Source organism: Prochlorococcus sp. G4PB17 (genome assembly GCF_059772445.1).
On the sequence record NZ_CM186288.1, the window covers coordinates 284,389 to 342,059 of the forward strand.

The 57,671-nt window shown below is 32.7% G+C and carries 54 protein-coding genes and 1 tRNA gene (1 of these 55 running past the window's edge); 29 read left to right on the forward strand and 26 right to left on the reverse strand.

Annotated elements, in window-relative coordinates:
* On the reverse strand, nucleotides 1-1,299 hold the 5' portion of the coding sequence (pyk, locus tag AC6EJB_RS01545) for a pyruvate kinase (RefSeq protein ID WP_498491975.1). The gene continues 159 nt to the left of window position 1, outside the view; only the first 1,299 of its 1,458 coding nucleotides appear in the window; the start codon lies at nucleotides 1,297-1,299; its stop codon lies beyond the left edge, outside the window.
* A 78-nt stretch (nucleotides 1,300-1,377) separates the two neighbouring features.
* Between pyk and AC6EJB_RS01550 the strand changes: the two genes are divergently transcribed.
* A complete protein-coding gene (locus tag AC6EJB_RS01550; protein WP_498491976.1) occupies nucleotides 1,378-1,707 on the forward strand; it encodes a nucleoside triphosphate pyrophosphohydrolase family protein in 330 nt (109 codons plus the stop codon).
* Between the two features lie 11 nt (nucleotides 1,708-1,718).
* Here AC6EJB_RS01550 and AC6EJB_RS01555 read toward each other — a convergent pair whose 3' ends face one another.
* From AC6EJB_RS01555 to ilvA, 3 genes are read right to left on the reverse strand one after another with little or no spacing between them, the layout of a single operon-like run.
* A complete protein-coding gene (locus AC6EJB_RS01555; protein WP_498491977.1) occupies nucleotides 1,719-2,018 on the reverse strand; it encodes a YggT family protein in 300 nt (99 codons plus the stop codon).
* Nucleotides 2,019-2,042: 24 nt separating this feature from the next.
* Entirely contained in the window at nucleotides 2,043-2,549 is a 507-nt protein-coding gene (scpB, locus tag AC6EJB_RS01560) for an SMC-Scp complex subunit ScpB (RefSeq protein ID WP_498491978.1), read from the reverse strand.
* A gap of 46 nt (nucleotides 2,550-2,595) precedes the next feature.
* Nucleotides 2,596-4,140, reverse strand: coding sequence for a threonine ammonia-lyase, biosynthetic (gene ilvA / locus AC6EJB_RS01565; protein ID WP_498491979.1), 1,545 nt, complete (start codon nucleotides 4,138-4,140; stop codon nucleotides 2,596-2,598).
* Nucleotides 4,141-4,259: 119 nt separating this feature from the next.
* Between ilvA and dxs the strand changes: the two genes are divergently transcribed.
* A complete protein-coding gene (dxs, locus tag AC6EJB_RS01570; RefSeq protein ID WP_498491980.1) occupies nucleotides 4,260-6,146 on the forward strand; it encodes a 1-deoxy-D-xylulose-5-phosphate synthase in 1,887 nt (628 codons plus the stop codon).
* Between the two features lie 76 nt (nucleotides 6,147-6,222).
* On the opposite strand, the gene psaK is transcribed toward dxs, so the two are convergent.
* The 8 genes from psaK to AC6EJB_RS01610 all read right to left on the reverse strand — a co-directional run bounded on the left by psaK (nucleotide 6,223) and on the right by AC6EJB_RS01610 (nucleotide 12,170).
* Complete coding sequence (gene psaK, locus AC6EJB_RS01575) at nucleotides 6,223-6,483, reverse strand: photosystem I reaction center subunit PsaK (protein ID WP_498491981.1); 261 nt, start codon at nucleotides 6,481-6,483, stop codon at nucleotides 6,223-6,225.
* Between the two features lie 70 nt (nucleotides 6,484-6,553).
* Nucleotides 6,554-6,898, reverse strand: a complete 345-nt coding sequence (locus AC6EJB_RS01580) for a DUF3593 domain-containing protein (RefSeq protein WP_498491982.1) — start codon at nucleotides 6,896-6,898, stop codon at nucleotides 6,554-6,556.
* On the reverse strand, nucleotides 6,895-7,203 hold the full coding sequence (locus AC6EJB_RS01585) for a DUF2499 domain-containing protein (RefSeq protein ID WP_498491983.1): 309 nt from the start codon (nucleotides 7,201-7,203) through the stop codon (nucleotides 6,895-6,897). Before AC6EJB_RS01585 ends, AC6EJB_RS01580 begins: the two co-directional genes overlap by 4 nt.
* Entirely contained in the window at nucleotides 7,196-7,750 is a 555-nt protein-coding gene (locus AC6EJB_RS01590; RefSeq protein WP_498491984.1) for a peroxiredoxin, read from the reverse strand. Before AC6EJB_RS01590 ends, AC6EJB_RS01585 begins: the two co-directional genes overlap by 8 nt.
* Before the next feature lie 18 nt (nucleotides 7,751-7,768).
* On the reverse strand, nucleotides 7,769-8,005 hold the full coding sequence (rpmB, locus tag AC6EJB_RS01595) for a 50S ribosomal protein L28 (RefSeq protein ID WP_498491985.1): 237 nt from the start codon (nucleotides 8,003-8,005) through the stop codon (nucleotides 7,769-7,771).
* Between the two features lie 45 nt (nucleotides 8,006-8,050).
* Nucleotides 8,051-9,955 (reverse strand): molecular chaperone HtpG, encoded by a 1,905-nt coding sequence (gene htpG / locus AC6EJB_RS01600; RefSeq protein ID WP_498491986.1) that lies wholly within the window; start codon nucleotides 9,953-9,955, stop codon nucleotides 8,051-8,053.
* A gap of 130 nt (nucleotides 9,956-10,085) precedes the next feature.
* Nucleotides 10,086-11,261: an ATP phosphoribosyltransferase regulatory subunit gene (locus AC6EJB_RS01605; RefSeq protein WP_498491987.1), complete on the reverse strand. Its 1,176-nt coding sequence runs from the start codon at nucleotides 11,259-11,261 to the stop codon at nucleotides 10,086-10,088.
* Between the two features lie 42 nt (nucleotides 11,262-11,303).
* Nucleotides 11,304-12,170: an inositol monophosphatase family protein gene (locus tag AC6EJB_RS01610; protein WP_498491988.1), complete on the reverse strand. Its 867-nt coding sequence runs from the start codon at nucleotides 12,168-12,170 to the stop codon at nucleotides 11,304-11,306.
* 216 nt (nucleotides 12,171-12,386) lie between these two features.
* Here AC6EJB_RS01610 and AC6EJB_RS01615 point away from each other — a divergent pair.
* Nucleotides 12,387-12,473: transfer RNA gene (locus AC6EJB_RS01615), tRNA-Ser, on the forward strand.
* Between the two features lie 38 nt (nucleotides 12,474-12,511).
* Here the strand turns inward: AC6EJB_RS01615 and pstB are convergent.
* From pstB to pstC, 3 genes are read right to left on the reverse strand one after another with little or no spacing between them, the layout of a single operon-like run.
* Nucleotides 12,512-13,315: a phosphate ABC transporter ATP-binding protein PstB gene (pstB, locus tag AC6EJB_RS01620; RefSeq protein ID WP_498491989.1), complete on the reverse strand. Its 804-nt coding sequence runs from the start codon at nucleotides 13,313-13,315 to the stop codon at nucleotides 12,512-12,514.
* Nucleotides 13,316-13,346: 31 nt separating this feature from the next.
* Nucleotides 13,347-14,261: a phosphate ABC transporter permease PstA gene (gene pstA, locus AC6EJB_RS01625; RefSeq protein WP_498491990.1), complete on the reverse strand. Its 915-nt coding sequence runs from the start codon at nucleotides 14,259-14,261 to the stop codon at nucleotides 13,347-13,349.
* Nucleotides 14,262-15,215, reverse strand: coding sequence for a phosphate ABC transporter permease subunit PstC (gene pstC, locus AC6EJB_RS01630; RefSeq protein ID WP_498491991.1), 954 nt, complete (start codon nucleotides 15,213-15,215; stop codon nucleotides 14,262-14,264).
* Nucleotides 15,216-15,365: 150 nt separating this feature from the next.
* Between pstC and dnaK the strand changes: the two genes are divergently transcribed.
* The 5 genes from dnaK (at nucleotide 15,366) to AC6EJB_RS01655 (ending at nucleotide 20,173) form a co-directional block, all read left to right on the forward strand.
* A complete protein-coding gene (gene dnaK / locus AC6EJB_RS01635; protein ID WP_498491992.1) occupies nucleotides 15,366-17,366 on the forward strand; it encodes a molecular chaperone DnaK in 2,001 nt (666 codons plus the stop codon).
* Nucleotides 17,350-18,276 (forward strand): DnaJ domain-containing protein, encoded by a 927-nt coding sequence (locus AC6EJB_RS01640; protein ID WP_498491993.1) that lies wholly within the window; start codon nucleotides 17,350-17,352, stop codon nucleotides 18,274-18,276. Before dnaK ends, AC6EJB_RS01640 begins: the two co-directional genes overlap by 17 nt.
* 56 nt (nucleotides 18,277-18,332) lie before the next feature.
* A complete protein-coding gene (locus tag AC6EJB_RS01645) occupies nucleotides 18,333-18,716 on the forward strand; it encodes a DUF3110 domain-containing protein (RefSeq protein WP_498491994.1) in 384 nt (127 codons plus the stop codon).
* Nucleotides 18,713-19,645 carry an N-acetylmuramic acid 6-phosphate etherase gene (murQ, locus tag AC6EJB_RS01650; RefSeq protein WP_498491995.1) on the forward strand — a complete coding sequence of 311 codons (933 nt, stop codon included), beginning with the start codon at nucleotides 18,713-18,715 and terminating at the stop codon, nucleotides 19,643-19,645. The genes AC6EJB_RS01645 and murQ overlap by 4 nt, the downstream gene beginning before the upstream one ends.
* Before the next feature lie 87 nt (nucleotides 19,646-19,732).
* Nucleotides 19,733-20,173 (forward strand): peptidylprolyl isomerase, encoded by a 441-nt coding sequence (locus tag AC6EJB_RS01655; RefSeq protein WP_498491996.1) that lies wholly within the window; start codon nucleotides 19,733-19,735, stop codon nucleotides 20,171-20,173.
* A 2-nt stretch (nucleotides 20,174-20,175) separates the two neighbouring features.
* Here the strand turns inward: AC6EJB_RS01655 and ribBA are convergent, their stop codons facing one another.
* Nucleotides 20,176-21,861, reverse strand: a complete 1,686-nt coding sequence (gene ribBA / locus AC6EJB_RS01660; RefSeq protein WP_498491997.1) for a bifunctional 3,4-dihydroxy-2-butanone-4-phosphate synthase/GTP cyclohydrolase II — start codon at nucleotides 21,859-21,861, stop codon at nucleotides 20,176-20,178.
* 86 nt (nucleotides 21,862-21,947) lie between these two features.
* Between ribBA and argC the strand changes: the two genes are divergently transcribed.
* The gene (gene argC, locus AC6EJB_RS01665) at nucleotides 21,948-23,027 is read left to right on the forward strand and encodes an N-acetyl-gamma-glutamyl-phosphate reductase (RefSeq protein WP_498491998.1); all 1,080 of its coding nucleotides are present in this window, start codon (nucleotides 21,948-21,950) and stop codon (nucleotides 23,025-23,027) included.
* A gap of 1 nt (nucleotide 23,028) precedes the next feature.
* Here the strand turns inward: argC and purN are convergent, their stop codons facing one another.
* Nucleotides 23,029-23,709 carry a phosphoribosylglycinamide formyltransferase gene (gene purN / locus AC6EJB_RS01670; RefSeq protein ID WP_498491999.1) on the reverse strand — a complete coding sequence of 227 codons (681 nt, stop codon included), beginning with the start codon at nucleotides 23,707-23,709 and terminating at the stop codon, nucleotides 23,029-23,031.
* Between the two features lie 82 nt (nucleotides 23,710-23,791).
* The gene (locus tag AC6EJB_RS01675; RefSeq protein WP_498492000.1) at nucleotides 23,792-24,010 is read right to left on the reverse strand and encodes a hypothetical protein; all 219 of its coding nucleotides are present in this window, start codon (nucleotides 24,008-24,010) and stop codon (nucleotides 23,792-23,794) included.
* Here AC6EJB_RS01675 and AC6EJB_RS01680 point away from each other — a divergent pair.
* Nucleotides 23,994-25,592 carry a glucose-6-phosphate isomerase gene (locus AC6EJB_RS01680; protein WP_498492001.1) on the forward strand — a complete coding sequence of 533 codons (1,599 nt, stop codon included), beginning with the start codon at nucleotides 23,994-23,996 and terminating at the stop codon, nucleotides 25,590-25,592. The two genes, AC6EJB_RS01675 and AC6EJB_RS01680, sit on opposite strands and share 17 nt — an antisense overlap.
* Before the next feature lie 3 nt (nucleotides 25,593-25,595).
* On the opposite strand, the gene leuS is transcribed toward AC6EJB_RS01680, so the two are convergent.
* Nucleotides 25,596-28,184 (reverse strand): leucine--tRNA ligase, encoded by a 2,589-nt coding sequence (gene leuS / locus AC6EJB_RS01685; protein ID WP_498492002.1) that lies wholly within the window; start codon nucleotides 28,182-28,184, stop codon nucleotides 25,596-25,598.
* Nucleotides 28,185-28,328: 144 nt separating this feature from the next.
* Here leuS and dapF point away from each other — a divergent pair, with 144 nt between their 5' ends.
* From dapF to AC6EJB_RS01705, 4 genes are read left to right on the forward strand one after another with little or no spacing between them, the layout of a single operon-like run.
* On the forward strand, nucleotides 28,329-29,183 hold the full coding sequence (dapF, locus tag AC6EJB_RS01690) for a diaminopimelate epimerase (protein WP_498492003.1): 855 nt from the start codon (nucleotides 28,329-28,331) through the stop codon (nucleotides 29,181-29,183).
* Nucleotides 29,184-29,195: 12 nt separating this feature from the next.
* Nucleotides 29,196-30,377: a cysteine desulfurase family protein gene (locus tag AC6EJB_RS01695; RefSeq protein WP_498492004.1), complete on the forward strand. Its 1,182-nt coding sequence runs from the start codon at nucleotides 29,196-29,198 to the stop codon at nucleotides 30,375-30,377.
* A 10-nt stretch (nucleotides 30,378-30,387) separates the two neighbouring features.
* Entirely contained in the window at nucleotides 30,388-31,008 is a 621-nt protein-coding gene (locus AC6EJB_RS01700) for a DUF1995 family protein (RefSeq protein ID WP_498492005.1), read from the forward strand.
* 4 nt (nucleotides 31,009-31,012) lie between these two features.
* Nucleotides 31,013-32,248 carry a D-alanyl-D-alanine carboxypeptidase gene (locus tag AC6EJB_RS01705; protein ID WP_498492006.1) on the forward strand — a complete coding sequence of 412 codons (1,236 nt, stop codon included), beginning with the start codon at nucleotides 31,013-31,015 and terminating at the stop codon, nucleotides 32,246-32,248.
* On the opposite strand, the gene coaD is transcribed toward AC6EJB_RS01705, so the two are convergent.
* Nucleotides 32,245-32,721: a pantetheine-phosphate adenylyltransferase gene (gene coaD / locus AC6EJB_RS01710; RefSeq protein ID WP_498492007.1), complete on the reverse strand. Its 477-nt coding sequence runs from the start codon at nucleotides 32,719-32,721 to the stop codon at nucleotides 32,245-32,247. The two genes, AC6EJB_RS01705 and coaD, sit on opposite strands and share 4 nt — an antisense overlap.
* 67 nt (nucleotides 32,722-32,788) lie before the next feature.
* On the opposite strand from coaD, the gene AC6EJB_RS01715 reads away from it, so the two are divergent.
* The 4 genes from AC6EJB_RS01715 to AC6EJB_RS01730 all read left to right on the forward strand — a co-directional run bounded on the left by AC6EJB_RS01715 (nucleotide 32,789) and on the right by AC6EJB_RS01730 (nucleotide 36,552).
* Nucleotides 32,789-33,271 (forward strand): flavin reductase family protein, encoded by a 483-nt coding sequence (locus AC6EJB_RS01715; protein WP_498492008.1) that lies wholly within the window; start codon nucleotides 32,789-32,791, stop codon nucleotides 33,269-33,271.
* Nucleotides 33,272-33,289: 18 nt separating this feature from the next.
* Nucleotides 33,290-35,212 (forward strand): excinuclease ABC subunit UvrC, encoded by a 1,923-nt coding sequence (gene uvrC / locus AC6EJB_RS01720; RefSeq protein ID WP_498492009.1) that lies wholly within the window; start codon nucleotides 33,290-33,292, stop codon nucleotides 35,210-35,212.
* Nucleotides 35,213-35,345: 133 nt separating this feature from the next.
* Complete coding sequence (gene hemG / locus AC6EJB_RS01725) at nucleotides 35,346-35,882, forward strand: menaquinone-dependent protoporphyrinogen IX dehydrogenase (protein ID WP_498492010.1); 537 nt, start codon at nucleotides 35,346-35,348, stop codon at nucleotides 35,880-35,882.
* 94 nt (nucleotides 35,883-35,976) lie between these two features.
* The gene (locus AC6EJB_RS01730) at nucleotides 35,977-36,552 is read left to right on the forward strand and encodes a PHP domain-containing protein (protein ID WP_498492011.1); all 576 of its coding nucleotides are present in this window, start codon (nucleotides 35,977-35,979) and stop codon (nucleotides 36,550-36,552) included.
* A 5-nt stretch (nucleotides 36,553-36,557) separates the two neighbouring features.
* Here AC6EJB_RS01730 and cobN read toward each other — a convergent pair whose 3' ends face one another.
* Entirely contained in the window at nucleotides 36,558-40,331 is a 3,774-nt protein-coding gene (gene cobN, locus AC6EJB_RS01735; RefSeq protein ID WP_498492012.1) for a cobaltochelatase subunit CobN, read from the reverse strand.
* A 71-nt stretch (nucleotides 40,332-40,402) separates the two neighbouring features.
* Here cobN and AC6EJB_RS01740 point away from each other — a divergent pair, with 71 nt between their 5' ends.
* Together AC6EJB_RS01740 and metH are read left to right on the forward strand one after the other, a co-directional pair.
* Nucleotides 40,403-41,317 carry a branched-chain amino acid transaminase gene (locus AC6EJB_RS01740; protein ID WP_498492013.1) on the forward strand — a complete coding sequence of 305 codons (915 nt, stop codon included), beginning with the start codon at nucleotides 40,403-40,405 and terminating at the stop codon, nucleotides 41,315-41,317.
* A gap of 63 nt (nucleotides 41,318-41,380) precedes the next feature.
* Nucleotides 41,381-44,929: a methionine synthase gene (gene metH, locus AC6EJB_RS01745; RefSeq protein ID WP_498492014.1), complete on the forward strand. Its 3,549-nt coding sequence runs from the start codon at nucleotides 41,381-41,383 to the stop codon at nucleotides 44,927-44,929.
* Nucleotides 44,930-44,964: 35 nt separating this feature from the next.
* Here metH and AC6EJB_RS01750 read toward each other — a convergent pair whose 3' ends face one another.
* A complete protein-coding gene (locus AC6EJB_RS01750) occupies nucleotides 44,965-45,192 on the reverse strand; it encodes a DUF8667 family protein (RefSeq protein WP_498492947.1) in 228 nt (75 codons plus the stop codon).
* Nucleotides 45,193-45,701: 509 nt separating this feature from the next.
* On the opposite strand from AC6EJB_RS01750, the gene AC6EJB_RS01755 reads away from it, so the two are divergent.
* Nucleotides 45,702-46,538 (forward strand): ATP adenylyltransferase family protein, encoded by an 837-nt coding sequence (locus AC6EJB_RS01755; RefSeq protein WP_498492015.1) that lies wholly within the window; start codon nucleotides 45,702-45,704, stop codon nucleotides 46,536-46,538.
* A 14-nt stretch (nucleotides 46,539-46,552) separates the two neighbouring features.
* Here the strand turns inward: AC6EJB_RS01755 and AC6EJB_RS01760 are convergent, their stop codons facing one another.
* A complete protein-coding gene (locus AC6EJB_RS01760) occupies nucleotides 46,553-46,732 on the reverse strand; it encodes a hypothetical protein (protein WP_498492016.1) in 180 nt (59 codons plus the stop codon).
* Nucleotides 46,733-46,902: 170 nt separating this feature from the next.
* On the opposite strand from AC6EJB_RS01760, the gene AC6EJB_RS01765 reads away from it, so the two are divergent.
* Nucleotides 46,903-47,961: a molecular chaperone DnaJ gene (locus AC6EJB_RS01765; RefSeq protein ID WP_498492017.1), complete on the forward strand. Its 1,059-nt coding sequence runs from the start codon at nucleotides 46,903-46,905 to the stop codon at nucleotides 47,959-47,961.
* Nucleotides 47,962-48,677: 716 nt separating this feature from the next.
* On the opposite strand, the gene pheT is transcribed toward AC6EJB_RS01765, so the two are convergent.
* On the reverse strand, nucleotides 48,678-51,152 hold the full coding sequence (gene pheT, locus AC6EJB_RS01770; RefSeq protein ID WP_498492018.1) for a phenylalanine--tRNA ligase subunit beta: 2,475 nt from the start codon (nucleotides 51,150-51,152) through the stop codon (nucleotides 48,678-48,680).
* A gap of 116 nt (nucleotides 51,153-51,268) precedes the next feature.
* Between pheT and rpmG the strand changes: the two genes are divergently transcribed.
* The 5 genes from rpmG to lptC all read left to right on the forward strand — a co-directional run bounded on the left by rpmG (nucleotide 51,269) and on the right by lptC (nucleotide 55,290).
* Nucleotides 51,269-51,466: a 50S ribosomal protein L33 gene (gene rpmG / locus AC6EJB_RS01775; protein ID WP_011823694.1), complete on the forward strand. Its 198-nt coding sequence runs from the start codon at nucleotides 51,269-51,271 to the stop codon at nucleotides 51,464-51,466.
* 27 nt (nucleotides 51,467-51,493) lie between these two features.
* Nucleotides 51,494-51,715, forward strand: coding sequence for a 30S ribosomal protein S18 (gene rpsR, locus AC6EJB_RS01780; RefSeq protein ID WP_011293874.1), 222 nt, complete (start codon nucleotides 51,494-51,496; stop codon nucleotides 51,713-51,715).
* Between the two features lie 23 nt (nucleotides 51,716-51,738).
* Nucleotides 51,739-53,022 (forward strand): ribonuclease catalytic domain-containing protein, encoded by a 1,284-nt coding sequence (locus AC6EJB_RS01785; RefSeq protein WP_498492019.1) that lies wholly within the window; start codon nucleotides 51,739-51,741, stop codon nucleotides 53,020-53,022.
* Nucleotides 53,023-53,086: 64 nt separating this feature from the next.
* A complete protein-coding gene (metG, locus tag AC6EJB_RS01790; protein ID WP_498492020.1) occupies nucleotides 53,087-54,631 on the forward strand; it encodes a methionine--tRNA ligase in 1,545 nt (514 codons plus the stop codon).
* The gene (gene lptC / locus AC6EJB_RS01795; RefSeq protein ID WP_498492021.1) at nucleotides 54,631-55,290 is read left to right on the forward strand and encodes an LPS export ABC transporter periplasmic protein LptC; all 660 of its coding nucleotides are present in this window, start codon (nucleotides 54,631-54,633) and stop codon (nucleotides 55,288-55,290) included. The genes metG and lptC overlap by 1 nt, the downstream gene beginning before the upstream one ends.
* On the opposite strand, the gene AC6EJB_RS01800 is transcribed toward lptC, so the two are convergent.
* Nucleotides 55,276-55,893 (reverse strand): cofactor assembly of complex C subunit B, encoded by a 618-nt coding sequence (locus tag AC6EJB_RS01800; protein ID WP_498492022.1) that lies wholly within the window; start codon nucleotides 55,891-55,893, stop codon nucleotides 55,276-55,278. The genes lptC and AC6EJB_RS01800 overlap by 15 nt on opposite strands.
* Nucleotides 55,894-56,027: 134 nt before the next feature.
* Between AC6EJB_RS01800 and AC6EJB_RS01805 the strand changes: the two genes are divergently transcribed.
* Entirely contained in the window at nucleotides 56,028-56,585 is a 558-nt protein-coding gene (locus tag AC6EJB_RS01805) for a bifunctional adenosylcobinamide kinase/adenosylcobinamide-phosphate guanylyltransferase (protein ID WP_498492023.1), read from the forward strand.
* Complete coding sequence (locus AC6EJB_RS01810; RefSeq protein WP_498492024.1) at nucleotides 56,582-57,082, forward strand: tRNA (cytidine(34)-2'-O)-methyltransferase; 501 nt, start codon at nucleotides 56,582-56,584, stop codon at nucleotides 57,080-57,082. Before AC6EJB_RS01805 ends, AC6EJB_RS01810 begins: the two co-directional genes overlap by 4 nt.
* Before the next feature lie 9 nt (nucleotides 57,083-57,091).
* Here AC6EJB_RS01810 and AC6EJB_RS01815 read toward each other — a convergent pair whose 3' ends face one another.
* On the reverse strand, nucleotides 57,092-57,277 hold the full coding sequence (locus AC6EJB_RS01815; protein ID WP_498492025.1) for a hypothetical protein: 186 nt from the start codon (nucleotides 57,275-57,277) through the stop codon (nucleotides 57,092-57,094).
* Between the last annotated feature and the right edge of the window lie 394 nt (nucleotides 57,278-57,671).

Below are 57,671 nucleotides of genomic sequence, written 5' to 3' on the forward strand. Positions count from 1 at the left end.
AAATGTTTTTGAAGTGCTTGTTTGGTTTTCTATAAGAAGAGGAGTCACACCCCAAACAAGTTGAAGTGTGCTTGCAACACTCTTTTCATTAGTTACCGCCAAAACAGGGGTGGCTGGCCTAAATTTGCTTACGTTTTTGGCTGTAGCGCCGCTTTTAGTTAAGGGTATTATTGCCGCTGCGTTTATTTGTCTAGCAATACTACTTACGGCTGCGCTTATTGCATTTGGGATTGTGCTTGGGAGGTGACTTTCTAATGCTCTTTGTGGATAATCTCTTTCTATTCTTTTAGCTATTGTGGCCATTGTTGCAACTGCCTCAATTGGAAAATCACCCACTGCAGTTTCATTTGAAAGCATTACTGCATCTGTTCCATCAAGGATTGCATTCGCTACATCACTTACCTCAGCTCTTGTAGGCCTTGGACTTGAAGCCATAGAATCTAGCATTTGTGTAGCTGTAATAATGGGTATTCCAAGGCTGTTGGCTTTTTTTATAAGTTGTTTTTGCAATAATGGAACTTCCTCTGCAGGCATCTCTACTCCAAGATCTCCTCTTGCCACCATGACCCCATCACAAAGTTTTAATACAGCGTCAATTTGATCAATTGCTTCGAATTTTTCAATTTTTGCTACTACCGGAGTATCAAATCCATGATTTCTAATTAAATCTTTTATTTCTATTAAATCAGATGGATTTCTTACAAAACTAAGCGCAATCCAATCTACACCTTGTTTTAAACCAAAAGCAAGATCTTCTTTGTCTTTATCTGTTAGTGCTCTAATTGATAACTGAACGTCAGGAAAATTAACTCCTTTATTATTTGATAAAACTCCACCTACTGTTACCGAGCAAATTAATCTTTGTTCTTTTAGATCTACTTCTTCAACCTTCATTTCGACCCTTCCGTCGTCCAATAAAATTCTATTTCCAACTGTTACCTCCTCAGCCAGTTTGTCATAAGTGACATTTGCTTGGTCTTTATTACAGTCAATATTTCTTGATGTAAGAATAAATTTATTTCCATTTTTTACATTAACAGGGCCATTTTTAAATCTACCAAGTCTAATTTTAGGCCCTTGAAGATCTTGAAGTATTCCAATATGGATTCCTAAGTCATTTGAGACTTTTCTAATAGTTTTAATTCTTTCAGCATGCTCATGATGATCACCATGACTGAAGTTTAGGCGAAAAGTAGTGGCACCAGCTTCTATTAACCTTGCTATCTGGCTCGCACTCTCAGTTGCGGGGCCTATTGTGGCAACAATTTTGGTCCTTCTAGTGAGATCGAGTATTGTCATTTAGATGACTTGTGATTAGAAAAAACTAACATCTGATTGTGGTTGAATCGTCAACTTTGTTTTTTCAAGAAAATAAACATGGAACTGAATCATTATCAAAGAGAATCTCGTAAGACAGCTCTTTATCCTGATGTCGGTAGTAATGCTGTTTACCCAACATTAGGTCTTGTTGGAGAAGCAGGTGAGGTTGCTGATAAAGTCAAAAAAATTCTAAGAGATAAGAAGGGCGTATTTGATAAAGATAGTAAGGATGCAATTAAATTTGAATTAGGTGATGTCCTTTGGTACATCTCACAACTTTCCAGCGAATTGGGTTATGAACTAGAGGACGTTGCTAATGCAAACTTGAAAAAACTTAATAGCCGTAAAATTAGAGGAAAAATTCAAGGCAGTGGCGATGACCGTTAATGTAGTGATTATCAATACATTTGAAATCCTCCAATAGCCAATGAAGCGGCGTTACCAAGTATTCCTTGAACAACTCTAATAACTATAAAAGCTAAAATAGGTGAAAGATCTAAGCCTGCAATTGGAGGGATTATTCCTCTGAAAAAATTTAAGTAGGGATCAGTAATTGCACATAGATTTAAAAGTATTGGATTACTCATATCAAGATTTGGGAACCATGTAAGTAAAACCCTAATGATCAGTATTGTTGAATAAATTCCAAGTGTTTTTAGAAGTACAAGAAGAATTGTTGGAATGATTTCGTAACCCATTAGCTATAAAATTCTCAACCTATATTATGCCGCATTTTTATCTTCTGCTTGATCTGGTTCGGGTAATACAGAAAATGTTTGATGAAATTTTTCCGAGAGAGTTAACCAAAATGAACGTCCATCCTTTTGCCGTCTTCTCTCTACAAAATTTTTATCTACAAGTTCTTTGATGTGATCGTATGCTCCAGATCCTCTTAAATCAACTAATTCAGATTGAAGTATTTTCTTTTTCAAGGCAACTGTGGCAAGAGTTCTTAGAGTGGCAATTGATAAATCCGCTGGGAGTAGATCCTGGACTAACTCACCAAGCCCTTGCCTTAGTTCTAGGCTGTAAAAATTCTTACTTTCGTTAATTTCTAAAGCAGTATCTCGTTGAGCATATCCAGCCTTAAGTTCCCAAAGTGCTTTTTCTACTTCACTAATATCTTTTTCAAGAAGATCTGCCATTTCTTTTGATGATGTTGGCCTTCCCTTGAGATAAAGAATGGCTTCAATTCTTGCTGGCAATGATATTTGTCTGCTCTCATCCATGAGTTTCTTTTAAAGTTATTTTATTTGATATCCAAAATTACCTCGTCTACTTCAACTCTGCACCTAAAAATAATTTATAAGCAAGATTATTTGTTTCTTTCCAATTTTTATAGCCTACTTTTTCAAGAAAATTATTCCACGATGGAATATCAGAATCTTTCACAAGTAAACCTATTACTATTCTCCCAGTGTCTGCCCCGTGATTTCTGTAATGGAAAATACTTATTGTCCATTCTGGTCTCATAGAGTTTACAAATCTCATTAACGCGCCAGGCCTCTCTGGAAACTCAAATCTGTAAAGCAATTCTTTATATTCTCCTTGAGATGATTCTTTGATCGATCTTGGGAGTCTGCCTCCAACCATATGCCTGAGATGTACCTTAGAAAGCTCATCATCACTTAAGTCATGACAGTCAAAACCATTTTTCTTTATTTCTTTAATTAATAATTTTCTATCAACAGTATCTGAAACTTCAACACCCATAAATATTTGTGCGGTAGAACCTTCTGACATTCTGTAACTAAATTCAGTTAAACTTCTTGCTCCAAGCGTTTCACATAAAAGCTTTAAACTACCAGCTTTTTCGGGTATTCCTACAGCTAGCATTGCTTCTTTTTCTTCTCCTAATTCGGCTCTTTCTGCTACAAATCTTAGTCTTTCAAAATTCATATTTGCTCCGCAAGCTATAGCCACTAAGTTGTTATTTTTTAAATTGTTCTTAATAACGTGTTTTTTTAAACCAGCTATTGCTAATGCACCTGCGGGCTCAAGAATTGAACGAGTATCTTCGAAAACATCTTTTATTGCTGCACATATTTCGTCGGTATTTACAGTGATCATTTCATCAACATTGTTTTTGCAAATTGCGAATGTCTTTTTTCCGACTTTCCTAACGGCAACGCCGTCTGCAAATAGACCAACACTGTCAAGCTCAACTGGCTTGTTGGCTTTTATTGAAAGTGTCATTGCGCAAGCATCTTCAGGTTCAACACCAATAATCTTTGTATCTGGCCATATTGCTTTTACATATGCACTTACTCCAGCAATAAGTCCACCTCCTCCTACGGCGATGTAAATGGCGTCAGGTGGTTTATGGCTCTGCCGAAGTATCTCTAGACCTATTGTTCCTTGTCCCGCTATAACTTCAGGATCATCAAATGGATGGATGAAGGTTAGATTTTCTTTTTTAGATATTTCTAGTGATTTTTCGTAGCATTCATCATATGTTTCACCGAAAAGAATAACTTCTGCCTTATGTGATTCAACTGCCCTTACTTTCATTATGGGAGTTGTCAGAGGCATCACAATCACGGCTCTGCATTTAAGAAATGATGCACTTAAAGCAACTCCCTGCGCATGATTCCCAGCGCTTGAAGCAATAACTCCTTTATTTAGCTCTTCCTTGGTTAGCTGAGACATGCGGTTAAATGCACCTCTTAACTTAAATGAAAAAACTGGTTGAAGGTCTTCTCTCTTAAACCAGATATCATTTTTGAATTTTTTACTTAAGTTTTTTGCCCTTTCTAGTGGGGTTTCTTCAGCAACGTCATAAACGCGAGCTCTTAGTATTTTCTGTAGATAGTCCTCCATATCTAGCTTTTCACCGATTTTTGGTTTGTGTATTTTCTACATTCCATTTGTTCTTGTGCAAGTTTTATCAAAATGTAGGGTAGACCTCGTAGATTGGAGGGATTCAATCTCAGAGTTATATGCGTCTGAGCCAGTTAAGTCATCCGAATGAGCTTCATGGCTTACCCATTAGTGAATTGGAAGATGTCGCTTGCCAAATAAGAGAAAGGCATCTCCAAGTAGTTTCTACTAGTGGTGGGCACTTAGGTCCAGGTCTTGGTGTTGTTGAGTTAACAATTGCTCTCTATCAGACTTTAGATTTAGATGTCGATAAAGTTATTTGGGATGTTGGACATCAGGCATATCCACACAAGTTGTTGACTGGAAGATATGAGAGATTTGATTCACTTAGGCAACAAAAAGGAGTAGCAGGTTACCTAAAAAGATCAGAAAGTAAATTTGATCATTTTGGGGCAGGTCATGCGAGTACATCTATTTCTGCAGCCCTTGGGATGGCGCTTGCTAGAGATCGAAAAGGTGGAGATTATAAATGTGTTGCAGTAATTGGTGATGGTGCTTTGACAGGAGGAATGGCTTTAGAGGCCATTAATCATGCAGGACATCTTCCAAAAACACCTCTTTTAGTTGTATTAAATGATAACGATATGTCGATTTCTCCACCAGTTGGAGCCTTGTCGACTTATTTAAATCGAATGCGACATAGTCCACCTGTCCAATTCATATCGGACAGTGTTCAAGAAAGTGTAAAAAATCTTCCTTTCATGGGTGATGCTATTCAAGAGGAATTTAAATCTCTTACTGGTAGCGTAAGACGTTTGGCAGTTCCAAGTGTTGGTGCAGTTTTTGAGGAATTGGGTTTTACTTACATGGGACCTGTAGATGGCCATGATATTTCTGAATTGACAAGAACTTTTAATGCTGCGCATAAAGTTGGTGGACCTGTAATGGTCCATGTAGCTACTACAAAGGGAAAAGGTTATCCATATGCTGAGGCTGACCAGGTTGGTTACCATGCCCAGTCTTCTTTTGATTTGACGACGGGGAAATCTATTCCTTCTAAAACACCTAAACCTCCAAGTTTTAGTAAGGTTTTTGGTCAAACTTTAGTAAAATTATGCGAGCAAGATAGCAAGATAGTTGGAATTACTGCAGCGATGGCAGAAGGTACTGCCTTAAACCTTTTACAGAAAGCTATTCCAGATCAATATGTAGATGTTGGCATAGCTGAACAACATGCTGTAACTCTTGCGGGTGGAATGGCTTGCGAAGGAATCAAACCAGTTGTAGCTATTTACAGTACCTTCTTACAAAGAGCATATGATCAGTTAATTCATGATATTGGAATACAGAATTTACCTGTAACTTTTGTCTTAGATAGAGCTGGCATTGTTGGCGCTGACGGCCCAACCCATCAGGGTCAATATGATATTAGTTATTTGAGATGTGTCCCTAATTTTACTGTTATGGCTCCAAAGGATGAGTCTGAACTGCAGCAAATGTTAGTTACATGTATTAATCACAATGGTCCTTCAGCTCTACGAATACCTAGAGGTTCTGGAGAGGGGGCTGCGCTGATGGAAGAGGGATGGGAGTCTCTTGAAATTGGTAAGGCCGAGATATTAGAAGAGGGCGAAAATTTATTAATAATCGGCTATGGATCTATGGTTTGCCCAGCAATTAAAACAGCGGCTTTACTCAAAGAATTTGGAGTGAATTGCACTGTTATTAATGCCCGCTTTATAAGACCATTAGATGAGGAAGCTATTCATCACGCTGCTAAAAGAATTGGCAAGGTAGTTACAATGGAAGAAGGGACATTATTGGGAGGTTTTGGATCTGCAGTAGTTGAATCTTTTAATGATAATGACATTTTTGTTCCTACATTAAGAATAGGAATACCAGATAAATTAGTAGATCATGCTACACCACAGCAAAGTAAAGAATCTCTTGGGTTAACTCCAGAAATGATGGCTGATCAAATTAAAAATAAATTTAATTTTAATTAATTAGATATAAAAAACAAAAAAAGGATTATTTATATCAATAATCCTTTTTTTATTAGATTAAATTTATAAAATTACTTTATAAAACTCCCCTAGCAGCAAGACCCAAAATTGAACCTATTCCCAAAACATGGCCTAAGCAATTTGCAGCTACAAAAGAACCATGACTTAGTCCCCCATAAAACTGAGAATTAGGCATAGGAAAACCTTCGTTTGGCTTTTCAATATTTGATCTTGCAATTGCATAAGCAAGTAAATTGCAAATGATCATCACTACGGCACATTTTGGAGACCACTGAAATGTCACTGGATCAGCTGCTGCTAATAATGTTGTGAGCATCTTTTATCCCTATTGAATAAACTCATTATCGACCATAAAGAATCCTTTTGCGTCAAATGTTACTCACCTCTTAAGAGTTTTTTACTTCTGTTTTACTTTTGAATGACTGCAGCATCAAAACAAAACCGTAAACAATAAATGCATCGCTAATCGTTAAAAACGATTCTGCTAGTCCGTGCAGTACATCTACATTTGTTAATTCATCCCCAAAATAAATTTGTGCGATTATTGCAAAAACTATCGTCATGAATACAAATAAGAGAGTTAACTTAAAACCAATAAATGATATTTTTGGTATCGCTTTTGTTTTGCCCGCATAACGCAGGAATACTAGATAAGGAATTAGTGAAAGGACGAAAAATGGGCTTGGGTCAATTCGTGCAATCGACTCAAGACTAAGAATTGAAATATTCATTGGTTTGGTTGTGATGACTCAGATCTAAACAAGTTCCATGCAGCAAATGCAAGACATATATTTCCTACAGTTGTAAGAGCTGCTTGTAGTACAACTAATCCTTTTAATTCAATACTGTTATCAAATATATGCCAAGTGATTGCGGCCATAGCACTAGCAAGATTTGGCAACATTGCTAAAGCAAAATATCCCAAAGCTCTGTTATTGGATATTGATGAAATATAGTCAATTACTATTATTGCAATCCCCCACTCAAATAGAGTTGCAATATGGATAAACCATGTTCCTAAAGAAAGTTCATGCATATATTTTCTTTTGTTTATTAAGCTCTTCTAAAACTTCTTGAGCATGTCCTATGGGTCTTACTCCTATCCATTTATATACAACTATACCCTTTGGATTGATCATAAATGTATTTCTTTTTGAATAGGGATATAACCATGAATCGTATGATTTGCTTATTTCTCCTGTTGTATCTGAAAGTAGGGTATAACCAAGTTTCGCGGATGTACAAAATGATTCATGTTCTTCTTCATTGTCAGCAGAGATTCCAACTACAGAGCAATTAAGTTTTTTAAACTTAGAAAGATTATCTTGAAATGCTTTGGCTTGTAATGTACAACCACTTGAGAAATCTTTAGGGTAAAAATATAAAATTAACCATTTACCTAAAAAATCACTTAGAGACCATTCTTTTTTATCCGGATTGTTTTTGTTGAAACCATTTAATAAAAAATCAGGTGCTTTTTGACCAAGGCTAACAGTATTTATACTTGCAAATAATTTTGAGGGTTTAACAAATAAAATATTAGAAAATAAAACAAAAAATTTTATAAATTGTCTTCTTTTCATTTGATTAACAAATCAAATTTATAATTTGTTTAAATCTACCCCTAATGATTTAGCATAATTTCCTAATCCCCTCTTCTGAATAGTTTTTAGTGCTCTTGTCGTTACTCTTATATTGATCCATTTGTTTTCTTCTTCCCACCATAATCTCCTCTGTTGCAGATTTGCGTGCTGCAATTTTTTGGTTCTAATATGGGAATGGCTGACTGACATTCCGTTGTTAGCTCTTGTGCCTGTAAGTTGGCAAACCCTAGACATTTTTTAAACTTGATCGTTTTTTTATTCTATCAAATGAGGTTGAGATTAAACGAATTTTTGCATTAATTTCCCTAAGACCTCAGCATTCCTAGTTTGAAAAGCTGCGATATCTTTATTCTCGAGACCTCCAATTGACAGTTTGGCCATCTCATAAACATGGATTGCGATGTCACTGGCTAATTGGCTATCCTCTGATTTGCCTGACCCTTCAATAACTATTGGGTTGGAGTTTAACTTTAATAATCCTTGAACAAGTGGATGGTTTGAATTGACAATTAAATTATGATATTCAGGTAGACCGGGAAGTTTCTGTTCCATTAATGCTGTTATATCATTAATTCTTCTCATTTGTTCTGGTAATAATATTAATGAAGGTGGGGAATTCTCACCTTTAAGGCTTTGCACTTGTACTGTCACTTTTTCATTGTTTAGAGCTGAACTAATCATCTTTTTAAGTGTTTCTGACTTAGTATTTCCATCTTTATCAGCGATTTCAGGTGAATCATCTTTAACGCTCTCATCAAGTTCGGAGTCTACTCTGACAAAATTTATTTCTTTATTTTTTTCCTCTAGCCAAGGAATAAATTGGGTATCAATAACAGTATCAAGTTTTAAAACTTCTTTGCCTTGAGAAGTCCACATGTTGAGTGCTGTTGATTGAGAGACTTCATCCGTTGAATATAAAACCTTTTTGTTCTCATCAGTTAGCCTATTCTTATAACCTTCAAGGGTGGTAAAAGTCTTTGATCCAGATTGTATTAGTTCATTAGAGTCTTCATTATCTGCTGAAGTGTTTTTTGTTGTTGAATATAAAATTATCTCTGTTACTTGTTCGGCAAATTTCTCATCTTCCATAGCTCCTATTTTTATAAAGGGTGATATTGAGTCCCAAATATCAGCATAAAATTGGGTTTCATCTTTCTTTAATGTTTTAAGCTTGTCGGCTAACTTCTTTGCAATAAAGTTACCTATAGATTTAACTCTTCTGTCTGATTGTAATGCGCTTCTACTTACATTTAAGGGAATATCAGGTGAATCTATTACTCCCCTCAAAGGTAATAAGTATCTAGGCACAATTTCTTTAATTGAGTCGCTAACAAATACCTGATTGCAGAAAAGTTTGATTTCACCACTTTCCCAATCGGCTCTTCCAGTTAACTTTGGAAAATATAATATACCTTGCAAATTATATGGATAGTCTGTGTTTAGGTGAACCCATAAAAGGGGATCGCCTTGGAAAGGATAGAGGTATTTATAGAGTTCTATATAATCTTGGTCCTTTAGATTTTGTTTACTTTCTCTCCATGGTGGATTCATTTTATTGATAACTTCTTCTTCTAGTGTGATTTCAATAGGCATGAAATCACAATATTTTTTTATTAATGTTTTAATTCTGCTTGGTTCAATGTATTCAATTTCATCTTCCATTAAATGTAAAATTATATCTGTACCAATTTCTTCTTTATCTGATTCATCAAGTGAATATTGAGGTGAACCATTACATTTCCATTTTACAGCTTGTGAATCATTTTTTGCTGATTTAGTTATTATTTCAACTTCTTCTGCAACCATAAAACTAGAATAAAAACCTAGTCCAAAATGACCTATAAATCCATCATCAGGTTGTTTATATTTTTCAAGAAATTCTTCTGCACTTGAGAAAGCGACTTGATTAATATATTTCTTAATTTCATCACTAGTCATTCCTATTCCATTGTCACTAATTGTCAATGTCTTATGTTCTCTGTCAATTGAGATTTTAATTTTTTCATCTTCAGCCGCGACACAATCTCCTGCAAAGGCGGCCATTTTTCTTTTTTTGATTGCATCTACGGAGTTACTTATAAGCTCTCTAATGAATATTTCATGATCTGAGTAGACTGCTTTTTTAATTATTGGGAATATATTTTCTGTGTGAATAAGAATAGTTCCTTCTTCTTTAACAGGCATGACTTATTGAAATTTTTATTATCATAGCGATACGAATTTCTGTTTAGGCGTTAAGTGCAAAAGTATTATTGATTCCAGGCCAATAGTTTTCGATCCCTGACAAATATTTAAATGATATAGTTAATTTATATCAATCTATCCATTCAATTTTTGTGCATCTATTGGATTTTAAAAGTTGATTTGTTGCATCATTTTTCTTTCGAGGTTCATGTGAAATTACAGAAATAATTCCCTTATTGTGCCATTCCTTTTGTTGTTTTAATGCTTTATAGATACTTGCACTTTGCTTGTATGCGATTAATACTTTTTGATTATTACCTTTCATTTCCTCGTTTGAGGAGACTAATTCCCTGATTTTATCAATGCTAATACTAAATCCAATTCCGAAGCAATTATGATCGCTAGAGCTGAATTTCTTTACCAAATCATCATATCTACCGCCTTTAGCAATAATAACTGGAGCACTTGGGGATGATGAAACAAGTGAGAAGGTTAAACCACTATACAATTTATATTTAGTCCCTAATGTAGGGTCTAGTTGCACTGCTATCTCCTTCTCGTTAGCTAATGGTTCAATAATAGTAAATAATTCCTTTAGGTTTTCAATATAAGAATTCGATCCATAGATATTTGTTAGATCAGTTAATATTTTCTCTGGTGCTCCTCTCATATTTAGGATCTTTTTTATAAAAATTCTTTGTTCATCTTTTATATCTAGTTTACTCAATGCTATGTAATCTAGATCGCAGAGAATATCTTTTATTTGATCTATTTTAGTTGAATCAAACGAGCTTAAAATAAGTTCCAATAGATATGTATTACCAATAAGTAATGTCATTTTATATTCCTGAGCAATTTCAATTGTTTTCAATGATTCAATCAGTAAAGTTAGAAGTTCTATCTCTGCATTAATAGCTTTTGTTCCTATCAATTCCACTCCGCTTTGAAATGACTCCTCGATATCAATACCACCATCAATACTTTGATTACATTTAAATGAAGTACCTGTCGACCAGAAACGAAGTGGCCTTTCATATTCATCAAATCTAGTTGAAGCAGCACGAACAATTGAAGCTGTTATTTCAGGTCTTAATCCAAGAGGTTCATCAGAAACGATTTTTAGTATTTCATTGTTTGAAATTCCACCAGCTGCCATAAGTGTGTCTAGACGTTCAATATGTGGCGGTGATATTCGCTCATATCCCCATAGTTGATATAAAGATGAAAGTTTAGATGCAATGAGATGGTTCTTTCTTACTTGCTGAGGATTTAAGTCGCGCGCACCCGAGGCAGGTTGCAATGTCATTATTTGAATCTTTTTATTACTTAAGGATCACATAAATTAGGACTATTTTCCACCATAAGAGTTAGGAGTTAATGGTCTAATTTTTGCAAGTTCATTTTTGAGCTCATTTTGTATGTTTGGATTACAAGCAAGAATTCTGCCGGTAGTGAGATCAAAATCTCCGAAAGGATAATTGGAAACTATTCCACCCGCCATTTCAACTAATGGTACCCCTGCTGCCATATCCCATTTTGCAAGTCCACGTTCCCAAAAAGCATCCACTTTGCCTGAGGCCACAAAGGCTAGATCTACAGCGGCTGCTCCTCCTCTTCTTACCCCATGGGTAAGATGGGTTAGCCAACAAAATTCTGAATAATTATTATCTAATACTTCTCGTCTGTCATATGCGAAACCTGTAACTAAGAGTGAATCAGATAAGGAATTCGTGTTCGTTACATTTATTTTATCGCCATTACAAAATGATCCATGCTCTGGAGATGCGTAATAAATTTCATTCAAAGATGGTACTGATATGGCTCCCAATATTGGATTGCTATTCCAAATTAAACCTATTGAAGTTGCGAAAAATGGATATCCATGAGCATAGTTTGTTGTTCCATCAAGAGGGTCTATACACCATTTTAATTCTCCATCCTTTGACTTATATCCGCTTTCTTCAGCAAGAATAGAAATGTAAGGCGTCTCTTTTTCTAAATATTCTATTATTATTTTTTCACATTCTATATCTGCATTAGTGACAAGATCTCCAGCAGTTCCTTTACACTTTATCGTTTTAATCCTTCCATAATTATTCATCAGCGATGCTCCCCCTCTTTCTGCGGCCTGCTTGGCAATTTCTAATAATTTATGAATTTCATCTTTATCTAGACCTGCATTCAAAGAAGCGGTTTTACAAGATGGTATAACCATGGCTATTATTTTTGTTTATATTAATCGTCTACTATTGGAAGATTCTATTTGTCTTTAAATCCATTTATTCTCTTTAATAAATTATTGATTACTAGGAACTTGTTTAGTAAAAAAGTATTTAATAAATAAATCCGATAGTTGAATTTTCAAGAAGACCTGTCTCTGTGGTATATATTTAAATTCAGCAATTGGAAAACATTTTATTGCTGATTTCAAGGAGAGGTGGCCGAGTGGTTGAAGGCGCAGCACTGGAAATGCTGTATAGGGGCAACCCTATCGAGGGTTCGAATCCCTCTCTCTCCGTCCCGCATGGTAACTTTTAATAAAAAAAGCTTTAGTGGTTATCCAAATTTTCCAGAGATATAGTCTTGAGTTGATTTTTGCTTTGGTGAATTGAACATGTTTTTTGTTTTATCAAACTCAACTAAAAATCCAATTTTTCCACCTAAATCCTTCTCTTTTTTCTCTGTGTTGAAAAAAGCTGTGTAATCACTGACTCTATTAGCTTGTTGCATATTGTGCGTAACAATGATAATTGTAAAATTCTTCTTTAATTCATGAATTGTCTCTTCAATTTTTAATGTAGATAATGGATCTAGTGCTGAGCATGGCTCATCCATTAAGATCACATCAGGTTCAATAGCAATTGTCCTTGCTATGCATAATCTTTGTTGTTGACCACCAGATAATGAATAACCACTTTCGTTTAATTTATCCTTGCACTCATCCCAAACGGCAGCCTTTGTAAGAGATTCTTCTACTAATTGATCCATATTACCTTTATATCCATTAACTCTTGCACCAAAGGCAATATTTTCGTAAATACTTTTAGGAAAAGGATTGGGTTGTTGAAAAACCATACCAATTCTCCTTCTAACCTCAACTGGATCTATATCCTCTGCATATATATCTATACCTTCAAAAATAACACTGCCTGATAATTTGCAACCTTCTATTAAATCGTTCATTCGGTTGATTGCTCTGATGACGGTTGATTTACCGCAACCTGATGGACCAATAAAAGATGTAACTTGATTCTTTTGAATATCACAAAACACATTTTTAACTGCAACTGAATTGCCATATGTAATTGATACATTATCGAGTGAGATTGAATATGTAGATTTTATATTTTTTTTATTCATTAGCTTATTTTATTATTAGTTTTGCTCATAATTATACTTTATTTTTTGAAAAAGCACCAAGTCTGCCTATCCATCTTGAAAGGATATTAAGACTTAAAAGTACAACAACTAATATGAATGATGCTGCCCATGCTAGTTGGTTTTGAGCTTCATATGGTTCAAGAGCGAAATTGTAAATTAACACTGACAATGAACCCATTTCATAGAAAAGATCATCAAAACTTGTAATATAGTAACGTGAGAAAAGAGCTGTAAATATTAATGGAGCTGTTTCTCCTGCTGCCCTAGCGAGTGCCAATAATACGCCTGTAGAAATTGAACTAAATGCAGCTGGTAATGTGATATTTGTTATCATTATGAATTTTGAGGCGCCAACACCAAATGCAGCTTTTCTCATATCATTTGGAACTAATTTAAGTGCTTCATCAGTAGTTTTAATTATTGTTGGAAGCATTAGAATTGAAAGTGATATTCCGCCTGCAATACCGCTGAACATTGATCCAAATAATATTTTGGTAGATACAATAATTGCATATATAAATACACCAGCAATTATAGAAGGTACCCCTGCAAGTACATTTGAACCAAACCTTATAAATTTTGCAAAGTTTCCTGATTTTGAATATTCGGCAAGATATATTCCACCTCCTACTCCAACAGGTATTGATATTATTGAAGCAATAACTGCCATTATTAAAGTTCCAGTTATTGCTGGCCCTATTCCTCCAGCTGAGAGAAGATCATCTCCTGGTGGCTCAGGTTCAAGAATTAAGGTCTCTAAGTTTATATAACTTCCACCTTTTATTAATACATAGCTTATGACTAATATTAAAGGAAGTACAGAAATGGTGGCAAAAAGAGCAGAAATGATAGTTAAGGCTTTGTTCCCAATATTTCTAGTTAGAGAGGGATTATAAGTTAGAGATTTTTTTGAAGTGTAATTCATTTATTGATATTTTAAGCTTAATTTTTTTACAATCCACTGGGCAAATACATTAACCAATAAGGTTAATATCATTAGGATTAATGCTGCATACATTAGAGAAGAGACTTGGCTTCCATCTGCTTCACCAAATTGATTGGCGAGCATGGATGAAATTGTATATGAAGGAGCAAATATTGACCAACTAAAGTTATTTGAATTGCCAATAATCATAGTAACTGCCATTGTCTCACCCATAGCTCTTCCTAGAGCAAGTAAAACTCCTCCAGTTATCCCAGAAATTGCGGCTGGAATAATAACTTTAAAAATAGTAGTCCATCTTGACGCTCCAATTCCATAGGCAGCTTGCCTAAGTTTAGATGGAACTTGTTTTAGTGAATCTTTTGAAATCGATGTAATTATAGGTAGTATCATTACCACAAGTATTAATATTGCTGGCATCATTCCAGCGCCCAAAGGTTGGGTGCTGAAAAATGGGATAAATCCCAATAGTTCGTAGATTATGTTCAAAAATGGTCTAATAAAAGGTTCCATAATAAATACTGCCCATAGTCCTAAAACTACTGATGGAATAGCAGCTAAAAGTTCAACCATTATCCCAATTACATTTCTTATATATTCGGGAATTATATTTTCAGTTATAAATATTGCAGTGCCGACGCCCAATGGAATGGCAATTAATAATGACGCAATCGATGTAAAAAGGGTCCCATAAATAGCTGTGAATGCACCGTACTCATCTGTAACTGGATTCCATGCAGAGCTAAAAAGAAACCTCAGTCCATATTTTGAAATTGATTCAGTAGATTCATAGTAAACGACAGCAAATATGGAAAAAAGCACTACGGCTACCATTGAAGCCAAGGCAACAACAATATTTTTAAACCCAACATCTACCAACTTCTCTGAAGTTGGTCTTGTCCTCAATGAAAATTTGGATGTACTTGCTTTGTCCACGAGCTAAAGCATTTACTTTATGAATCTATATCTAATCTCAAATTTTTCACTAAGGTAGGGTTAATGATTGGCTTTAAGTGTTGAAGGGTACATAATAAGTATTGAATAACCTTAAACGCTAGTTACTGTGGGGCTTAAATAAGTATTGCCATGGGGAGAATTGTTGGCATTGACTTGGGAACGACAAATTCCGTTGTAGCGGTGTTGGAGGCTGGTAGGCCAGTAGTTATTTCTAATGCGGAAGGAGCTAGGACTACACCATCAGTTGTAGGCTTTACTAAAGAATCTGAATTGTTAGTTGGTCAACTTGCAAGAAGGCAATTAGTTCTAAATCCAAAAAATACTTTTTCAAATTTAAAAAGATTTGTTGGAAGAGCTTGGGATGAACTTGAAGAAAATAGCCTTTCAGTTCCTTACAATGTCCGTGCTAATGATCAAGGAAATGTTCGCGTAACATCTTCTGTTACTAAAAGAGAGTATGCACCGGAAGAATTGATTGGAAACATTATTAGGAAGTTAATAGACGATGCAGAAACTTATTTAGGAGAGAATGTTGATTCAGCAGTAATTACTGTGCCCGCTTATTTCAACGATTCACAAAGGCAAGCAACTAGAGACGCAGCAAATTTGGCTGGTATAAATGTTGAAAGGATATTAAATGAGCCCACTTCAGCTGCTCTTGCCTATGGATTTGATAAAAGTTCCTCAAGAAAGGTCTTGGTCTTTGATTTAGGAGGAGGAACTTTTGATGTGTCATTAATGTCAATTTCTAATGGTGTTTTTGATGTGAAAGCTACTTCAGGGGATACTCAATTGGGAGGTAATGATTTTGACCAGAAGATTGTTGATTGGCTTGCTGATGATTTTTTAAATAAAAATAAGATTGATTTGAGAAGAGATAGGCAATCATTACAAAGACTTACTGAAGCGGCTGAGAAGGCGAAGCAGGAGCTTTCTGGTGTCCAAGCAACCCCTATATCACTCCCCTTTATTTCTACTGGTAATGACGGTCCATTACATATTGAAAGAACTCTGACTAGAAATATTTATGAGAGTCTTTGTAATGATCTTCTTGATAAATTATTGGATCCTGTCAATACCGTTATTGATGATTCAGGTTGGAGACCTGAAGAAATAGATGAAGTAGTTCTAGTGGGAGGAAGTACTCGAATGCCAATGGTAAAGCAATTAGTTAAAACTCTTGTACCGAACCCTCCCTGTCAATCTGTTAATCCTGATGAAGTGGTTGCTATTGGGGCAGCTATTCAAGGCGGAATTATTTCAGGAGAGCTTAGAGATCTTTTGTTGAATGACGTCACTCCCCTTTCTCTGGGATTAGAAACTGTTGGTGGTTTGATGAAAGTTTTAATTCCACGTAATACTTGCATACCTGTTAGGCAATCAGATGTTTTTAGTACCTCTGCCTCAAATCAATCATCAGTAGAAATTCATATTTGGCAAGGTGAACGGCAAATGGCATCGGACAACAAATCTTTAGGTAAATTTAGATTATCTGGTATTCCTCCAGCTCCAAGAGGTGTCCCTCAAGTTCAAGTTGCCTTTGATATTGATGCAAATGGTTTATTAGAAGTAAGCGCAACGGATAGAACAACAGGAAGGAAGCAGTCTGTAAGTGTTACTGGCGGCTCAAACTTGAATCAAAACGAAGTTGATAAACTTATTGAAGAGTCTAAAGCTAAAGCCTCAGAAGACAGAAAAAAACGTGCTTCTATCGATCAAAAAAATAATGCATTAACACTCGTAGCCCAAGCTGAGAGGAGACTAAGAGATGCTTCTTTAGAATTAGGTCCTTATGGTGCAGAAAGACAACAGAGATCTGTAGAAATTGCGATGAGAGACGTAGAAGATTTGCTCGAAGAAAATGATTTGCAAGAACTTGAATATGCTGTTGGTTCTTTACAAGAAGCACTCTTTGGATTAAACCGTCGCTTATCAGCAGAAAGAAAAACTGAGTCAAATCCAATTCAAGGGATTAGAAATACTTTTGGGTCGTTAAAAGACGAATTATTTTCCGATGATTACTGGGATGATGACCCTTGGGATTACTCACAAAGAGGCCAGAACCGAAATGGTGACAATAACTATAGAAGAAGGGACTTAGATCCTTGGGATAATGACTACTACCGGTGAACCAAATTATTGGTCTTTATTAGGAGTTTCGCCTGAATGTGATTCTTCTGAACTTAAAGCAGCTTTTAGGAAAGAAGCGAGAAAGTGGCATCCTGATTTAAATAAAAATGATTCGAATGCCGAAGAAAGATTCAAATTAATTAATGAAGCGTATGCCGTTCTAAGTGACCCAAAAAAAAGACTTGATTGGGAGAAAAGAAATAATAAAAATATTGATATTTTCAATAATCGATTTCCAACTTACGAGGAATATTTGGATGTTGTATTGGGAATTAAAACTAATTTTGAAAGTGAATTTGATGATATAGATGATCAGCAATTTGAGCAAACTGAAGATCAATATGATAATTATGATCAATCAAATATTAATGAAAATATTCCAGCGACAAGTGAACCTTCTCCCCCACCCACATTGATTTATGAAGATCAAGAATCTATTGTTGAAATTACACCAGATCAGGCACTTTTTGGCTCTTCGGTTGATATTCAACTAGAAGATGGCACTCTTGTAGAAGTTTTGACTCCCCCTTTTGCTGGTGATGGATGGAGATTACGTATAGAAGGTGCAGCAATCGGTTTCCGCGATCATTTTGTACAATTAAAAGTTCAAACAAACGAAGGTTTAAGAATTGATGGCTTAAGAGTTTTATACCGGCTTGAATTATTTCCACATGATGCTTTATTGGGATGTGCTGTTGATGTACCTACTCTTAATGGGACGGTTACATTACAAGTCCCGCCGAATTCTTCTACAGGAAGAATGTTAAGGCTTAGAGGTCGCGGTTTGGAATATGAAGACTATCGTGGTGATCAGATTGTTGAAATAATTATTGTGTTACCTGATAATTTATGTGATTCTGAGATTGCATTATATCAACGTCTAAACGAATTATCCATGGAAAATTATTAGAATAATATTGTTTATTCATTTTATAGTTTTATAATAAAGCTGGTTTTATTATAATTATGTTAGTTCATGTCCTTTTGTATGATGCGGGGACTCAAAATGAGGGAATACATTCCCTCGAACTTAAAGGCTCAACAGTAATCCTTATGTTTCAAGAAAAAGATGATGCTCAAAGATATTGTGGATTGCTTGAAGCTCAGGATTTTCCGACCCCTTCTGTCGAGAAATTAACTAGATCTGACATTGAGACTTTCTGTCTGGAGGCTGGATATGAGGCACGTTTTGTTGAGAAAGGTTTTATTCCTAGCACTGATGAGGAAAGATTAATGATTTCTCCGCCTCTTTCAAATTTAGAAGTAGGAAACTGGCAAAATATAAATAATAAACAGTCTTCTGATGAACAGCTTGAAGATATAAAAAAACGTCTAGAAAATCTTTTATGATTAATTCATATAAATATTCTGATGATAATAGCTTACAGATATTAACTGAGCAAATTAATTTAACTTCTTTAGATTTAGATTCTAAGTCTACTTTACAGATTGTTAATCTTTTTTCTGAAGCAGATAAAGAACCACAAATAGCTGTTAATAAAGCTATTCCAGAAATAGTTAAAGCAATTGATGAGATTACATCTAAACTTAAATTAGATGGTCGTTTGTTTTATATAGGTGCAGGAACTTCAGGAAGATTAGGTGTTCTTGATGCTTCTGAATGTCCACCCACTTTTTGTATATCACCAGAAAAAGTACAAGGAATTATAGCGGGAGGAGAACCTGCCTTAACAAAAAGTTCTGAAGATCTTGAGGATAGTAAAGATCTTGCAATTTCTTCTCTAAAAGAAAAAAAGTTTAGCAAGGATGATGTATTAATTGGTATAACGGCAAGTGGCAGAACGCCCTATGTTCTATCTGCATTAAAATATTCCAAAGGTATAAAAGCACTTACAATTTCTATTTCATCTGTTCCCCGTAATGATTCACTTATTTCTTCTGATATTGATATTAGATTGTTGACAGGTCCGGAGATTCTTGCAGGTTCAACAAGACTAAAAGCAGGCACAGCAACCAAGATGGCGTTGAATATTATTTCAACATCCGTGATGATTAAATTAGGAAAGGTTTATGGAAATAGAATGGTCGATCTTTCAGTTACAAATAGTAAGTTGTTGAATAGAGCGGTTACTATCTTATTAGAAGTTGGATCAGTTAATAAAGATGAAGCTTTTAGATTACTTAAAATGACTAATGGTTCTGTTAAATTATCATTATTAATTGCATTGTCCAATTTAGATGTTATTAAGGCTAAAAAATTACTTGCTGATTCTAATGGAAACTTAAGACATGCTTTGTCCAAAGTTACTAATAATTAAATTAAATTAAATTTATTTTTACTCATATAAGATAACTTTAATGCATTAAGTTTTAAAAACAGTTACTATGAAAAAAAATCTTTTAAAATGTCGAAAGTATTAATGAACACTGATAAGGGCCAATTAACAATTGACCTTTTTGATGATGATGCCCCAAGGACAGTAGAAAATTTTTTGAAGCTTGTAAGTGAAAGATTTTATGATGGTCTTTCATTTCATCGAGTTATAGATGGATTTATGGCTCAAGGTGGATGTCCAAACACAAGAGAAGGTTCAAAAGGAATGCCTGGTACAGGTGGGCCTGGTTATTCAATTAATTGTGAGATTAATCCCAACAAGCATGTTGCAGGCTCTCTCTCAATGGCACACGCTGGAAAGGATACTGGTGGTAGTCAATTCTTTTTAGTCCATTCACCACAGCCGCATCTTGATGGAGTCCATACTGTTTTCGGCAAAACGGAAGATATGAAAGTTCTTCTATCAATTACTAATGGAACTAAAATAAATAGTGTAAGTCTTATAAAGTGATTTTAGCTCCATATAATCATACTAGTTTTATCCTTTAGATTCCAGTCAAATAAAGGAGAGCTTTCAATTATCGAAAGCTCTTTTTTATCCTTTTTTTCTATAATTATATTTTGAGATGGATGGATAAGTTGTTCATGATTGTCGCTTTTAATTATTCCAATTCTTTCAGTTTTTTCCCAGTTACATAGTTCTTTTAACAGAGATTCTAACAACCTTTTATCAATTAGATTTTTTTCTAACTGTGATTTAATATCTCTATGTGTAATATTCCATATAAAAATAGGGTTTTCGCATAAGGCACTTAATCTTGGTGCATTTTCTATTGATATGTTTAAAAAATGATTTCTTGACCATTTACTTGCCTTATTTTCAAAGTGCTTCAATTCATTATTTGTTATATTTCCATCCCAAAAAACAACTATATTTTGTGTCTCATTCGTAAGATTTATTTGCTTATTATTATCAATTAAATGTCCAAGTTTTTCCCTCTTTACTTCAAGGTATGCTGCATTGTGATCTCCTGGACAAATTACTAATGGTACTCTGGTCTCTACCTTAAGCCCATATCCTCCAAGTCCAGCAATTTTTCTAGGATTATTTGTTAATAATTTAAGTCTATTTATTCCTAAATCAGTCAAGATTTGAGCTCCGACCCCATAATTTCTAAGATCTGCTGGAAAACCTAATTTTTCATTTGCTTCTACTGTATCCAGGCCTCCATCCTGCAAATTGTAAGCTTTTAATTTATTGACCAACCCAATCCCTCTTCCCTCCTGCCTGAGATATACAACTACTCCTTCTCCTTCTTGAGAAATTCTTGATAAAGCAGCCTCTAATTGAGGCCTACAATCACATCTTAAAGATCCGAAGGCATCTCCGGTAAGGCACTCTGAGTGCATTCGTACTAAAACTGGTTCCTTCAGATTCTCAGGATTACCTTTTATTATCGCAACATGTTCTGATCCGTCTAATTCATTTTTATATCCAATAGCCTTAAAATCACCAAATAAACTTGGCAATTTAGCAACTGCTTGTCTATAGACAAATCTTTCGTTCTCAAGTCTGTAGTGTATTAAATCTGCAATACTTATCAACTTTAAATTTCTTTCTTGGGCGTATTTTTTAAGTTCTGGTAATCGCGCCATTGAGCCGTCATGATTTTGAATCTCACATATGACACCTGCCGGAGATAGGCCAGCCAATAATGATAAATCAACTGCAGCCTCTGTATGGCCTGCTCTTTTTAATACTCCACCAATTTTTGCCCTTAAGGGAAAAATATGACCTGGTCTTCTTAAATCAATTGGTTTTGTTTCACTATTGAGGGCTACTTGAATTGTTTTTGCTCGATCTTCCGCTGATATTCCTGTGGAGACCCCAAATTCTGGACCTGCATCAATACTTACAGTGAATGCTGTTTGGTTCGAATCAGTATTTCTATCAACCATTAATGGTAGATCTAATTCGTCTAATCTTTTCCCTTGCATCGCTAAGCAAATCAATCCTCTTGCTTCCCTAGCCATGAAATTAATCTGCTGCGGAGTTGCAAATTGAGCTGCGCAAATCAAATCTCCCTCATTTTCTCTTTTTTCATCATCAACAACAACAACACATTCTCCGTTCCTTATAGCGGCAAGAGCATCCGCTATATCATCAAATTCAATTTCATAACAATCTTCTGATTTCAACTTATTCCTCTAGTTTGTGGTGAAATGGTTCTTTGCTAATTATTCTCAAATGAATATTCTATATTCTACGAAATAATCTTGAAGTTATGGCAATTAATAAACCAAAAGCGGGAAGGGTCGCAATTATTGGAGCTTCCGGATATGGAGGTCTACAACTTGTTAAGTTAATAAATGAGCATCCAAAATTTGATATTTCATATTTAGCAGGTGAACGAACTGCAGGAAAAAGTTGGAATGAAACAAATCCTTTTATCAATATTTCAGTTGATCAAGAAATTTCTTCTACAAATATTGAACAAATATCTAAAGTTTCTGATTACGCAATATTGAGTTTACCTAATGGAATCTCATCACAACTATCCCCTTTATTATTAGAAAATGGCATAAAAGTTCTTGATTTGTCGGCTGATTATAGATTTAAATCTCTAAACAAATGGAAGGAAGTTTACGCAAAAGAGTCTTCAAAATATCCAAGGTTTGACTTTGAATTATGTGAAGAGGCTATTTATGGTTTTTCAGAAGAATTTAGTAGTGAAATATCTAAGTCAAGATTAATTGCATGTCCAGGTTGTTACCCAACATCATCTTTGAGTGTTCTTATTCCTTTTTTAAAACAGGGTTTAATTGAAAGTGAGGGAATTGTTATTGATGCGAAATCAGGGACATCAGGCGGAGGGAGGAATCCAAACGAACAATTGCTCTTATCTGAGTGTTCTGAATCAATTAAACCTTACGGAGTAATTGGTCATAGGCATACAGCTGAAATTGAAAATATTGCTAGTCACTTTGCTGGCCATGAAGTGAATTTACAATTTACCCCGCATTTAGTTCCAATGGTCAGGGGAATTTTATCAACAGTTTATGCTCGTTTAAGGGATCCTGGATTAACGGCTGATGACTGTAAAATTGTTTTGGAAGCTTTTTATAAAAACAAGCCATTTATTGAGATTTTGCCTGTTGGAACATATCCCGCAACAAAATGGGTTAAAAATACAAATAAGATTATGATTTCTGTAGAAGTTGATAAACGTAACGGTCGAATAGTACTTATGAGTGTTATTGATAATCTTCTAAAAGGTCAAGCAGGTCAGGCTATACAAAATTTAAATATTATGCACGGACTTGAATCAGATATGGGTCTTCCTAAAATTACCTACTATCCTTAACTCAAGTTCTTATATTCTTAGCTACTTTTGCTATTGCTAAAGGTAATATTATATGTTCCATATCTTGAATTCTTTTTTTTAAAGTTTCTTTGCTTTCTTCTTCTTTAAGGGGGACTGCAGCTTGAATAATTATTGAACCAGAATCAACTTCCTTTTGCACATAATGAACTGTACATCCAGTAATAGTTACTCTGTTATCGATTGCCTGCTGTATTGCATCTATACCTTTAAATGAAGGCAAGAGTGATGGATGTATATTAATTAGACGGCTTTCAAACCTTTTAATTATTTGTTCACCAACAATTCTCATCCATCCAGCCATAACAACTAGTTCTACGGATAATTCCTCTAGTTTTTCCATAACCAACATATCGTGTTCTAATCTCGTATTACAATCTCTATGATTAATGATTATATAGGGTATATTGAATTTTAATGCCTTTTGTATAGCTAAGCAATTCGGATTATTGACAATTAGAATAGAGATTTCGGCATTAAGCTGTTTGCTTTGAATTGATTTAACAATGTATTCAAAATTAGAACCGTCTCCTGAGGCAAGTATCCCTAATCTGATTTTTGGTTCAAATAGGGGGCTTTCTGAATCAAATGGACTAATTAGGCATTGTCCATTTAAACCATTATATAAATTATTTTTTCTATATTCTTTATTATCTTGATTCATCAATTAATGATAATTATCCAACTAAATATATGACCTTTTGAAGAAATTACAATATTTAAATATAAAGAGATATTTAATATTATTAAAAAGTTAAAATACTTTTAGATATAGCCGGGGTTAGATAATAATTACTAGCAAGCTTATTTACATTCTTTTTGTCAATTACTAAACATTTGCCATTTAAAAACCATTCTTGACTAATATAAATTAGTTTTATTTGTTTAACGGTTCTCATTTGAGAATACCTTCTAACAGAACTCATTAAGGAGTATTCTTTATCAATAATGGCAATAACTGACATCTTCCAGATGAACAACAAAGATAAATGGTTAAGGTACTGCGACCTTTTATTTAGCGATGATTCATTAGGTTTTTGGTTAGATATAAGCAGAATGGATGTCGAGACTACCGATTTTGATTATTTTAAGGACAATTTTTCAAAAGCTTTTGATTCTTTATCAAATCTCGAAAAAGGATCAATAGCTAATATTGACGAAGATAGACAAGTCGGGCATTATTGGCTTCGTAATCCAAAAATTGCTCCTAGCCAAGAAATTTCAGATTCTATTACTAAGGAAATTAAAGATATATCCAAGTTTGGGTCTTCTATCTTAAATGGTGAAATAACAAACATCGATGGAAAAAAATATACAGATGTTTTTTGGATAGGAATAGGTGGAAGTGGTTTAGGTCCACTACTGATTAAGGAGTCTTTTAAAAAGGAAAATATAGGGTTGAATATACATTTTCTAGATAATGTAGATCCTGAGGGCATTTCCCATAAATTAAATTCTATTCTTCCAAATATTGATTCAACTTTGTTTGTAGTTGTTAGTAAATCTGGCGGCACTCCAGAACCATTGATTGGAATGGAGCAAGCTATGAAGTTTGTCCACGACAATAACCAGGATTGGTCATCTCGAGCGATAGCTATTACTTCAAAAGGGAGTAAGTTAGATGTCTTAGCACGTAACGAAAATTGGTTAGCTATTTTTGATTTACCTGATTGGGTTGGTGGAAGGACAAGTATTACTGGTGCTGTTGGATTATTACCTGCAGTTCTAATTGGCGCTGATATAAACAAGTTTTTAGATGGAGCATCTCAAATGGATGCACTAACAAGAGTAAATGACATTAAAAATAATCCAGCAGCACTTTTGTCTTTAGCTTGGTTCAAATCCGGAAATGGAAAAGGGTTAAGAGATATGGTTGTACTTCCGTATAGAGACAGATTAGAAGTCTTCAGTAGATATCTTCAACAACTTGTGATGGAATCTTTAGGCAAGAAGTTCGATAGAGATGAAAATCAAGTTAATCAAGGAATTGCAGTTTATGGAAACAAAGGTTCTACTGATCAGCATGCATATGTGCAGCAATTAAGAGATGGAGTTGATAATTTCTTTGTTAATTTCTTAGAGATTCTTCACGACCCTGCAGAGATAATTGAAGTAAAAAATAAACGACCAGGTGACTATTTATCTGGTTTTCTTCAAGGAACTCGTTCAGCATTGACAGAAGGCGGTAGACAGAATTTGACAATTACATTCAAATCTTTTGATGAATCAAGCCTTGGAGCTTTAATTGCATTATTTGAGAGAGCCGTAAGCCTATATGCAGAATTAATTAATGTTAATGCTTATAATCAACCTGGAGTGGAAGCTGGAAAAAAAGCTGCTACAAATATAATTAATCTTCAAAAAGAAATAGAGAAACTTTTAGAAGATGGGAAGCGAAGAACATTAAATGAAATCAACGATGCGTTGTCTACTGACTCCACTGAGTCGATTTATTTAATTCTCAGAAAACTTTCAGAGAATTCTGATCAATATTCAATGATTGGTAATCAATCAAATCCAGATAAACTAATTATTTCAAGAAATTGATTTCTAAATAACTATATTCACTAATTTATTCGGAACAACAATTATTCTTTTTGGTTCTTGTCCATTGATCCACTTTAGAGCAGCCTCACTTTTAATTGCGATATCCCCTAATTTGTCTTTAGATAGATTTTTACTTGCATCAATTGATCCTCTAACTTTTCCATTTATTTGTATCATAAGTTTAAAAGTATCTTCTTCAATTGCAGCTTCATCGAATTTTGGCCATGATTGAAGATGAATACTTTGAGTATTCCCTATTGTCTTCCAAAGCTCCTCTGCAATATGAGGAGAAAAAGGAGAGGTTATTTTAACTAATATAGAAATAACATTACTTAGAGTTTCATTACTACAGTTATTTACTATTAAATTTAGGCCATTTACAGCTTTCATAAGTTCAGATATTGCTGTATTAAATTGAAGATTATCTAGATCTTCAGTAATTTCCTTAATTGCAATATTAATTAGACGTAATGCCTCATCATCTTTTAACTTTTCTTTTTCTATATTTAATCTTCTATTATTCTTAGTGAGTTCTAAAGTATTAATAACAAACTTCCAAAGTCTTTGTATAAATCGATATTGACCTTCAACATCTGAATCATCCCATTCCAAATCTTTTTCTGGAGGAGCTTTAAAAAGTATAAACATTCTAGCCGTGTCAGCACCATATTTATCTATAACTAAAGAAGGATCAACACCATTATATTTTGACTTTGACATCTTTTCATAAATGATTTCAATACTCTCTCCAGTAATTGGATCTTTAGGATCATTAATATCTTTAATTTGATCTTTTGAAAAATATTTATTAGTATTTGTATTCTTAAAAGTAATAGCTTGAACCATTCCCTGCGTTAATAATTTCTGAAATGGCTCTTTAATATTTATTAATCCACATCTCTTTAAAGCCTTGGTTAAAAATCTTGAATAAAGTAAATGTAAGATTGCGTGCTCTATACCACCAACGTATTGTTTAACAGGAAGCCATTTATCTATTTCACTTTTTATAAATGGTTTATCATCATTTTTAGGGTTTATATATCTTAAAAAGTACCAAGATGAACACATAAAAGTGTCCATAGTGTCTGTTTCTCTTTTTGCTTCAAGTCCACATTCTGGACAACAAGTATTTATCCATTCTGTTTTTGTAGTTAAAGGTGACTGACCTTTACCAGTTAATTTAATATCTATAGGTAGAGAAACAGGAAGATCTTTGTCCGGGACTCGAACTTGACCACACTTCTTACAATTGATAATAGGAATTGGGCAACCCCAATATCTTTGTCTAGATATTAGCCAATCTCTTAACTTATAGGTGATTTTTGGTTTTGCCCAGTTATCATTAGAACCTAATTCAAGTATTTTTGTTTTTGCAATGTTAGACTCAATTCCATTGAATCTATCAGAATTAATCATAATACCCTTATCTACGTACTCAGCATTTAAATAACTATTATCTTCATCATTATTTGGTCTTATGACATAATTAATTGGTAAATCATATGATTTAGCAAACTTATAATCTCTACTGTCATGAGCGGGAACACCCATGACAGCTCCAGTTCCATATTCCATAATCACATAATCGCCAATCCAAACTGGTATCTCTTTATTATTTGCTGGATTAATTGCATTTACTCCTAAATACATTCCGAGTTTTTTTCTACTATCTGAATTACGTTCTAGATCACTTAACTTCTCTTGAGTTTTCCTAAATTCATTTAATTGATCAATATCTTTATCATTTATTAATTTATCAATTAACGGATGATTTGATGCTAAGACAATATAACTTACTCCATAGACTGTATCAATTCTTGTAGTGAAAGCTGTTATTTTTTGGTCGTGATTTTTGATATCAAATGTTATTTCAGCGCCGATTGATTTCCCAATCCAATTTTTTTGCATAATCCTGACTCTTTCTGGCCAGTCTTTAAGCTTAACTAAATCCTTATTTAGATCTTCGGCAAAACTAGTAATTCTTAGAAACCACTGGTTTAATTCCTTTTTCTCAACTTTAGCTCCAGATCTCCAAGATTTACCCTCCGCATCTACTTGTTCATTTGCAAGAACAGTTTGATCAATTGGATCCCAATTCACTGTTGCTTTTTTTTGATAGGCAAGATTATTTTTATGTAATTGATTAAATATATATTGAGTCCATTTATAATAATCTTCTTTGCAAGTAGTAACTTCTTTAGACCAATCTATTGATAATCCAAGTCGATCTAATTGATCTTTCATTTGTGAGATATTTTTATCTGTCCAAGTAGATGGACTTGTTTCTCTTTCTATTGCTGCATTTTCAGCCGGTAAGCCGAATGCATCCCATCCCATTGGATGAAGGACGTTATAACCCTGCATCCTTTTATATCTAGCAAGTACATCTGTAATGACATAATTCCTCACGTGCCCCATATGTAATGAACCGGAAGGGTACGGGAACATCGACAACGCGTAAAAAGTATTGTCTTTTTTTACATCCGTATTTGTTCTATAGAGCCCTTTATTAGCCCACTCTTTTTGCCAATAAGCTTCTATATCACGAGGCTCGTAACGCTGGTCAAAAATCTCTGAAGTAGTATTATTCAAGGAAGATCTCCTTCAGTAGTTGATTTGCCAATCAAATAATGTTCTCATAAATTGATGCCCAATATGCGATTAGTACTGAAATTACAACCAAGAAAGCTTTGAAAGCTTTATTTTCTACGAACATAGTTAAACAAACTTTAAATCATGAAAAATAATTTCTCAAAATATCAAGGACTTGGTAACGACTTTATTATCTTTGATGCTCGAGGAAATAATTTAGATAATTTGTTTACTGAAAATAAAGATAATTTTATTGAACATCTATGTAATAGAAATTTTGGCATCGGAGCTGATGGAATTATTCTTGTATTAGAGTCCAAAAATAAATGTTTTGTGAGAATGAAGATATTTAATTCTGATGGATCTGAACCAGAAATGTGTGGAAACGGTATAAGATGCTTGATTGCTTTTTTAAATGATAATTATGAAATTAAAGATAAGTCTGAGATTCTAATTGAAACTAAAGCTGGTCTGATTATTACCTTTATTGATGATGATAAAAATATCAAAGTAAATATGGGTGAACCTATTCTTTCTCCTGAAGATATACCTACTAAATTGTTAATGAATAATTTAACTATTCCCAATGGAAAGATTACAATAAATGATCAAACTTTAAATGTTTATGCTGCTAGCATGGGAAATCCTCATATGATCGTATTTGTTGATAAAATTGAAAATATACCATTTGAAGATTGGGGAAGATACCTGGAAAAACACAACACATTTCCCAATGATACCAATGTTCACTTTGTAGAATTAATTGATAAATCAAATATTAAAGTTAAAGTATGGGAGAGAGGATGTGGGCCAACACTGGCTTGTGGAACTGGAGCTTGCGCATGTCTTGTCGTAACAGCTAATCTAGGTAAAACTTTAAACAAAGCTAATGTCTATTTACCAGGCGGAAAGTTAGAAATTGAATGGCCCAATCAAGCAGGTCCAGTTTTAATGCAGGGGCCTGCATTAAAAGTATTTAGTGGAGAGATAGATATTTAATCACTCTTCTATATGAAAAATATTTATCTCGATGCATCAGCGACTACTCCGCCACATATTGATGTTATTAATAAATTAAAGGATATACAATCTGAATGCTGGGGGAATCCATCAAGTATTCATAATGTTGGGGTTATTGCAAGAGATATTTTAGAAAGATCTAGATTATCAATAGCTAATAAATTAAAAGCTTCATCTGAGGAAATATTTTTCACTTCTGGAGCAACTGAATCGAATTATCTTGCTCTTAAATCTGTATCTAAAAATCTTGATAAAGGAAGACTTGTTATAAGTAACGTTGAACACCCTTCTATTAACTTAATAGCGAATCAATTGCTTATTGATGGCTGGGATATTAAATACTGGCCTGTAGATAATTATGGAATTATTGACTTAGATCTGTTGGATGAAATGTTAACTCCTCCGACAAAAATTGTTTCGATAATCTGGGGGCAAAGTGAAATTGGGTCCATTCAGCCCATAAATCTAATAGGAATGGAATGTAAAAAACGAAATATACTTTTTCATACTGATGCGACACAGGTCCTCCCTAGCGGTCTTTTTGATTGGAGTAATTTAAATGTTGATATGCTTAGTGCCTCTGCGCATAAACTTCAAGGCCCTAAAGGAATTGGATTATTAATGTTGCGAAAAAGCGTTCGAGATTTATTGATTAATGATCCTTCCTATGGATTCAAGAATGGCTCTATAAGATCTGGTACTGAGTCAGTTCCGCTTATTGCAGGTTTTTCGACAGCAATTGACCTACTAAATGAATATATAGAAGTTAGTGCTAATGAAACTTTATTTCCTGAGAATAATGTTTCTAAAATGACTTCTATTTTAAAAAATAATCTAGTTAAGAATAAACAACTTACATTTACTGGTCATCCTAAAGAACGATTACCGAATAATCTCTCATTTCTCTGTCATACAAAATCAATGATTCCAATTAATGGTAGAGAAATTGTTCGATTATTGTCACAACATGGTGTCTATATAAGCAGTGGTAGTGCTTGCTCATCATCTAGTCAAGGACCAAATCCCATACTGGTAGCAATTAATATTGATAAACCACTCCAAGAATCTGGATTAAGAATAACTATTGGTCCATGGATTTCAAATGATGATATTAATTCAGTTTCAAATATAATATATGAATTATTGCAATCTTTAGAACTAAAAAAACAATGATCATTAAATTATGAATATCCTACCCTCAGATCTTAGAGAAGCTGAAAAAAATGTATTTGAATCAATTCAAAGTTATTTTTTAAGTAATTCTGAACAATCTTTTCTTTCTATCAACCTTAAATTTGAAGGATTACGAATCAATCCAATAATTTTTCGTTTATCTAACAAACTAACTGAAATTAAATTAGATAATGTTTTATTATGGGCAGATGCTGGTGGAGCGGCTCTTGCTAAAAGAGATAACCCTGAATTGTCCAATAAGATTTTTACATTTAAGGAGTTTATTAATTCTACAGATTCGTTGAATTCTTTATTATTAGTTTGTTCTCCTCAACCATATGATATTGAGATGTTTGAGCAAGTATGTTCTCATTCTAATTCAACGGTAATTATGGTTAACGGTAAGTTGGAAGATCCAATAGTAGGAATCGGAAGTGTCGGTAGGGAAATGAGAAAAAGATTTGCTGAAAAATGGAAGGTACTTTACTTTGTTCAACCATTATCTATGGGTGCATTATTGAAAAGATTTCCTAATGACTGGCAGCTTTTTAAATTAAACCCAGATGGATATTCTTTTGTTAAATCATTTGATAAACGTCCTGATGATGAAACTATAATCCTAAACTTATAATTCTATGAGTAAAAAAAATTATTTATATATTGGCATAATTTTATTATCAATAAATATATTAAATAGTAATTTATTCAAATTATATTCATATTTAAGACAAAGAATTAATCTTAATACTATAGGTCTTGAAAAGTTTAATATATGTCAGCCTTTGCAAAATAAAATTGAAGATTACACTTATAATTTTAATTCTAATATTAGCGTTAGTATTTTAGACAATTCTGGTGACTTCATTGCAGATATTAATGGAGAAGTACCTAGGATACCTGCTTCTAATCAGAAGATTCTTTCTAGCGCTTTTTCTTTAGACATCTTAGGACCTTATTATACTCTCGATACATCTTTAAAACAAACAAATGATGGAAGCTTATATATAGATGCATCAGGTGATCCTGATTTTGATAAAAGTCATTTAGAAGATTTAATTAGTGATCTTAATAATAATAAATATAATTTACGTTTAAAAACGCCAATAATCGTTAAAAAAAGCAATCCAAAAAATTGGTGGCCTTCAAGCTGGTCGTTTGCCGATAGGAAAGAAGAATATGGTGCACCTATTACTAAATATTCAATAGCTAGTAATGCAAGTATTTATTCTATAAATAATCCAATTGATAATTTTATTTATGAGCTAGAAACTGCTCTAAAAAAAAAGAATTTATCAAAAAGATATTTTGTAAAATCCGTGAGCGAAAACTATCCTATTGATTTTATTTCGACAATTAAAGTCATCAATTCAGCTCCTTTATATATTTTACTAAACCTTGTTAATTCTGAGAGCCATAATTTTACTGCTGAAGTTATTTTCAGACATTCAATAAGTGACTGGTCTAATGATTTCCCTAATCTAAAATACAATAATTGGATAAAAGATCAAAACTTTAATTCTGACAATTTTATCTTTGCAGATGCTAGTGGCTTATCGAGAGAGAATAGAGTAACCACTTATGGTTTATCTCAGTTTTTGAGAAGAATGAAACTTAATAGATTTTCTGACTATTATTTCTCATCATTTTCTATATTAGGTGTTAGGGGCTCGTTAGCTAATGTAAAAGCTCCAGTAAACCTTAAGGGTAGAATTTTGGCTAAATCCGGGAGACTTAATAATGTTAGATCCGTTTCTGGTGTTATTTTAGGAGAAGGCAAATTTTTTAGTATTATAGTTAACAATATGGATAATTCGACAAAACACATAATGAATATATTATCAATAGTAGATAATACTGATAATTGTAATTAATTAGTATTTAGTGCCAATAGATCTTTGGCTATAAACTCAGGAACCATATGACGAATCTCTCCACCAAATCTTGCGACTTCTTTAACTAAAGAACTACTTAAAAAACTATGATGTGTTTCTGTCGCGAGAAAAATTGTTTCGTATTGATTATTTAAAGACCTATTTGTATGAGCAACCTGTAGTTCATATTCAAAATCACTCATGGCTCTTAAGCCTCTTAAAATTAGATCCGCATTATGTTCACGAGCACAATCCACAGTTAGACCTTTAAAAGCTATTGTTCTGCAACCTGGTATATCTCTGGTTGCATTTTTAATCTGCTCTATTCTTCTCTCGCAGGAGAAAGTTGCCTTTTTCGATGGATTTTCTAATACCGCAATGAGAACTTCTCCAAATAAATCACTTCCTCTTTGAATTAGATCAAGGTGTCCAAACGTTAATGGGTCGAAGCTACCAGGATAAAGTGCCTTCATTGTTTTTTAACTTTAAAAAAGTCCATTTCTTTCATAGAATCTCATATCTATAAACGTATCAAAGCGCATGACTCTTAATCAGGATGCCAAAAAAGTTCTTTTGCGCAAAATCCCCCATGGATTATTTATATGTGCAGTAAGAGAAGGAGATGAAATAAATGGTTTTACTGCTAGCTGGGTAACACAAGGATCATTTACGCCACCTTTAGTTGTAATGGCTGTTCGCGCTGATGGATCTAGTCATGGAATTATTAAAAGAACTAAGATGTTTTCTCTAAATGTTTTGAGAGAAGATCAAAAGGATCTAGCAGCTGTGTTCTTTAAGCCGCAAAAAGGATTAGGTGGACGATTTGACGCTTGTAAATTCACATATGGAGAGCTTGGTATGCCCTTAATCGAAGATGTAATAGGTGGAGTTGAATGTGAAGTTATTTCTGGCGTAGAACATGGCGACCATACAGTCTTTGTCGCTGAAGTAAAGAGTGCAGTATTGAATAAAGATGGATCTGCTTTAAATTTAGCGAGTACAGGTTGGAACTATGGCGGCTAATTTAGCGAGACATGATCGGTGGAATTAACGCCGTTAATTAAGGACAAGTCAAGACTATCGAATTTTTTGAAGGATATACCAAACGATCCTGGTTGTTATTTGATGAAAGATCGTGAGGATAGATTATTATATGTTGGTAAGTCAAAAAAGTTAAGAAATAGAGTTAGAAGTTATTTTCGAGCCAGTGATGAATTGAGTCCAAGGATCTCTTTAATGGTTAGGCAAGTTGTAGATATTGAGTTGATAGTTACTGATACCGAAAGTGAAGCCTTAACTCTAGAATCAAATTTAATAAAATCTAATCAACCCTATTTTAATGTTCTATTAAAAGATGATAAGAAATATCCCTATATTTGTATTACCTGGGGTGATAAATATCCAAGAATCTTTTTAACTAGGAAAAGACGGGAAAGACAGAAAAAAGATAAATATTATGGTCCATACGTTGATGTTTATTTACTTAGACAGACGCTGTTTAGTATAAAAAAACTGTTTCCTCTTAGACAAAGAAGAATACCGCTTTACAAAGATAGAACGTGTCTTAACTATTCAATTGGAAGATGTCCAGGCGTTTGTCAAGAAGAAATAAGTTCAGAAGATTATAAAAATACACTAAAACGTGTTGAAATGATATTTCAAGGGAGAACTGAAGAATTGAGACTATTATTAGAAAAACAGATGCATTCTTTTTCAGAGTCATTGAAGTTTGAAGAAGCTGGATCTGTCAGAGATCAGCTAAAAGGTATAGATAGATTGTATGAATCTCAAAAGATGATTATTCCTGATTCATCTGTATGCAGAGATATAGTCGCATTGGCATCAGAAGAGAATATATCCTCTATTCAAATTTTTCAAATGCGCTCAGGAAAATTAATTGGAAGACTTGGATATTTCTCAGATAATAATAATCTCAGTACTTCTCAAATACTTCAAAAAGTTGTAGAAAATCATTACTCAAATGTAGATCCGATTGAAATACCTTCAGAAATATTAGTTCAACATCAATTACAAAATACAGATATAGTATCGGATTGGCTAAGTGAATTAAAAAAGCAAAAAGTTAATATAACAATCCCAAAAAGATCTAAGAAGGCGGAAATTATAAAATTAGTAGAAAAGAATGCAAATATGGAGTTGCAAAGAATTAGACAATCTCATGATAAAAATTTACTTGAGCTTGACGATTTGACCAATATTCTTGAGTTAATAAAAATTCCAAAAAGAATTGAATGTTATGATATTAGTCATATTCAAGGTAGTGATGCTGTCGCGTCTCAAGTAGTATTTATTGATGGTATTGCGGCTAGGCAACATTACAGAAAATATAAAATTAAAAGTTCAAATATAAAACTAGGACATAGTGACGATTTTGAATCAATGGCTGAAGTTATTACTAGGAGATTTAAAAGATGGGCTCGTTTTAAAGCTGATGGAGGTGATATGAATAAGCTATCAAGTAATGAATCTAGTGTTTTAGACAAGGATAATTTAAATGATTGGCCTGATTTAGTTGTAATAGATGGAGGTAAAGGGCAATTAAGTTCGGTATTAGAGGCTTTAGAAGAGTTGAATCTAGATCAAAATATAAATCTCATATCTTTAGCCAAGAAGAAAGAAGAGATATTTATTCCAAATGTTAAGCAATCATTAGACACTGACCCTAATCAACCTGGAATTCTTTTGTTAAGAAGAATTAGAGATGAAGCTCATAGGTTTGCAATTACCTTTCACAGACAAAAAAGAAGTCAACGTATGAAACGTTCTCAATTAAATGAGATACCAGGATTGGGACCACAAAGAATCAAATTATTATTGGAGCATTTTAGATCAATAGAGGCAATCCAAATGGCATCTCTTGCCGAACTTTCATCAACACCAGGATTAGGATCATCTACTGCTGGTGTTATCCGAAAATATTTTCATCCAGACGAAAATGATTAATTTATTGATAAATTATATCGAATCATAGATAGTTAATCATTATTGATATATTATTAATAATTCATAGAAATTGATAATTCAGGTTTTTATTGAAAATTAGAAGTAAAATATAAGCAAGTATCAAAAACTAACTGTGACTGAAGAAAAATCTAAACTTTTAATTTTATATTCAACCGTTGACGGACATACAAAACACATATGTGAATATATGTCAGAAAAACTTAATAAACATAAGGAGATAACAATTTCTTCTCTTGAGGAATCCGATAAATTTAACTTGTCAGATTTCAGCGAAATCGTTCTTGGAGCGAGTGTAAGATATGGTTATCATCGCAAGAATGTTTATGAGTTTATTAATACCAATAAAGAAACATTAGAGAAAAAGAAGACTGCCTTCTTTTCATTAAATCTTACTGCCCGGAAACCCGAAAAAAACACACCAGAAACTAATCCTTATATTATAAAATTTCTTAAAAAAGTACAATGGGAACCAACCATAAAAGGTGTTTTTGCTGGGAGACTAGATTACCCTAGTCTTGATTGTGCAAATAAATTGGCAATATTATTCATAATGGTTATTACAAATGGACCTAAGGATATCTCACAAGTTTATGAATTAACAGATTTTAAAAAGGTTGATGAATTAATTGAATCAGTATCCAAATTTTGATTTAATTAATATGTCTAATTTTGATAATCATAAGTTAATAAAGATTATTAAATCAATTAATAAGAATAGTTGTCCAAATTCTATCAACTTTCACATGCATTCAACATTTAGTGATGGAAGTTTGACTGCTAAACAAATTTATTACCAAGCAATTGAATTAAATATTGATCATTATGCAATTACAGATCATCATTCAGTTAATGCATATATTGAATTAAGCAAAATTAACGACTCAATATATAAGGAGAGATCAAATTTTCCTAAACTTTGGACTGGTATAGAAATTACTTGTCTATTAAAGGGGTGTTTAGTTCATGTTTTAGGTCTTGGTTTTGATCATAAATCAAAATACTTATTACCGTATGTTGATCATAAGGCTGCTATTGGTAAAGAATTATTAGCTTCGACAGTTGTAGATTCGATTCATAAAGCTAATGGAATTGCCGTTTTAGCTCATCCCGCTAGATATAAGCTTCCATTTTATCTCTTGATTAATGAAGCATCAAAACTTGGTTTTGATGCTGTTGAAACTTGGTATAACTATGAAAGAGCACATAATTGGATCCCATCAGAATTTGTATGCGATAAAATATTTGATTGCGCAAACTCTTATTCATTATTATCAACTTGTGGTACCGATAGCCATGGACTATCTCTTCTTAGGCGTTAAATAAGTTATAAATTATTATTAGAAGTATAGTTTTCAATTTTACTATCTATATCTGATAGTAATTTTTTTATAGATGATATTTCTTCAATAGTTGCATTCGTCCAAAGTTTTCTGTTAGATGCTTCTAGTAATCTTTCAGCGATATCTCTTAAAGCCCAAGGATTGTTTTCACTAATAAAATTTTTCGTATTATTATTCATTAACCAATTATTCATTATAGATTGATAACACCAATTAGGAACTAAGTTTGTGGTTGCATCATAAGAGAATAAATAGTCAAGGCTAGCTGACATTTCAAAAGCTCCTTTATATCCATGTTCTTTAATCCCCTCTATCCATTTAGGGTTTAATAATCTGCTACGAACGACTTTATCAATTTCTTTTGAGAGTTTATGAATTCTTGGCCGTTGATACCTTGAAGTATCTGCAAAATAGGCTTGAGGATTTGTTCCACTAGTTTTTTTAATCGCCGAAATTAATCCACCCTGAAATTGATAGTAATCATCTGAATCAAGTATGTCATGTTCTCTATTGTCCTGACTATGAAGTACTACTTTTACTTTTGATAAATTACTTTCTAATCCATCTTTGTCTTTTATGATTTTACTTGAACCTTCATATCTCCATTTACTCCATTCAATAAAAGCATCAGCGAGTTCTGATTGATTCTCCCAAGATCCACTATTGATTATTTCTTGTAATCCTGCTCCGTATGATCCAGGGGCAGATCCATATATTCTTGATTTTGTATTTCCATTTCTATATGACTCAGCAAGTGGATTATTAGAAGAGGATTCTTTTAAATTCCCAATAAGGCTTTGACCTTTTCGAATTAATTCAATTATCTGTGGAAATGCATCCCTGAATAAACCAGAAATTCTTAATGTTACGTCTACTCTTGGTCTGTTCAATACACTGAGGGGAATGACCTCAACATCAACTACTCTTCTTAAAGTACCGTCCCATATTGGCCTTAAACCCATGAGAGCAAAAAGCTGACAAATATCTTCTCCACCATTTCTCATTGTTGAAGTACCCCAAATTGAAATAGCAAGGTGTGAAAGGTGTTCACCATTTTCTTGTAGGTAAAGTTCCATTATTTGTTCAGCACTTCTTTTCCCTAAGTCCCAAGCTGTTTCAGTTGGTATTGCTCTTATATCAACCGAAAAGAAATTCTTGCCTGTGGGTAAAACTTCTAATTTCCCTCTTGTAGGAGCCCCAGAAGGACCGCTAGAAATTCTTTTACCGTCTAAAGCCTCGAGAAAATTTGTTTTTTCATTAGCTGAACTAGTTAATAGTTTGGGTAAAATAGTATTTAGTAAATGATTTATAAAAATATTAGGTTTTTCATGATCTAGGTAATTTAAAATTTTACTATCAAGTTTTATCTTCTTTTTTGATTTATTCTTGTAATTAAGTATTTTAAAACAATGAAACTCTATTATATATTTCCCAATGTCATTCAACCAGTCAAGTACTTTACCGACTTTCCTAGCATTAATATCTGTATAGTCTTTAAATAAATCAATGTCAACTTGGTTTAAGTTTTTACTCTCTTCGTCACTCCAAGGGTCGAACGTAAAACCTAAATCTTCTGCTAAACATTGTGTAAGACCTGGAATATTTCCTGAAGGTACATTAGAAATTGTGAGTGTTAATTCTAATAATTTACTAATACTCTGATTAACTCCAAAAACATGAAGACCAGTTCTTATCTGAGAATTCTTAATTTCACATAAATAACTTTCTGCATCATCTATTAGCTCCTGTAAAATTAAAGTATTTTTATCTGCTTTTAATTTATTTGATTCAATACCTGGCCATGAATTTTTAATTAAAAGATCTAGTATCTTTTTTTCTAATAATTCATTTCTATTATCATTTATTAGTTTAGATTCATAATATTCATCAATTAGATTCTCAATTATTAGTAGATCATTAAAAGATCCGGCATGAGATAGTGGGGGGGTTAAATGATCTATAATTATTGCATGTGTTCTTCTTTTTGCTTGAGAGCCTTCGCCAGGATCATTTACAATAAATGGATATATATTTGGAATAGGCGGACAAAGAATAAATGGGAAACAATTATGACTTAAACCAACTCCTTTCCCTGGTAACCATTCCAAGCTGCCATGTTTGCCCAGATGTACTATTGCATTCGCTTTAAATGTGTTATTTAACCAACAATATTGTGCAATATATTTATGTGTAGGAGGTAAGTCTGGGGAGTGTAAATCAGATAAATTATCGCTCTCATAACCCCTATTTGACTGAATTAGAATTGTTATATTTCCAAAGTTTATTCCATTAATGGGAAATCCAGACTTTTCTAATTGAGCAGAATTAAGAGGGTCTCCCCATCGATTAGACACCTTTTCTTTAACGTTAGATTCGAGTTCTTTCCAATAAATTAAATAATCTTGAATATTTAAATATGATTGAGGTTTATTTGAGATTGTCTCTTCAGAATTAGTCCTATGACTTACTATCAGGTTAATTAATTCTTTACTATTAGAAGGAATATCTTTATTTCCTAGATTATATCCCTCATCTTTGAGCCAGTTTAAAATATTTAGTATGCTTTCGGGTGTATCTAAACCAACTCCATTCGCAATTCTTGAGTCTTTTACTGGATAGTTTGCTATCACGAGAGCAATCTTTTTATTTGAATTATTCGTTTGTTGTAGATAAATTAGATTTTTTATATATTTTATGCACCATTCAATATGTTTTTCATGTGGCTCTGTTTTATATACAGCAATTGATAATTCATTATCTGTATAAGTAAGGTTTTTAAATGCAACTGGAATTGTACATATTCGACCATCCACTTCTGGTAAAACAACTTGAATTGATAAGTCAATGGGGTTTAGACCTACAGTAGATTCTTTCCACTCAGTTATAGATGAGCTAGATATTAGTAATTGATATACAGGTATATCTAATCTATCCCACAGGTTTTTCTTCACATCATCATGTTTATATTCAACTGATGAAAATGAGGTTGTAGTTATTATTGCTTTTATGTTCTCTTTCTCTAATAAACTTATTATTTGATTCTCTATATTTTTAGATTTAAAACTTGTAATCCATATTATTTTAGCATTTAAGTTGTATTTATTAGATATATCTTTTATTTTATCAGCTAACTCTGTATTACCCGATTGTAAAAGTGATTTATAGAGAAATACAGCAATAGATGGGTTATCATTATTATTCCATTTCCATTTTATTAACTCATCTTGATATTCAATTATATCTTTATTTAAATTAATTTCTTCAACATCATTTATTTTCTCTAAGGTTTGAAGCATATAATTATAGTTTTTTAGACCTCCCTGATTTAAAAGTGTTTGGATTAAATCAACTTTCGCTTGATTTAAGCTACTGATTTCTTGAACATCATTTGCTGTACTTTCAATTCCAGAGACTACTATCAGATGTCTATTTGATTTTTCTAATTGCCATAAACCTAATTGTTCAAATCCATATGACCAATATGATCTAGACCCTAAAAATCTAACAACAATAATTTCAGCTGTATTACATGTATTAGATATATAGTGATCAATTGAGGCATTTGAAGATAAATAAGCTATTGGTAATGCTCTTATTTTATTTTTCCACTTTTTATTGTTAGGGAGCTTTAATACCGTAGATAGACAGGTTATATCAGATGTAGCGCTAGTTAGGAAGATAACTGGAGCTGATGGTTGTTCGATATATGTATTTTCTTCTTGAGGTTCATTCCCCGGAAGTGTGGCAATTCTATGCATTCATTTATTATGTGTAATTAGAGCAGTAAAAACTGAAATGCTGATTTCTTTCATCTTAGCTGGAACTAATAATGCATAATTTTCTTCCATTCGCTTGGTTTGAAGGGCAATGCATCCCATTTAATGAGGCGAAGCTATCTATAGCTACTCACGCACTTCATTATGGAACTGCAGCTTTTGGAGGAATGCGGGCTATTCCTGATCCAAATAATAGTAAATCATTTTTATTATTTAGAGCAGACAAACATGCAAAAAGATTATGTCAAAGTGCTAGATTTTTGATGACCGAATTAGATGAGGATTTTGTATTAAAGTCTCTTCAAACATTTCTTGTTAAAAATAAACCGACTCAACCTGTATACATCAGACCATTTGTATACACTAGTGACTTAGGAATTGCACCAAGGCTACATAATATAGAAACAAATTTCTTTATTTATGGAATAGAACTAGGTGATTATCTATCACCTGATGGGGTAACTTGTCGCGTTAGTAGCTGGACTCGTCAGCAAGACAATTCACTTCCATTAAGAGGTAAAATTAGTGGAGCCTATATTACTAGCTCGTTAGCCAAAACTGAAGCTGTAAAAAGTGGATTTGATGAAGCATTATTATTAAATAGTCAAGGAAAAATTAGTGAAGCCAGTGGTATGAACATTTTTATAGTCCGTAATGGTCAATTAATTACACCTGGTGTTGATCAAGATATTCTTGAAGGTATAACTCGCTCAAGTGTTATAGAACTGGCTAAAAGAGATGGTTTAGAAGTTATTGAAAGACCAGTAGATAAAACAGAATTGTTTATATCTGATGAAGTATTCCTTACAGGAACAGCTGCAAAAATTACCCCTATAAAAATGATTGAAACTATATCAATGAGCAAAGATATGCCGATAATGAATTCCTTAAGAACGAAGTTGACTAAAATTACAGAAGGTTTAGTTCCTGAATATGAAAATTGGGTTAAACGTATACGCATAGATTAAAATAAGAATATATAACTTATTTAAATTAATGATTTTCATTATTATAAGTTAAATATATAATTTATGACTGATTTTTTAGGCTATCTCAACTCTGAAAAGAGACCGATATTAGTCTTTGATGGTGCTACCGGCACCTCTCTGCAAGATCAACAACTTAATGCAGATGACTATGGCGGAGCTTCATTAGAAGGTTGTAATGAAAACCTTGTATTGACATCAGTCTCCAGCGTCGAAAAAGTACATGAATCATTTTTAAAGGCAGGTTGTGATGTAATCGAGACAAATACATTTGGTGCTACTTCAATTGTTCTAGATGAATATGGAATTGGTAATAAAGCTTATGAGATCAATTTAAAAGCAGCACAAATAGCAAGGAATGCTGCAAATAAATATCAATCAGCGGAAAAACCACGATTTGTAGCTGGATCTATTGGACCAACTACCAAGCTACCAACCCTTGGTCATATCAGTTTTGATGAGCTAAAAAATTCTTATATTGAGCAAGCTAAAGCACTTATTGAAGGCGGAATTGATCTTTTTATTATTGAAACTTGCCAAGATGTCCTTCAAATCAAGGCTGCTCTGCAAAGCGTAAATGAAGCTATTGGTTCTGGAAAAAAAATTCCATTAATGGTTTCGGTAACTATGGAAACTACCGGGCAGATGCTGATTGGTAGTGATATTTCTTCTATTACAACAATAATGGAGCCATTTAATATTGATATTTTGGGCCTTAATTGTGCGACTGGCCCGGAGGAGATGAAAGAACATATTAAATATTTATCGCAACATTCACCATTTCATATAAGTTGTATACCAAATGCAGGACTTCCTGAGAATGTAGGTGGCAAGGCTCATTATCGATTAACTCCAATGGAACTTAAGTTCCAACTTAGTCATTTTATTAATGATTTAGGAGTTCAACTAATTGGAGGTTGTTGTGGAACTAGACCTGAACATATTAAGCAACTTTCAGATTTATCAAAAGAGCTTTTATCTTCTGAGCAAAGATTGGTTACTCTTTCAAAAGAAAGATCGATAATTCCCGCTGCATCATCAATATATGAGTCTATTCCTTATTCGCAAGATAACTCTTTCTTGATCGTAGGTGAGAGATTAAATGCTAGTGGATCTAAAAAAGTAAGAGAACTCCTAAACGATGAGAATTGGGACGGACTTGTTGGTATTGCAAAATCTCAACTGAAGGAAAATGCTCATGTTTTAGATGTAAATGTTGATTTTGTTGGAAGAAATGGAATCGAAGATATGTCTATGTTAGTCAAAAGACTAGTTAATAATATTAATTTGCCTTTGATGCTTGATTCAACAGATTATGAAAAAATGGAGAGTGGGCTAAAACATGCTGGCGGAAAATGTATATTAAATTCTACTAATTATGAGGATGGACCAGAAAGATTCTATAAAGTAATTGATCTTGCTAAACGATATGGTTCAGCGGTCGTAATTGGAACAATTGACGAAGATGGAATGGCTAGGTCAGCTGATAAAAAAGCAGAAATAGCAACAAGAGCCTATAAAGATGCGACTGATTCTGGATTAAAATCTTATGAACTTTTTTATGATCCTCTAGCATTACCTATCTCAACAGGTTTAGAAGAAGATAGAAAGAATGGTTTAGAAACTATAAAAGCAATTAAGTTAATAAAAGATCAATATCCAGAAGTTCATTTAATCCTTGGGATTTCAAATGTAAGTTTTGGTTTATCTTCTAGTGCAAGAATTGTTCTTAATTCTATCTTTCTTAATGAAGCAATTAAGGCCGGTCTTGATTCTGCAATTGTTTCTCCCTCCAAGATTTTACCTCTAAACAAAATAAGTGAGGAAGAGATAAAAATTTGCATGGATCTTATTTATGATAGAAGAATATTTGAAAATAAAGTATGCACATATGATCCTTTAACAACCTTAACTAGTTATTTCGATGATTCAAAGACAATTTTAAACAAAAGTACAAATAATGATGATATTAAATTACCAATAGAAGAAAAACTAAAGAATCATATTATTGATGGCGAAAAAACTAATTTACATTCAAATCTTGATTTTGCGTTAAAGAAATATAAACCTTTGGTAATAATTAATGAATTTTTATTAGATGGCATGAAAGTTGTTGGTGAATTATTTGGCTCTGGTCAAATGCAATTACCCTTTGTTCTCCAATCTGCGGAAACAATGAAATTTGCTGTTTCTTATTTAGAGGAGTTTATGGATAAATCTGAGGTTAATCAATCAAAAGGAAAATTTATTATCGCAACAGTTAAGGGCGATGTTCACGATATTGGAAAAAATTTAGTAGATATAATTTTATCAAATAACGGTTATGAAGTTATTAATTTAGGAATTAAGCAAGAAGTCAATTCAATAATTAATGCTCAGAAGGAGCATAACGCTGATTGTATTGCCATGAGTGGACTACTAGTTAAATCTACTGCATTTATGAAAGATAATCTTAAAGCATTAAATGAAGAAGATATATCTGTGCCTATTATTCTTGGTGGTGCAGCACTTACTCCAAAATTTGTTAATCAAGATTGTGCAAGTGTTTATAGAGGGAAAGTTATTTACGGTAAAGATGCTTTTACAGATTTAAAATTTATGGATTCATATATGAAAGCAAAGGAATTAAATAATTGGGATAATATATCAGGCTTTAAAGAAGGTGCTCCTGATGGTATCACAATTGGTAATTATAAAAATACCAATAATGAAAATAAAATTAATATAAAAAAATTAAAAGATAAACCTATTGAAGATACCTCAAGATCAAAAGATATATCCCAAATAGATCCTATTAAACCACCATTCATAGGGCCAAGGTTTTTATTAGAAAAAGATATAGACATAACTAAAGTTTATAAATTCTTAGACCGTAATGCCTTATTTGCAGGCCAATGGCAAATGAAACGCTCCAAGCAGATGCCCGCTTCTGATTATAAGGACTTTTTACTTAAGAAGGCAGAACCTAAGTTAGATTACTGGATGAACAAAATAATAAATGAAAAGCTTATTAAACCATCATTAGTGTATGGATATTTTCCTTGTGGCAGAGTTGGTAATAATTTAAAAGTATATGATAAAGATCACCAAAGCCTTTTAGGTGATTTTTTATTACCTAGGCAAAGATCTGGAAAAAGATTTTGTATTGCAGATTTTTATAATGACTTAAATAACAATCATCCTACTGATTATTTGCCAATGCAGGCTGTAACAATGGGAGAATCAGCTAGTGAATATTCTCATAAATTATTTAGTCAAGATTCATACTCAGATTATCTATTTTTTCATGGTTTGACAGTCCAGCTGGCAGAAGCACTTGCTGAATATATACATTCTATTATTAGGATTGAATGTGGATTTGAATACTGTGAACCAGACAATATAAAAGATATTTTAGATGTTAAATATAGAGGTTGCCGTTACTCTTTTGGTTATCCAGCTTGCCCTGAAGTTTCAGATTCTAGAAAACAATTATTATGGCTTGATGCTAAAAAAATTAATATATCTATGGATGAAAGTGAGCAACTTCACCCTGAACAAAGTACAACAGCAATTGTTGCATTACACCCGGTAGCTAAATATTTTGGAATTTAATTTTTGTCATTTTTAAAGTAGCAAACGAAATTAGTTTAATTAATAATTTCATCCAGCGATTCTAAAACTTCCATTTGAAACTCTGCCATTGATTCTGAATCACTTAAATCAATTCCTTCCCCAGCAGCATTTTGAGTTAATTCTTGAAAGTGAAAAGCACCTTCGCCCGTTGCTAGAAACTCCATAGCAGATGTCTCCCCGCTCTCGCGAAAGGCATTGCACAGAGCCATGAAAGCTTCGTCTTCAGAAAAGTCCCAATCCATCGAGGACACATTACTGATTGAGGTTTTAACTCCTGCCCCCCTGCTTTCGTCAACCTTATTTGTCAATTAACTCAAACTATTTTGCAAATTGATAAATTTGAGTTTTGGCATGATGCCTTAAAACCTTTCCAGTACAAAGGATCTGGACAATGGCCTGAATTTTAATATTTTAAGGTTTAAAAATAAATTCTTTTTGATTTTTATTAATTTGAATATTCAAAAACATTTTTTTATCAATAACCATGAAGTTCTTTTAGGCAAACAAGCCTTCTCTAGATGGCTATAAATCGACTCTAGGGCGTCTAACCGATTGTTGGCATGCAATTCGTCATCCATTCCTTAGAAGGCTTATCAGGCATAAATTTCATCATTTCTAGAATGTTGCTTACCTTTTTTTGATTTGGTGTTTTTGATTTAGTAATTAGTTGATAAGCTTTTATTTAAATTTTATTATTTTAGGTTATTAATTATATAATCTTAATAGATTATTTAATAAAGGTCTATTTGAGGTGAAGAGCGAATCTATATGGTCAAAAGCTCTCGAGATTAGTAGAAAAGCGGTTAATTGCGGAGCTGTAATTCCTCTTAATACTGTAAAATATAAATCTAAAGAAGATTGTTGTGATTTTGAGCTTAGATTTCTCAAAAGTCCCATACCCAAGTATTTAATAGAATATGGTCCTAAACGAAATCCATTTATTCCTTGGGACACTAGATTAGAAATTCAGCCAATATATAATAAACATACATTAATATTAAATAAATATCCAGTACAAATAGGACATATGTTATTAATAACAAATAGCTGGAAACCACAAAATGGCTGGCTAACTGAAGATGATTTTAAAGCTATTCTAAATGTAGATAATGATACTACAGGTTTATGGTTTTTTAATAGCAGTAAAGAAGCTGGTGCTAGTCAGCCTCATCGACATTTTCAATTATTACCAAGACGTTATAATGAGAGCATTTGTCCTAGATATCAATGGTTTTGCTCTTTATTAAATAACACTATGGATAGCAATTCTGAAATTTCTCAATGTATTTCAATAAGACCAAGAAATAAATACAAGGACTCAAGCTCTAATGACTTATTTAACTCCTATAAATCTATGGTTAATGAGATGAGTATAGGTGAAATTAGTTTAACAAATAAACCTTTAAAACCATATAATTTACTAATAACATCCAATTGGATTGCACTTATAACTCGTAAAACTGATAGATCCAATGGATTTAGTATAAATGCTCTTGGTTTCGCTGGTTATTTTCTTGGAACAAGTAGATCTGATGTCGATACTCTTATTAAATTTGGTCCTGATAAAATATTAAAGGATGTGATTTAAGAAGTGGATTAAATTCAACTATCGACACTAGGAGTTGATGAATTCATTTGTTCTTCAAGTTTTGAGATAGAAGCTGTGATAGCAGCAAGTTTTCTTTCATAAGATTCTTTAACAGAAATTAAAAAATTTAGTTTCTTTGACTGAAAAAATCTTTTTCTTTCACTCCAGTTTCTGGATGATTCGCAGAAGTCCATTTCTGATTACGATTATATTCACTAGAAAATAATACATAATCATATTGATCGTTGTGACCGTAATTAAATTTTAAGATAATATATCGAAATTTCAAAATATTTTTCAATTAGAGATTAATTATATAAATTCAAAACTAAACGTGTGTTGCAGATAAAAAGGATATTAATATATGACTAGATATATGGATCTTGTGGCAGAAGGGGAAGGTAAGGAAGTTAAGAGAATATCAATTGATTTACCAATTGATCTAGTTGATGGTGTCGATCGACTTCGCAAAGAGTGGGGATTTAGGGCTAGAGGACTAGTTTTCGAAAGATTATTAGAGGTTATTTTATCTAATGATGTGGATGAAGATATCATTGAAAATAAACAACTAGATTTTAATACTAATAGTAATCATGATACTTCAACTGCTAAAAATGGAATAGATATAAGTAGCCAGGAAGAAAAAGCACTTGTGATAGTTGGAAATAAGAATATTAAAATAAAAAATGTCACTGTCAATGATGTCAAAGATAATAATGTTAAAAGTAATAAAAAAGATACTGTCTCCACAGGCATTGAATTACCGGGTTTTATTAGAAAACAAACTACAAACCTAAAGAAAAGTTTGAGTAAAGATAAAACTTTTAAAAATATGGAAGATACCTCGATAACCACTATTGATTTTGATGATTTGTTTAAAGCTAAAGATGCTGCAGAAAAACATTGGATCTATCTTTATGGGCAAAAACCGACTGAAAGTGTAATTGAGGCTTCAATGATATGGCTTGCTAGAGATATCTGGCCAAATGTGGATGGAACAGAAAATATTCCTTTTACATGGAATGCTGCTTGTAAAATGCTTAATTCCTATTGCATTGAATGGAAAATCGATTCAGTTACTTTTGATGATGTGGTTATTTTAGCGGGGGCGCTCGAAGATCCCTTTTCAACTAAAAACCTAAGAAGTAGAATCCCTACGCTTATTCGTAGATTCGTTAATAAATTCAAACGTAGTCAAAATGTAACTTCATTCCAAACGCTTGAATCTACTATGACTGTTCATGGTGCTCTCAAGTTATTGGGTTTGCCAACAAAGGCAGGATCATCTCTAACCCTTTCTTTCATTAGAGATGCCTATAAAGAAAAAGCTCTTTCCAATCATCCTGACGCTGGAGGGTCAAACGAAACCATGAGGAAACTAAACGAGGCATATCAATTACTCAAAGATCTATACAAAAATTAGACTCTCATGAGTCTTGGATTGGTCTTTTGTTGAGTCCTTTCAATAGACTTTTCTGAGATCGGTAAGATTTCTCTTTAGAAAAATAAGTTTCATTAGTTGATCAAGGATTGGAATCACAAGCAAACAGTAAGTTCTAAATATTATTTTCTTATAGATAAATATAAATAGATCAAACATATATGAAGTCATTTATCTCAATTCAAAATGCAAAATAATTTGATTTTATTTATACAAACCTGAAGAGGTTCTTTCGATTTAGAGCTGTTATGGGCAAAATATGTCCAAGTCTTGTCCAGTAGATAGTTGCCAGCTTTGTTGCACTGCTATGACTAATATTTTTTGCCTGCGTAACTGTTTTATAGACAGTTATGCCTACTCACGCTAGTAATATACCTATGGATTTCAATGGATTGAGATCGTTTCTGAAGTCGGCCTATTTAGATTTCTCATTAGTCTTTTTTAGGACTCTTTATGAGTCTTATATAGGTTCTTATATAAGATTTAAGGGACTAAGTTCTTGGCTTTGGATTGTGAAATATCCATTAAGTGGAGGTTTCGAACCTTTGTGATTTAAAAAAATCAATGAATAAAGAAACAATGCCAATAAGTCAAAAAATAGAAGTAGATTTTTAAAAAATTCTACGAAGGAGATCTATTGACTCTTATTATAGTCTTATAGTAGGACTACTTTCAAGACTCATCCTAGATAGGCGAGACTAGCTTCTTAGGTCTGCTTTTAATCTTTCCTTAAGAGCTTTTCGTATCTTTTCGTGAATTGGATTTATATCTTCTTCTACAAGTGTTTTTTTTGGATCTCTGTACTTTATTCTAAAAGCCTGGCTAACTGAATCCTCGGGAATAGTAGATCCCTCATAACGGTCAATCAGTTCCACTTTCTCTAAAAGTGGTCTTCCGGATTTTTTTATTAGATTTACTATCTCTAAGGAGCTATATTTTTTTGAATGAATAAGCGCAATATCCCTTTCCATAGAAGGAACAGTGGGGTAATCCTTGTAAATTCTTGTCCAATTTGTTTTCCTTGTCGCGGCTTTAATCAATGGATCAAATTCTATGTTAAATAAATAAGTTTGTTTAATTAGATCTAATTTTTCAGATAAGGAAGGGTGAATTTGTCCAAAGAAGCCAATACTTTTTCCTTCGACAAATAATTCAGAAGTGCGGCCCGGATGCATGAATTCTTTTTCAGTAAGTTGCTTATCAATAATTTCAATTCCTAGAACTTCAAGTGACTGTTTAAGTTTTCCTCTTGCTTCAAAATAATCTAATGATTGTTCTTTTGATGGTGTACCCCATTTACTTAATCGTTTATTACCAGTTAACGAACCTGCTAACAAATTAGTTTCTACAAAGCTTGCTTTATCTTTTTTATAAGTTTTTGCTATTTCAAAAATCCAACACCCTTCAGCACCAAATGATACATTTCTCTGAAGAATTTTAAGATGTTCATCCCATACATTAGTTCTTAATCTACTTGTCTCTGATAGTAATGGATTTTTTATTAATACAGCATTTACATCAGTATTATCAGGTCCAACAAGTGAAGAAGTAACTACTTCTTGAAAACCATTATGTTTAAGGGAATTTCGTAAACGTCTTTCAACCAAATTAGAAGGTGTCAATACTCCTGGCTCAAGAGGTTCTGGTATATTTGAATCAAAATTATCATATCCAATTAGTCTTGCTATCTCCTCTATTAAATCGATTTCTCTTGTTAAATCAGATGATCTGTATGGAGGAATTTGTACATTCCAACCACTTGAATTAGAACTAAGTTGGCAACCAAGCCTTGTTAGAAGTGGCTCAACATCATCCTTTTTAAGATAATCAAGAGTATTAGAATTATTTTCTGAGTTATTATTTTCTGTTCGACTCAATTTACCTAGAACCCTGTTTATTTTTTCTAATCTAAGTTTGACAGTAATATCTTTTTTAATAAATTCACTATTAACATGAGTCGATTTAATATCCCCACCTAACTCTAATGAAATAAGTTCACTAGCTCTTTTTGAGACTGCTGTTGTCATATTAGGTGATATACCTTTTTCGTATCTACTACTTGCATCAGTCCTGACCCCTATTTCTCTACTACTATTTCTAATTGATGTAGGAGTAAAGACAGCAGCTTCTAACCAAATTCTTGAAGTTTTAGCACTTACAGCACTATTATTTCCACCAATAACCCCAGCTATTGCAATAGGAAAATCGTCGCAGGTAATTACCTGTATATTTTGATTTAATTTATATTCTTTTTTATCGAGCGCAACAAATAATTCGCCTGATTTAGCATTTCTAATACCAAAATCATTGGGAATAACTTTTCTACCAACTATATTATCTAAAAGATCTGCATCAAATGCATGTAGAGGCTGACCTTGTTCAAGCATTAAATAATTTGTTATGTCTACGACAGGATTTATACAATTTTGTCTTAATGAACTTAATTTATGAAAAATAGATTTATTTATCTTTCCTGTATTGTCTATATTATCTATATATGTAAGTGAGTAAATAAATTCTGATCCTACCGTTTCTTTATCTTTTATTTGTGGATCAAATTTTTGAAAATCATTATTGAAATTTAAAATCGGTAATGTTAACTTTGAATTTGTTATAGTTGATATCTCTCGTGCTATACCAGCCATAGACATACCATCGGGCCTGTTAGCAGTAATAGCTAATTCAATTATTGTGTCATTCAAGCCAAGATAATCGACAGCATCTGAACCAATTGGAGGGATATTTGTTTTATTTTCTTCAAGAATTTCAATACCTTCATTACTACTTTCTATCCCTAACTCATTCAAGGAACAAATCATTCCTGCGCTTTCTACACCACGTAAATTAGATGATTTTATTTTTAAGGATTTTGACGATAAATAGGCCCCAACTTTTGCAACAAGGACGTGATATCCTGCTTTTACGTTTGGTGCACCACAAACAATACTTAGCTTTTTGGGTACACCTACATCTACTGAACAAACTTTGAGCTTTTCCGCATTTGGATGTGGAGTGATTTCATCAACAAAACCAATAACAACATTCTTGGCTTGGTCTGATAAGTCCTCTAATGATTCAACTTCAAAGCCAGTCATAGAAAGCTTCTCAGCCAATTCATCAATATCATTGTTAAAATCGACAAGATCTTTTAGCCAAGAAACTGATACCTTCATGATTTGTTCTGACAGGAGTTAAACATAGGTGCTCAAATGAATTTATAAAAAAGGGTGCTTAGCCTAGTAAGATTGTACTTTGTTTCCTAGACTCACAAAAGTTGAGCTAAGTTCATATGGCTAAAAAAGGTACCAGAATAGTGGTCACTTTAGAATGTACTGAGTCTAGATCTGTACCTAGCTCAGAAAAACGTTCTGCAGGAGTATCTAGATACACCACAGAAAAAAATCGTAGGAACACTACTGAGAGACTCGAACTAAAAAAATTCTGCCCTGAATTAAATAAGATGACTATTCATAGAGAAATCAAATAATTATTTCCTTTTATACATTTTTTAAAAATGACTAATTCACTATTCAAACAAAAGCTCTCTCCCATAAAGCCTGGAGATCCTATTGACTATAAAGACGTAGAATTATTAAAGAAATTTATTACAGATAGAGGTAAAATTTTACCTAGAAGACTTACTGGGTTAACAGCCAAGCAACAAAGAGATTTAACCACTGCCGTTAAAAGAGCAAGAATTATTGCATTACTTCCCTTTGTTAATCCAGAAGGGTAAGAAAATATTCTATTAATAATAGAATGTGCAATGAAATAATAGATAATGAAGTTAAGGATATAATATCTAGGTTTCAACAAAAAATTAATATAAATAATGATGTTCAGGACCTTACATATCTAAAAACTTATTCTATAGATGACTCTCAAACGTTTGAAATAGACGATGCTATTTCCTTAGAAGATATATCTTCTCAGAAAAAGTTATGGATCCACATTGCTTCCCCTACATCATATTTTGAATATCAATCAGCTATTGATAAGAGAGCTAGAAAGCTTATTTCAACTGTCTATTTATCAACTAATACTTATTACATGTTACCAGAAATTTTAATAAAAAATGTGTTTAGTCTAAGTGATAGAGAAAAAAGAGAATCTATAAGTTTAGGTGTTATTTTTAACTCAGACGGTAGTGTTGCCTGTACGGAAATAGTGCAGAGTATTATTAAAGTTGACTTCAGGTTAAATTATAAAGATGCTGATGAACTTATTGATTATGCCCCAAAAGAGGAAGAAGATTTAAGTATTATTTCTGCAATTTTACAAAAACGAAAATGTTGGAGAATGAGTTTAGGTGCTGTGGAAATATTAGAATCATTTGGGAAAATAATGGTAGAAGATAATAATCCCACCCTTGAGATAATAGATCCAACAATATCGAGACAATTAATAAGTGAAGCAATGATCTTGTATGGAAATCTAATTTCAAATTTTACTAAGTTAAATCAAATACCAGTTCCATATAGGGTTCAAGAACAAATGAATAAAATTAGTACTGAAAAAATACAAGATTCGGTAAATAGTGTTTTATCCAATTTTTTACTTAAGAAAACCATGGGTAAATCGTATTATTCAGTAAATCCAATGCCTCACTCGAGTTTAGGTTTAACATCTTATTTACATGCTACATCACCGATTAGACGATATGCTGACTTGTTGGTTAACTACCAAATAAATAGATTTCTTAATGATAAAGAACTTATATCTAAAGAAGAAGTTGAACAAATGACTCAGGATATTAATAATCAAGGTAGACAAAATATTATGAGATATAGAGAAGATCAAAAATATTGGCTAAGTAAATGGTTCAAAAACAACCTAATTAAGAATTATAATGTAATATTGCTTAGTTGGGTTAATAAATATAAAAATATTTGTATTCTTTACTTTATAGAATATCATTTTTCTACTATATGTAATCTAAAATCAAAAAAGAATATAAAAATCGGAGAGATTTTTATCGTTCAAAATATAGTCGATAATAATAATGATTTAATTTATTTTGAATTAATTTCATTATCAAAATAATCGATCAGCATAACTATGCAAGAGTTTTAAAAATACAATATAATAATCAGAATATATGGTGAATATGAAATACACAATTACAACCCCACTATATTATGTTAATGACAAGCCTCATCTAGGTAGTTCTTATACAACAATTGCTTGTGATGCAATAGCCCGATTTCAAAGACTTAATGGTAATTCAGTACTTTTTCTTACTGGTGTGGACGAACATGGTCAAAAAATAGAGCGAACAGCAGAAAGTAAAGACCTTCAACCTCAGGTACATTGTGATGAAATCACAGAAGAGTATAAGTATTTATGGGATAAATTAAACATTAGTTATGACCGTTTTGTGAGAACTACCTCTGAAGATCACAGCTCCTTAGTTCATCAATTTTATTCCAAAGTTTTGAATTCTGATGATGTTTATATGGGCAGACAAAATGGTTGGTATTGCGTTGGATGTGAGGAATATAAAGATGTGGACAAGGATGATAAAAGCCCAAGATGTTCAATTCATAATAAGGAATTAGAATGGAGAGATGAAGAGAATTTATTTTTTAAATTATCAAAATATCAAAATCAAATTGAAAATTTAATTCAAATTGATGGTTTCATTTCTCCTAAAAGTCGAAAAAATGAAATAATCAATTTTGTCTCAAAAGGTTTAAGGGATTTCTCAATTTCAAGAGTAAACTTAAAATGGGGTATAAATGTTCCTGGAAAAAAGGACCATACTTTTTATGTATGGTTCGATGCTTTATTAGGTTATATTAGTGGATCTCTTCGAGATCAGAACACTCCTGAACTCACAGAGGAATCGTTATGTAATTGGCCTGCAAATATACATGTAATTGGTAAAGATATACTCAGATTTCATGCAGTTTATTGGCCAGCAATGCTACTTTCAGCTGGGATGAAACCACCCGGAAGTGTTTTTGGACATGGGTTTTTAACACGAGAAGGGCAAAAAATGGGTAAATCATTAGGTAACGTCCTTGACCCCATTGAACTTTTGGAATATGGCGGTATTGATGCGATGAGATGGTATCTTTTGAGAGATATTGAATTTGGAGAAGATGGTGATTTTCAAATGAGAAGATTTGTAGATATTGTTAATAGTGATTTAAGTAATACTATTGGTAATTTGTTAAATAGAACAATCACAATGTCTAAAAAATGGTTTAATAATAAAATTCCATTAGACAACTCTTTATTAACGGAATCTCCTCTTAAGGTTCAATCAGAGATAACAATAAATGAATATATGCAATCATTTAAAGATAGCAATTTTAAAAATTCTGCAAATGCAATTATAGAGCTAGCCAATAGCGCAAATCTTTACCTAAATGACCGTGCACCATGGAAGCTAATTAAAGATAACACAAATAAAGATATTGTTGCTCTTGATATATATTCTGTACTTGAATCTTGTAGAATCATTGGAATATTGCTAAATCCGTTTGTTCCCAATTTAAGTACTAGAATATTAAATCAATTAAAAATCGATTCTTCAGCTATCAATTTTAAACATTCATTACATTGGGGTTTGTTAGATCCTGATAATGGTCTAGAGGACCCTTGTCCTGTAATGGAAAAAATCGAATTCAATGAGAATTCCGTATAGTGAAATATTTACGGATTTATTTTCTATTAATAATTACCATATTACCTCTATTTGGGTGTCAAAAATCAAATAGGTCTGTTACTCAAACAGATAATAAAAGCTATATTAATGATTTTGAGCTAGTTCAAGAAAATCCTAACAATAAAACCAGTGTAAGGATCACTAGTCCTAAAGCCATTATTGATCCAAAAAGTACTGATATTGAGATATTTAAAAGTACAATTGATATACTCAACAGAACTGGACAAGACTTTCAAGTTAAATCAGGACATTCTACGCTTAATAATCTTTCTAATATCATCACTGTTTTTAATAATGTAAACATATCATTTCTAGATAACGAGAAATTCTATATCACTACTAATTCATTTATTTGGGATTTAAATACATCAATTATAGAAATCAATAAGCCACTTAAAATCAACCTTGATGATACTTTAATTAATGCAACTAATGGATTTTATAATATTGATTCAGGCCTTCTTAAAATAGACAATAGTGAATTCAATAGATATATATATAATTTAGAAGGTGATGGGGAATATAAGGTAAAAGTCGAATCCGAATTTGCAAAATGGTTTAAAAAAGATAATACTTTAGTATTTACATCAAAGGACAAACAGGTAGAAACAACTATCAACTTCCTACTTGCTAAGTAGTACGTATAACTTATCAGACCATCCTGATATCCACTTTTCATCTGAATTAGTAAATGATCTCTTTGACCACCCCCCAACAATTGTTATGCCCCTATTTTCAAGAGGATAAACTATTACTGCAGGTAAATTATTTAAAACACCATCAAACTCTTCTCTTCCTGGAAATAATTCAGTATTAACTAATGAGATTAATCTTTTTTGGTCAATTGATCTTTTACATATTTCTCCAGGCTCGAATATTTTATCAGAGATCAATCCTCTTCTAAGTATTACTTTATTATCCCAGTATACTAATATTGTACTAGCTGCAGTTGCAGTAAGTATTTGCTTACTTCCCCACGCCAATTCGTTTCTTTGATCATCAGTTAATTCATTACAAAGTTCAAAGCCCTCCTTTCCATCCAAGCTGGCTTTAATAGATTGTTTAGGTTTAATCTCAGTCCAAAGATAACCTATAGTTATTAATGCTATTGAAGCAATTCCAGATATTGTCTCTGCTCTTATTAATGTTGGATTAACTTGATTAGCAGTAGCAATATTTATAATTGATAAAATTAATATAAAACATCCAAATATTATTACTAAGTTAGAAATTTTATACATTTATCTATCCTATCAAGTTTAAATAAATATATTGATTCTTTATTATACATATAATCGCCTACCTTTAATTTTTAATTTATATCGATATAATATATAAAAAACACTATTAATAGATTTATCCAATAGCTCATAATATGATCGCACCAATAGCCAAAAATTATAAAGGTCTCATATCAATTACTGGACCGACAAGAAGTGGTAAAAGTAAATTAGCTGAATTTTTAATATCGGAGCAAGATTCCGTCACCTACATAGCAACGTCAAAACCAAGACCAAATGATCCAGATTGGCAAAAAAGAATCGATCTACACAGGAAGAGAAGACCTGATAGCTGGACGCTCATTGAGCATCCAAAAGACATCTGTAAATCAATTGAATCGATTAGAGGAAATCAGTCAATTTTAATTGACTCATTAGGTGGCTTAGTTGAGCAGCATCTAATAGAAGATGACGATCAATGGAATAATTACCAGACTAAATTTCTTTACTGCCTTTCAGAGGGTGATATATGCATTATTGTTGTTACCGAGGAAGTTGGGTGGGGAATTGTTCCTGCCACACGTATAGGTCATTTATTTCGCGAAAGACATAGTACCCTAACCTCATTGTTAAGTCGCAAATCTAAAAAAAGATGGCTTGCTGTGAATGGGACTGCAATTGACTTAGATAAAATCGGTTATGTCATACCATGAATTCATTAAATAGTTTTAGACCAAGAGTCGCATTATTTGAACCAAGAATTCCTCAGAACACTGGAACAATAGGTAGATCATGCTTAGCCTTTAATATGTCGTTAGATATTATTAAACCAACTGGCTTTAGCTTTGAAGATAAATATTTAAAAAGAGCCGGTTTAGATTATTGGCCAAATGTTGATGTTCATTTATATGATTCATTCGAAGAATATAAAAATTCATTTCCCTATTCTAGAATCATAGCCTTAACAAAAAAAAGTCATAATTCAATTTCAAATATTATTTATAAAAATACAGATATACTTTTATTTGGCAGAGAGGATACAGGGTTACCCGATCAGATAATGAGCAAGTGTGACGTTGTTTCTGGCATACCAATGCCTGGTGGTGAGAATCAATTAAAGACAGGAGGAGTTAGAAGTTTAAATTTATCTGTAGCCTGCGGTATAGTCAGTTATTCTGCATGTTTACAATTAAATCTATTAGGAAAATAACACGACTTATTATCCAAGATAATTACAGTATAAAACACCGTCATTTATTACATTATTCTCATCAACCTCTAACCATTCCTTATATTCATCATAAAGAGCTTCTCTATTTATGCCTTTCAGGTTATCAAGTCGTGTTAGAGAAGAATTAAGCATAACCTCCACTGCTTTTACTGCTCCAGATTTCTTTGAATACATAGAGGTAATTATTCTTTTTTTATAATAAGTGACCCATAAAACTATTTCAGTTTCATTTATTACAATATTGGGTTAAATAAAGATTATTAGTAATATTATTAGATGGAATTGATTTATGTATTGATTAAATCAGATAATAATTTTATATAGGAAAATCTTTTTAAATAGAATTAAATCACTTTAATTATGATTAGAAATCAGGAAATATCTATGTTCTATATTGATAACCACAACTTAAATCCATAAAAATCCTTCAAAGGTTTTAAATATTGCTTATTTCAGTAAATAATTCTATGTATAATTTGAAAGCTGCAAATAAATCAACATTTTAATAATTACAGTACATATCGAAAAAAAAAAAAAAAAAAAAACGATTAAGTTAATAAACTAAGCC

Excerpts from the sequence above, each read along its gene's own strand:
- AC6EJB_RS01550 (WP_498491976.1), top strand. The coding sequence starts at position 1,378 with ATGGAACTGAATCATTATCAAAGAGAATCTCGTAAGACAGCTCTTTAT.
- AC6EJB_RS01555 (WP_498491977.1), bottom strand. The coding sequence starts at position 2,018 with ATGGGTTACGAAATCATTCCAACAATTCTTCTTGTACTTCTAAAAACA.
- scpB (WP_498491978.1), bottom strand. The coding sequence starts at position 2,549 with ATGGATGAGAGCAGACAAATATCATTGCCAGCAAGAATTGAAGCCATT.
- ilvA (WP_498491979.1), bottom strand. The coding sequence starts at position 4,140 with ATGGAGGACTATCTACAGAAAATACTAAGAGCTCGCGTTTATGACGTT.
- dxs (WP_498491980.1), top strand. The coding sequence starts at position 4,260 with ATGCGTCTGAGCCAGTTAAGTCATCCGAATGAGCTTCATGGCTTACCC.
- psaK (WP_498491981.1), bottom strand. The coding sequence starts at position 6,483 with ATGCTCACAACATTATTAGCAGCAGCTGATCCAGTGACATTTCAGTGG.
- AC6EJB_RS01580 (WP_498491982.1), bottom strand. The coding sequence starts at position 6,898 with ATGAATATTTCAATTCTTAGTCTTGAGTCGATTGCACGAATTGACCCA.
- AC6EJB_RS01585 (WP_498491983.1), bottom strand. The coding sequence starts at position 7,203 with ATGCATGAACTTTCTTTAGGAACATGGTTTATCCATATTGCAACTCTA.
- AC6EJB_RS01590 (WP_498491984.1), bottom strand. The coding sequence starts at position 7,750 with ATGAAAAGAAGACAATTTATAAAATTTTTTGTTTTATTTTCTAATATT.
- rpmB (WP_498491985.1), bottom strand. The coding sequence starts at position 8,005 with ATGTCTAGGGTTTGCCAACTTACAGGCACAAGAGCTAACAACGGAATG.
- htpG (WP_498491986.1), bottom strand. The coding sequence starts at position 9,955 with ATGCCTGTTAAAGAAGAAGGAACTATTCTTATTCACACAGAAAATATA.
- AC6EJB_RS01605 (WP_498491987.1), bottom strand. The coding sequence starts at position 11,261 with ATGACATTGCAACCTGCCTCGGGTGCGCGCGACTTAAATCCTCAGCAA.
- AC6EJB_RS01610 (WP_498491988.1), bottom strand. The coding sequence starts at position 12,170 with ATGGTTATACCATCTTGTAAAACCGCTTCTTTGAATGCAGGTCTAGAT.
- pstB (WP_498491989.1), bottom strand. The coding sequence starts at position 13,315 with ATGAATAAAAAAAATATAAAATCTACATATTCAATCTCACTCGATAAT.
- pstA (WP_498491990.1), bottom strand. The coding sequence starts at position 14,261 with ATGAATTACACTTCAAAAAAATCTCTAACTTATAATCCCTCTCTAACT.
- dnaK (WP_498491992.1), top strand. The coding sequence starts at position 15,366 with ATGGGGAGAATTGTTGGCATTGACTTGGGAACGACAAATTCCGTTGTA.
- AC6EJB_RS01640 (WP_498491993.1), top strand. The coding sequence starts at position 17,350 with ATGACTACTACCGGTGAACCAAATTATTGGTCTTTATTAGGAGTTTCG.
- AC6EJB_RS01645 (WP_498491994.1), top strand. The coding sequence starts at position 18,333 with ATGTTAGTTCATGTCCTTTTGTATGATGCGGGGACTCAAAATGAGGGA.
- murQ (WP_498491995.1), top strand. The coding sequence starts at position 18,713 with ATGATTAATTCATATAAATATTCTGATGATAATAGCTTACAGATATTA.
- AC6EJB_RS01655 (WP_498491996.1), top strand. The coding sequence starts at position 19,733 with ATGTCGAAAGTATTAATGAACACTGATAAGGGCCAATTAACAATTGAC.
- argC (WP_498491998.1), top strand. The coding sequence starts at position 21,948 with ATGGCAATTAATAAACCAAAAGCGGGAAGGGTCGCAATTATTGGAGCT.
- purN (WP_498491999.1), bottom strand. The coding sequence starts at position 23,709 with ATGAATCAAGATAATAAAGAATATAGAAAAAATAATTTATATAATGGT.
- AC6EJB_RS01680 (WP_498492001.1), top strand. The coding sequence starts at position 23,994 with ATGGCAATAACTGACATCTTCCAGATGAACAACAAAGATAAATGGTTA.
- AC6EJB_RS01675 (WP_498492000.1), bottom strand. The coding sequence starts at position 24,010 with ATGTCAGTTATTGCCATTATTGATAAAGAATACTCCTTAATGAGTTCT.
- dapF (WP_498492003.1), top strand. The coding sequence starts at position 28,329 with ATGAAAAATAATTTCTCAAAATATCAAGGACTTGGTAACGACTTTATT.
- AC6EJB_RS01695 (WP_498492004.1), top strand. The coding sequence starts at position 29,196 with ATGAAAAATATTTATCTCGATGCATCAGCGACTACTCCGCCACATATT.
- AC6EJB_RS01700 (WP_498492005.1), top strand. The coding sequence starts at position 30,388 with ATGAATATCCTACCCTCAGATCTTAGAGAAGCTGAAAAAAATGTATTT.
- AC6EJB_RS01705 (WP_498492006.1), top strand. The coding sequence starts at position 31,013 with ATGAGTAAAAAAAATTATTTATATATTGGCATAATTTTATTATCAATA.
- coaD (WP_498492007.1), bottom strand. The coding sequence starts at position 32,721 with ATGAAGGCACTTTATCCTGGTAGCTTCGACCCATTAACGTTTGGACAC.
- AC6EJB_RS01715 (WP_498492008.1), top strand. The coding sequence starts at position 32,789 with ATGACTCTTAATCAGGATGCCAAAAAAGTTCTTTTGCGCAAAATCCCC.
- AC6EJB_RS01730 (WP_498492011.1), top strand. The coding sequence starts at position 35,977 with ATGCATTCAACATTTAGTGATGGAAGTTTGACTGCTAAACAAATTTAT.
- cobN (WP_498492012.1), bottom strand. The coding sequence starts at position 40,331 with ATGCATAGAATTGCCACACTTCCGGGGAATGAACCTCAAGAAGAAAAT.
- AC6EJB_RS01740 (WP_498492013.1), top strand. The coding sequence starts at position 40,403 with ATGCATAATTTTCTTCCATTCGCTTGGTTTGAAGGGCAATGCATCCCA.
- metH (WP_498492014.1), top strand. The coding sequence starts at position 41,381 with ATGACTGATTTTTTAGGCTATCTCAACTCTGAAAAGAGACCGATATTA.
- AC6EJB_RS01750 (WP_498492947.1), bottom strand. The coding sequence starts at position 45,192 with ATGGATTGGGACTTTTCTGAAGACGAAGCTTTCATGGCTCTGTGCAAT.
- AC6EJB_RS01760 (WP_498492016.1), bottom strand. The coding sequence starts at position 46,732 with ATGGACTTCTGCGAATCATCCAGAAACTGGAGTGAAAGAAAAAGATTT.
- AC6EJB_RS01765 (WP_498492017.1), top strand. The coding sequence starts at position 46,903 with ATGACTAGATATATGGATCTTGTGGCAGAAGGGGAAGGTAAGGAAGTT.
- pheT (WP_498492018.1), bottom strand. The coding sequence starts at position 51,152 with ATGAAGGTATCAGTTTCTTGGCTAAAAGATCTTGTCGATTTTAACAAT.
- rpmG (WP_011823694.1), top strand. The coding sequence starts at position 51,269 with ATGGCTAAAAAAGGTACCAGAATAGTGGTCACTTTAGAATGTACTGAG.
- rpsR (WP_011293874.1), top strand. The coding sequence starts at position 51,494 with ATGACTAATTCACTATTCAAACAAAAGCTCTCTCCCATAAAGCCTGGA.
- AC6EJB_RS01785 (WP_498492019.1), top strand. The coding sequence starts at position 51,739 with ATGTGCAATGAAATAATAGATAATGAAGTTAAGGATATAATATCTAGG.
- metG (WP_498492020.1), top strand. The coding sequence starts at position 53,087 with ATGAAATACACAATTACAACCCCACTATATTATGTTAATGACAAGCCT.
- AC6EJB_RS01800 (WP_498492022.1), bottom strand. The coding sequence starts at position 55,893 with ATGTATAAAATTTCTAACTTAGTAATAATATTTGGATGTTTTATATTA.
- AC6EJB_RS01805 (WP_498492023.1), top strand. The coding sequence starts at position 56,028 with ATGATCGCACCAATAGCCAAAAATTATAAAGGTCTCATATCAATTACT.
- AC6EJB_RS01810 (WP_498492024.1), top strand. The coding sequence starts at position 56,582 with ATGAATTCATTAAATAGTTTTAGACCAAGAGTCGCATTATTTGAACCA.
- AC6EJB_RS01815 (WP_498492025.1), bottom strand. The coding sequence starts at position 57,277 with ATGTATTCAAAGAAATCTGGAGCAGTAAAAGCAGTGGAGGTTATGCTT.